56 protein-coding genes and 1 other RNA gene (2 of these 57 running past the window's edge) are annotated in these 55617 nt (G+C 67.1%); 30 read left to right on the top strand and 27 right to left on the bottom strand.

The genetic code is table 11. The annotated features are described in order from the left end of the window. Nucleotides 1-404 carry the 5' portion of a hydroxyacylglutathione hydrolase gene (gloB, locus tag F804_RS0109660; RefSeq protein WP_022707549.1) on the bottom strand. The gene continues 343 nt to the left of window position 1, outside the view, so 404 of the gene's 747 nt are visible here — the first part of the coding sequence; its start codon is at nt 402-404; its stop codon lies beyond the left edge, outside the window. Between the two features lie 57 nt (nt 405-461). Here gloB and F804_RS0109655 point away from each other — a divergent pair, with 57 nt between their 5' ends. The 7 genes from F804_RS0109655 (at nt 462) to F804_RS0109625 (ending at nt 6900) form a co-directional block, all read left to right on the top strand. Next, nucleotides 462-1232: a methyltransferase domain-containing protein gene (locus tag F804_RS0109655; RefSeq protein ID WP_022707548.1), complete on the top strand. Its 771-nt coding sequence runs from the start codon at nt 462-464 to the stop codon at nt 1230-1232. Nucleotides 1233-1556: 324 nt separating this feature from the next. Continuing rightward, nucleotides 1557-2117 carry a F0F1 ATP synthase subunit delta gene (locus tag F804_RS0109650; RefSeq protein WP_028725831.1) on the top strand — a complete coding sequence of 187 codons (561 nt, stop codon included), beginning with the start codon at nt 1557-1559 and terminating at the stop codon, nt 2115-2117. Next, a complete protein-coding gene (gene atpA, locus F804_RS0109645; protein WP_022707546.1) occupies nt 2117-3652 on the top strand; it encodes a F0F1 ATP synthase subunit alpha in 1536 nt (511 codons plus the stop codon). The genes F804_RS0109650 and atpA overlap by 1 nt, the downstream gene beginning before the upstream one ends. Nucleotides 3653-3664: 12 nt before the next feature. Next, nucleotides 3665-4537, top strand: a complete 873-nt coding sequence (locus F804_RS0109640) for a F0F1 ATP synthase subunit gamma (protein WP_022707545.1) — start codon at nt 3665-3667, stop codon at nt 4535-4537. Between the two features lie 23 nt (nt 4538-4560). Continuing rightward, nucleotides 4561-5985 carry a F0F1 ATP synthase subunit beta gene (gene atpD, locus F804_RS0109635; RefSeq protein WP_022707544.1) on the top strand — a complete coding sequence of 475 codons (1425 nt, stop codon included), beginning with the start codon at nt 4561-4563 and terminating at the stop codon, nt 5983-5985. A 9-nt stretch (nt 5986-5994) separates the two neighbouring features. Continuing rightward, complete coding sequence (locus tag F804_RS0109630; RefSeq protein WP_022707543.1) at nt 5995-6444, top strand: F0F1 ATP synthase subunit epsilon; 450 nt, start codon at nt 5995-5997, stop codon at nt 6442-6444. A 102-nt stretch (nt 6445-6546) separates the two neighbouring features. Beyond that, nucleotides 6547-6900: an H-type lectin domain-containing protein gene (locus F804_RS0109625; protein WP_022707542.1), complete on the top strand. Its 354-nt coding sequence runs from the start codon at nt 6547-6549 to the stop codon at nt 6898-6900. A 3-nt stretch (nt 6901-6903) separates the two neighbouring features. Here F804_RS0109625 and F804_RS0109620 read toward each other — a convergent pair whose 3' ends face one another. Both F804_RS0109620 and F804_RS0109615 read right to left on the bottom strand, forming a co-directional pair. Next, the gene (locus F804_RS0109620; protein ID WP_022707541.1) at nt 6904-7668 is read right to left on the bottom strand and encodes an alpha/beta fold hydrolase; all 765 of its coding nucleotides are present in this window, start codon (nt 7666-7668) and stop codon (nt 6904-6906) included. Beyond that, nucleotides 7665-8264 carry a 2-hydroxychromene-2-carboxylate isomerase gene (locus F804_RS0109615; protein ID WP_022707540.1) on the bottom strand — a complete coding sequence of 200 codons (600 nt, stop codon included), beginning with the start codon at nt 8262-8264 and terminating at the stop codon, nt 7665-7667. The genes F804_RS0109620 and F804_RS0109615 overlap by 4 nt, the downstream gene beginning before the upstream one ends. Nucleotides 8265-8345: 81 nt before the next feature. Here F804_RS0109615 and F804_RS0109610 point away from each other — a divergent pair, with 81 nt between their 5' ends. Continuing rightward, nucleotides 8346-9362 (top strand): ribose-phosphate pyrophosphokinase, encoded by a 1017-nt coding sequence (locus tag F804_RS0109610; RefSeq protein ID WP_028725829.1) that lies wholly within the window; start codon nt 8346-8348, stop codon nt 9360-9362. A gap of 37 nt (nt 9363-9399) precedes the next feature. On the opposite strand, the gene purD is transcribed toward F804_RS0109610, so the two are convergent. Next, the gene (gene purD, locus F804_RS0109605) at nt 9400-10656 is read right to left on the bottom strand and encodes a phosphoribosylamine--glycine ligase (protein WP_022707538.1); all 1257 of its coding nucleotides are present in this window, start codon (nt 10654-10656) and stop codon (nt 9400-9402) included. Between the two features lie 62 nt (nt 10657-10718). Here purD and xseA point away from each other — a divergent pair, with 62 nt between their 5' ends. Next, entirely contained in the window at nt 10719-12284 is a 1566-nt protein-coding gene (xseA, locus tag F804_RS0109600; protein ID WP_022707537.1) for an exodeoxyribonuclease VII large subunit, read from the top strand. Here xseA and eda read toward each other — a convergent pair. After that, nucleotides 12281-12925 carry a bifunctional 4-hydroxy-2-oxoglutarate aldolase/2-dehydro-3-deoxy-phosphogluconate aldolase gene (eda, locus tag F804_RS0109595; RefSeq protein ID WP_022707536.1) on the bottom strand — a complete coding sequence of 215 codons (645 nt, stop codon included), beginning with the start codon at nt 12923-12925 and terminating at the stop codon, nt 12281-12283. The genes xseA and eda overlap by 4 nt on opposite strands. A 246-nt stretch (nt 12926-13171) precedes the next feature. Between eda and rpsB the strand changes: the two genes are divergently transcribed. After that, nucleotides 13172-13939: a 30S ribosomal protein S2 gene (gene rpsB, locus F804_RS0109590; protein WP_022707535.1), complete on the top strand. Its 768-nt coding sequence runs from the start codon at nt 13172-13174 to the stop codon at nt 13937-13939. Nucleotides 13940-14023: 84 nt separating this feature from the next. After that, complete coding sequence (gene tsf / locus F804_RS0109585; protein WP_022707534.1) at nt 14024-14902, top strand: translation elongation factor Ts; 879 nt, start codon at nt 14024-14026, stop codon at nt 14900-14902. Nucleotides 14903-15094: 192 nt separating this feature from the next. On the opposite strand, the gene F804_RS16945 is transcribed toward tsf, so the two are convergent. Next, the gene (locus F804_RS16945) at nt 15095-15865 is read right to left on the bottom strand and encodes a helix-turn-helix transcriptional regulator (RefSeq protein ID WP_156845227.1); all 771 of its coding nucleotides are present in this window, start codon (nt 15863-15865) and stop codon (nt 15095-15097) included. A 182-nt stretch (nt 15866-16047) separates the two neighbouring features. On the opposite strand from F804_RS16945, the gene F804_RS0109575 reads away from it, so the two are divergent. After that, complete coding sequence (locus F804_RS0109575; RefSeq protein WP_022707532.1) at nt 16048-16632, top strand: (d)CMP kinase; 585 nt, start codon at nt 16048-16050, stop codon at nt 16630-16632. Here the strand turns inward: F804_RS0109575 and ade are convergent. The 5 genes from ade to F804_RS0109550 form a co-directional block, all read right to left on the bottom strand. Continuing rightward, complete coding sequence (ade, locus tag F804_RS0109570; RefSeq protein ID WP_022707531.1) at nt 16629-18323, bottom strand: adenine deaminase; 1695 nt, start codon at nt 18321-18323, stop codon at nt 16629-16631. The genes F804_RS0109575 and ade overlap by 4 nt on opposite strands. A 73-nt stretch (nt 18324-18396) precedes the next feature. Then, nucleotides 18397-19026 (bottom strand): imidazole glycerol phosphate synthase subunit HisH, encoded by a 630-nt coding sequence (hisH, locus tag F804_RS0109565; protein ID WP_022707530.1) that lies wholly within the window; start codon nt 19024-19026, stop codon nt 18397-18399. Beyond that, complete coding sequence (gene hisB / locus F804_RS0109560) at nt 19026-19613, bottom strand: imidazoleglycerol-phosphate dehydratase HisB (protein ID WP_022707529.1); 588 nt, start codon at nt 19611-19613, stop codon at nt 19026-19028. The genes hisH and hisB overlap by 1 nt, the downstream gene beginning before the upstream one ends. A gap of 47 nt (nt 19614-19660) precedes the next feature. After that, nucleotides 19661-20992, bottom strand: coding sequence for a TrkH family potassium uptake protein (locus F804_RS0109555; protein WP_022707528.1), 1332 nt, complete (start codon nt 20990-20992; stop codon nt 19661-19663). A 2-nt stretch (nt 20993-20994) separates the two neighbouring features. Continuing rightward, nucleotides 20995-21651: a potassium channel family protein gene (locus F804_RS0109550; protein WP_022707527.1), complete on the bottom strand. Its 657-nt coding sequence runs from the start codon at nt 21649-21651 to the stop codon at nt 20995-20997. A gap of 224 nt (nt 21652-21875) precedes the next feature. On the opposite strand from F804_RS0109550, the gene F804_RS16145 reads away from it, so the two are divergent. From F804_RS16145 to zapA, 3 genes are all read left to right on the top strand, one after another. Next, complete coding sequence (locus tag F804_RS16145) at nt 21876-23657, top strand: BCCT family transporter (RefSeq protein WP_022707526.1); 1782 nt, start codon at nt 21876-21878, stop codon at nt 23655-23657. Nucleotides 23658-23763: 106 nt separating this feature from the next. Next, entirely contained in the window at nt 23764-24300 is a 537-nt protein-coding gene (locus F804_RS16140) for a peptide chain release factor 1 (RefSeq protein WP_022707525.1), read from the top strand. Nucleotides 24301-24303: 3 nt separating this feature from the next. Beyond that, nucleotides 24304-24675 carry a cell division protein ZapA gene (gene zapA / locus F804_RS0109535; RefSeq protein WP_022707524.1) on the top strand — a complete coding sequence of 124 codons (372 nt, stop codon included), beginning with the start codon at nt 24304-24306 and terminating at the stop codon, nt 24673-24675. Here the strand turns inward: zapA and F804_RS0109530 are convergent, their stop codons facing one another. Then, the gene (locus tag F804_RS0109530) at nt 24676-25458 is read right to left on the bottom strand and encodes an alpha/beta fold hydrolase (RefSeq protein WP_022707523.1); all 783 of its coding nucleotides are present in this window, start codon (nt 25456-25458) and stop codon (nt 24676-24678) included. A 54-nt stretch (nt 25459-25512) separates the two neighbouring features. On the opposite strand from F804_RS0109530, the gene F804_RS0109525 reads away from it, so the two are divergent. Both F804_RS0109525 and F804_RS0109520 read left to right on the top strand, forming a co-directional pair. Next, complete coding sequence (locus F804_RS0109525) at nt 25513-25911, top strand: hypothetical protein (protein WP_022707522.1); 399 nt, start codon at nt 25513-25515, stop codon at nt 25909-25911. A gap of 104 nt (nt 25912-26015) precedes the next feature. Continuing rightward, nucleotides 26016-27203, top strand: a complete 1188-nt coding sequence (locus F804_RS0109520; RefSeq protein WP_022707521.1) for an MFS transporter — start codon at nt 26016-26018, stop codon at nt 27201-27203. Here F804_RS0109520 and F804_RS16135 read toward each other — a convergent pair. Then, a complete protein-coding gene (locus F804_RS16135; protein WP_022707520.1) occupies nt 27121-27885 on the bottom strand; it encodes a DUF599 domain-containing protein in 765 nt (254 codons plus the stop codon). The genes F804_RS0109520 and F804_RS16135 overlap by 83 nt on opposite strands. Before the next feature lie 171 nt (nt 27886-28056). On the opposite strand from F804_RS16135, the gene F804_RS0109510 reads away from it, so the two are divergent. Further along, complete coding sequence (locus F804_RS0109510; RefSeq protein WP_022707519.1) at nt 28057-28512, top strand: Hsp20 family protein; 456 nt, start codon at nt 28057-28059, stop codon at nt 28510-28512. Nucleotides 28513-28555: 43 nt separating this feature from the next. Here F804_RS0109510 and recR read toward each other — a convergent pair whose 3' ends face one another. From recR to ffs, 7 genes are all read right to left on the bottom strand, one after another. Beyond that, nucleotides 28556-29155: a recombination mediator RecR gene (gene recR, locus F804_RS0109505; protein WP_022707518.1), complete on the bottom strand. Its 600-nt coding sequence runs from the start codon at nt 29153-29155 to the stop codon at nt 28556-28558. 7 nt (nt 29156-29162) lie between these two features. Beyond that, nucleotides 29163-29507: a YbaB/EbfC family nucleoid-associated protein gene (locus F804_RS0109500; RefSeq protein WP_022707517.1), complete on the bottom strand. Its 345-nt coding sequence runs from the start codon at nt 29505-29507 to the stop codon at nt 29163-29165. A 3-nt stretch (nt 29508-29510) separates the two neighbouring features. Next, nucleotides 29511-31298 carry a DNA polymerase III subunit gamma/tau gene (locus tag F804_RS0109495; RefSeq protein WP_022707516.1) on the bottom strand — a complete coding sequence of 596 codons (1788 nt, stop codon included), beginning with the start codon at nt 31296-31298 and terminating at the stop codon, nt 29511-29513. Between the two features lie 89 nt (nt 31299-31387). After that, complete coding sequence (gene ahr, locus F804_RS0109490) at nt 31388-32389, bottom strand: NADPH-dependent aldehyde reductase Ahr (RefSeq protein WP_022707515.1); 1002 nt, start codon at nt 32387-32389, stop codon at nt 31388-31390. Nucleotides 32390-32616: 227 nt separating this feature from the next. Next, a complete protein-coding gene (locus tag F804_RS0109485) occupies nt 32617-33378 on the bottom strand; it encodes an SDR family NAD(P)-dependent oxidoreductase (RefSeq protein ID WP_022707514.1) in 762 nt (253 codons plus the stop codon). A 72-nt stretch (nt 33379-33450) separates the two neighbouring features. Continuing rightward, nucleotides 33451-35478 carry an acyltransferase family protein gene (locus tag F804_RS0109480; protein ID WP_051142345.1) on the bottom strand — a complete coding sequence of 676 codons (2028 nt, stop codon included), beginning with the start codon at nt 35476-35478 and terminating at the stop codon, nt 33451-33453. A gap of 176 nt (nt 35479-35654) precedes the next feature. Beyond that, an RNA gene (gene ffs, locus F804_RS17185) (signal recognition particle sRNA small type) lies at nt 35655-35751 on the bottom strand. A 306-nt stretch (nt 35752-36057) separates the two neighbouring features. Here ffs and F804_RS0109475 point away from each other — a divergent pair. Further along, nucleotides 36058-36507 (top strand): SRPBCC family protein, encoded by a 450-nt coding sequence (locus F804_RS0109475; RefSeq protein WP_022707512.1) that lies wholly within the window; start codon nt 36058-36060, stop codon nt 36505-36507. 12 nt (nt 36508-36519) lie between these two features. On the opposite strand, the gene F804_RS0109470 is transcribed toward F804_RS0109475, so the two are convergent. Continuing rightward, nucleotides 36520-37371: a prephenate dehydratase gene (locus F804_RS0109470; protein ID WP_022707511.1), complete on the bottom strand. Its 852-nt coding sequence runs from the start codon at nt 37369-37371 to the stop codon at nt 36520-36522. 122 nt (nt 37372-37493) lie between these two features. On the opposite strand from F804_RS0109470, the gene F804_RS0109465 reads away from it, so the two are divergent. The 11 genes from F804_RS0109465 to F804_RS0109415 all read left to right on the top strand — a co-directional run bounded on the left by F804_RS0109465 (nt 37494) and on the right by F804_RS0109415 (nt 50252). Then, nucleotides 37494-38048 carry a c-type cytochrome gene (locus F804_RS0109465; protein ID WP_022707510.1) on the top strand — a complete coding sequence of 185 codons (555 nt, stop codon included), beginning with the start codon at nt 37494-37496 and terminating at the stop codon, nt 38046-38048. Between the two features lie 177 nt (nt 38049-38225). Next, on the top strand, nt 38226-40043 hold the full coding sequence (locus tag F804_RS0109460) for an extracellular solute-binding protein (protein WP_051142344.1): 1818 nt from the start codon (nt 38226-38228) through the stop codon (nt 40041-40043). Between the two features lie 108 nt (nt 40044-40151). After that, a complete protein-coding gene (locus tag F804_RS0109455; protein WP_022707508.1) occupies nt 40152-41231 on the top strand; it encodes a microcin C ABC transporter permease YejB in 1080 nt (359 codons plus the stop codon). After that, entirely contained in the window at nt 41231-42334 is a 1104-nt protein-coding gene (locus F804_RS0109450; RefSeq protein ID WP_022707507.1) for an ABC transporter permease, read from the top strand. Before F804_RS0109455 ends, F804_RS0109450 begins: the two co-directional genes overlap by 1 nt. Beyond that, nucleotides 42331-43953 (top strand): ABC transporter ATP-binding protein, encoded by a 1623-nt coding sequence (locus F804_RS0109445; RefSeq protein WP_022707506.1) that lies wholly within the window; start codon nt 42331-42333, stop codon nt 43951-43953. Before F804_RS0109450 ends, F804_RS0109445 begins: the two co-directional genes overlap by 4 nt. Next, nucleotides 43950-45173 (top strand): glycosyltransferase, encoded by a 1224-nt coding sequence (locus F804_RS0109440; RefSeq protein WP_022707505.1) that lies wholly within the window; start codon nt 43950-43952, stop codon nt 45171-45173. Before F804_RS0109445 ends, F804_RS0109440 begins: the two co-directional genes overlap by 4 nt. Nucleotides 45174-45203: 30 nt before the next feature. Further along, the gene (gene cysS, locus F804_RS0109435) at nt 45204-46613 is read left to right on the top strand and encodes a cysteine--tRNA ligase (protein WP_022707504.1); all 1410 of its coding nucleotides are present in this window, start codon (nt 45204-45206) and stop codon (nt 46611-46613) included. Beyond that, entirely contained in the window at nt 46610-47380 is a 771-nt protein-coding gene (locus F804_RS0109430; RefSeq protein ID WP_022707503.1) for a squalene/phytoene synthase family protein, read from the top strand. The genes cysS and F804_RS0109430 overlap by 4 nt, the downstream gene beginning before the upstream one ends. An 84-nt stretch (nt 47381-47464) precedes the next feature. Continuing rightward, nucleotides 47465-48337, top strand: coding sequence for an ABC transporter permease (locus tag F804_RS0109425; protein ID WP_022707502.1), 873 nt, complete (start codon nt 47465-47467; stop codon nt 48335-48337). After that, the gene (locus F804_RS0109420; protein ID WP_022707501.1) at nt 48334-49152 is read left to right on the top strand and encodes an ABC transporter permease; all 819 of its coding nucleotides are present in this window, start codon (nt 48334-48336) and stop codon (nt 49150-49152) included. The genes F804_RS0109425 and F804_RS0109420 overlap by 4 nt, the downstream gene beginning before the upstream one ends. Next, nucleotides 49149-50252 carry an ABC transporter ATP-binding protein gene (locus tag F804_RS0109415; RefSeq protein WP_169447689.1) on the top strand — a complete coding sequence of 368 codons (1104 nt, stop codon included), beginning with the start codon at nt 49149-49151 and terminating at the stop codon, nt 50250-50252. The genes F804_RS0109420 and F804_RS0109415 overlap by 4 nt, the downstream gene beginning before the upstream one ends. On the opposite strand, the gene F804_RS0109410 is transcribed toward F804_RS0109415, so the two are convergent. From F804_RS0109410 to F804_RS0109385, 6 genes are all read right to left on the bottom strand, one after another. Beyond that, nucleotides 50249-51586, bottom strand: a complete 1338-nt coding sequence (locus F804_RS0109410) for a cytochrome P450 (RefSeq protein ID WP_022707499.1) — start codon at nt 51584-51586, stop codon at nt 50249-50251. The genes F804_RS0109415 and F804_RS0109410 overlap by 4 nt on opposite strands. Beyond that, entirely contained in the window at nt 51583-52758 is a 1176-nt protein-coding gene (locus F804_RS16130) for a hypothetical protein (protein ID WP_022707498.1), read from the bottom strand. The genes F804_RS0109410 and F804_RS16130 overlap by 4 nt, the downstream gene beginning before the upstream one ends. Nucleotides 52759-52799: 41 nt before the next feature. Further along, on the bottom strand, nt 52800-53483 hold the full coding sequence (locus F804_RS0109400; RefSeq protein WP_022707497.1) for a M48 family metallopeptidase: 684 nt from the start codon (nt 53481-53483) through the stop codon (nt 52800-52802). A gap of 40 nt (nt 53484-53523) precedes the next feature. Continuing rightward, nucleotides 53524-54705: a vWA domain-containing protein gene (locus tag F804_RS0109395; protein WP_022707496.1), complete on the bottom strand. Its 1182-nt coding sequence runs from the start codon at nt 54703-54705 to the stop codon at nt 53524-53526. Next, nucleotides 54705-54869 carry a hypothetical protein gene (locus tag F804_RS17515; protein ID WP_169447688.1) on the bottom strand — a complete coding sequence of 55 codons (165 nt, stop codon included), beginning with the start codon at nt 54867-54869 and terminating at the stop codon, nt 54705-54707. The genes F804_RS0109395 and F804_RS17515 overlap by 1 nt, the downstream gene beginning before the upstream one ends. Nucleotides 54870-54942: 73 nt before the next feature. Further along, nucleotides 54943-55617, bottom strand: partial view of a GH1 family beta-glucosidase gene (locus F804_RS0109385; RefSeq protein ID WP_022707494.1) — the 3' portion only. The gene runs 639 nt beyond the window's last position; only the last 675 of its 1314 coding nucleotides appear in the window; the start codon falls outside the window, past its right edge; it ends in the stop codon at nt 54943-54945.

Below are 55617 nucleotides of genomic sequence, written 5' to 3'. Positions count from 1 at the left end.
GCCATCAGGCTGTCGGCAGTGAATGCCATGCCGCTTTCGGGCAGGTGGAAGGCGACATGGCCGATCGTGTGGCCGGGTACGTCGATCACCTGCACAGTCTCGCCCAGCAGATCGAAGTCGCGGTCGGCCTCGACCGCGATGTCCAGCGGGGGCAGGCGATGACTGTCCGCGCCCGCGCCCACGACCTTGGCCCCGGTCGCCTGCACCAGCGCGGGCACGCCCTGGATGTGGTCGTCATGGTGATGCGTCAGCAGGATCAGGTCCAGCCCCCAGCCGCGTGCGTCGAGCTCGGTCAGGATGGGGGCGGCCTCGGGTGCGTCGATCAGGGCCGTTCCGGCTGGACCATGGAGCAGATAGGCATAGTTGTCCTTGAGACAACGGATCGTCACCAGATCCAGCGGCATTGGCAAATCCCTTCTTCTATGCTGACCTGAGCCTGTCAAAACCGAAAGGCGCGCGCAATGCACCACGATATCGACCAGCTGCGGCGGTTCTACTACCAACGCGCGCTTGGCCGTGTCGTTCAACGCATTCTGCGCGACAGATTGACCGGCAGGTGGTCGCCCCGCAGCGTCACGGGGATGAATGTCGCGGGCTTCGGCTTTGCCGCGCCGATGCTGCGGCCCTATCTGCCGACCGCGCGGCGCGTGACGGCGTTGATGCCGGGGCCGCAGGGGGTGATGGGATGGCCCGCCGGTCAGCCCAACCATTCCGTCCTGTGCGACGAGACCGCCTGGCCCGTCGAGACCGGCAGCATCGACCGCCTCGTCATGCTGCATGGGCTGGAGACGAGCGAGCATCCCCGCGAATTGCTGGCCGAGGCTTGGCGCTGCCTGGGGCCGGGGGGGCGGATGATGGTGATGGTGCCGAACCGCGCGGGCCTGTGGGCCGCGACGGACCGCACGCCCTTCGGCGTGGGGCGGTCATACACCTCGGGTCAGGTCGAGACGCAGCTGCGCCGCGCGGGCTTTTTGCCGGAATGGCAGGGGGCCGCGGTCTATATCCCGCCATCCGACCGGCGCTTCTGGCTGCGTGGCGCCCAGTTCTGGGAGGCGACGGGCGCGCGCATCAGCCGGGTGCTGATCGCGGGCGTCGTCCTGGTCGAGCTGGCCAAGCAGACCCGCGCACCGGCGGGACCGGGCGTCAAGATCCACGTTCCCAGCCCGCTCGAGATCCTGGACGGGGTGGCGCGTCCGCGCCCCGTCGGATCGCCCCTTGCGCGCGGGCGCTAGAATCATCCGCTGTAAATACCCGTTTTGCACGATGTGCAAGAGGGCCGTTACCCTGCGTCACGCTGACACCCCCATCGGGGCCTGAACGCGCGTTTTCCTGCCTGTCGGGCCTGTTTGCGCACTGTTGTCGTTAAGTGTCGCGATCGTCACACAACCGTGAAAGCGATGCCGCTTCAAGGTTGCCCGACCCGTGGCAAGCTGCTAGAGACAGCCGTGATTTCCGGACGGCCCTCCAAAAGCCGTGCGACCGCGACCCGCACCCCGCGACAGACCGGACGATGGCCGGCCCGCCAGCGGGGTATGCGCAAACCGTAAAGGATGACCGTGGCCAACTCTGTTTCCATGTCCCACAGCATCGCCGGACGCTATGCGCAGGCCGTCTTCGATATCGCGAAGGACGAAGGGGGCATCGATGCCCTGGCCCAGCAGACCGCCGATCTGGATGCAGCGCTTCAGGACAGCGCCGAGCTGCGCGACCTGATTTCCAGCCCGATCTACAGCCGCGACGAACAGGGTCGCGCCATCGCGGCCCTTGCGGCGAAGATGGGGCTGTCGCCGGTGCTGTCGAACACGTTGCAGCTGATGGCGAAGAACCGCCGTCTGTTCGTGCTGCCGCAACTGGTCGCGCGTCTGGGCGACCTGATCGCCGCCGAGCGCGGCGAGGTCACTGCCGATGTCGTCAGCGCCGTCGCCCTGAGCGACGAGCAGCAGCAGCGCCTGGTCGCGACGCTGTCCGAGAAGACCGGCAAGACCGTCAAGCTGAACACGCGCGTCGATGAGACCCTCATCGGCGGCATGATTGTCAAGTTGGGCTCGCAGATGATCGACAGCTCGGTCCGCTCGAAGCTCAGCTCCCTGCAGAATGTCATGAAAGAGGTCGGATAATGGGAATCCAGGCTGCCGAGATTTCGGCGATCCTCAAGGAGCAGATCAAGAACTTCGGCCAGGATGCCGAAGTTGCCGAAGTCGGTCAGGTTCTGTCCGTCGGCGACGGTATCGCTCGTGTCTACGGTCTGGATAAGGTGCAGGCCGGCGAGATGGTGGAATTCCCGGGCGGCGTCCGGGGCATGGTGCTGAACCTCGAGACCGACAACGTCGGTGTCGTGATCTTCGGCGACGACCGCGCCATCAAGGAAGGCGACACCGTCAAGCGCACGCGCTCGATCGTGGACGTCCCCGTCGGCAAGGGCCTGCTGGGCCGCGTCGTCGACGGTCTGGGCAACCCGATCGACGGCAAGGGTCCGATCGAGTCGACCGAGCGCCGCGTCGCCGACGTCAAGGCACCGGGCATCATGCCGCGCAAATCGGTCCACGAGCCGATGGCGACCGGCCTGAAGGCCGTCGACGCGATGATCCCCGTCGGCCGCGGCCAGCGCGAGCTGATCATCGGCGACCGCCAGACCGGCAAGACCGCGATCGCGCTGGACACGATCCTGAACCAGGCCGCCTATAACGGTCGCGAAGAAGACGGCATGAAGACCCTTCACTGCATCTATGTCGCAGTGGGTCAGAAGCGTTCGACCGTCGCCCAGCTGGTCAAGAAGCTGGAAGAGACCGGTGCGATGGCATACACCACCGTCGTCGCCGCGACCGCCTCGGACCCCGCTCCGATGCAGTTCCTGGCGCCGTACTCGGCGACCGCGATCGGCGAATATTTCCGCGACAACGGCATGGACGCGCTGATCATCTATGACGACCTGTCCAAGCAGGCCGTCGCATACCGCCAGATGTCGCTGCTGCTGCGCCGTCCGCCCGGCCGCGAAGCCTATCCGGGCGACGTCTTCTACCTGCACTCGCGCCTGCTGGAGCGTTCGGCCAAGCTGAACGAGGAATACGGCGCAGGCTCGCTGACGGCGCTGCCGATCATCGAGACGCAGGGCGGCGACGTGTCGGCCTTCATCCCGACCAACGTGATCTCGATCACCGACGGCCAGATCTTCCTGGAGACCGAACTGTTCTTCCAGGGCATCCGCCCGGCCGTGAACACCGGTCTGTCGGTCAGCCGCGTGGGTTCGGCAGCACAGACCAAGGCGATGAAATCGGTCGCCGGTCCCGTGAAGCTGGAACTGGCGCAGTACCGCGAGATGGCTGCCTTCGCGCAGTTCGGTTCGGACCTCGACGCCGCGACGCAGCGCCTGCTGAACCGCGGTTCGCGCCTGACCGAGCTGATGAAGCAGCCGCAGTACCGTCCGCTGACCAACGCCGAGATCGTGATCGTCATCTATGCCGGCACGAAGGGCTACATCGACAGCCTTCCCGTCAACGACGTCGTCGAATGGGAAGACGGTCTGATCAACTTCCTGCGCAGCCAGAAGAGCGATCTGCTGGATGACATGACCAGGAACGACCGCAAAGTCGCGGGCGAACTGGAGGAATCGATCAAGGCGGCGCTGGACGAATACAACCGCACCCGCGCCTGAGAGGGGGGATAGATGCCCAGTCTCAAGGATCTCAAGAACCGGATCGGAAGCGTCAAGAACACGCGGAAGATCACCAAGGCGATGCAGATGGTCGCCGCCGCGAAACTGCGCCGTGCGCAGGAAGCGGCGGAGGCCGCGCGCCCCTATGCCGACCGCATGGCTGCGGTGATGTCCGGTCTGACCGCGAATGCCGCGGGCCAGGCCGGGGCACCGCGCCTGCTGGCCGGGACGGGCAGCGATCAGCGTCACCTGCTGGTGGTCATGACCGCGGAACGCGGCCTGGCCGGCGGCTTCAACAGCTCGATCGTCAAGCTGGCACGCCAGCATGCCGACCGTCTTCGCGCCGAGGGCAAGGATGTCGCCATCCTGACCGTCGGCAAGAAGGGCCGCGAGCAGCTGAAGCGCGACTATGGCAGCCTGTTCGTGCATCACATCGACCTCTCGGAGGTCAAGCGCATCGGTTACGACAATGCGCGTGCGATCGCGGACGAGCTGCTGAGCCGCTTCGACGCCGACCAGTTCGATGTCGCCACGATCTTCTTCAACCGCTTCGAGTCGGTGATCGCCCAGGTGCCCACGGCACGTCAGGTCATCCCCGCCGAGGTTCCCGAGGAAGCCGGTGCCGCGAACGCGCTCTATGAATACGAGCCGGGCGAAGAGGAACTGCTGGCCGAGCTGCTGCCGCGCTCGGTCGCGACGCAGCTCTTTGCCGCGCTTCTGGAAAATGCGGCGTCCGAACAGGGCGCGCGGATGACGGCCATGGACAACGCCACGCGCAGCGCCGGCGACATGATCGACCGTCTGACGACCGAGTATAACCGCTCGCGTCAGGCTGCGATCACCAAGGAACTCATCGAAATCATTTCGGGCGCCGAGGCGCTCTGACCGTAACGCTAGAGGGTGATCACATGGCAGAGGCCACTGGTAAAATCACGCAGGTGATCGGCGCCGTCGTTGACGTGCAGTTCGACAACCACCTGCCCGCGATTCTGAACGCGCTGGAAACCGACAACAACGGCAAGAAGCTTGTTCTGGAAGTCGCACAGCATCTGGGCGAGAACACCGTCCGCACCATCGCCATGGACGCGACCGAAGGTCTGGTCCGTGGCCAGTCGGTCGGCGACACCGGCGGCCCGATCACGGTGCCGGTCGGCGACGCGACGCTCGGCCGCATCCTGAACGTCGTGGGCGACCCGGTGGACGAGGGCGACGCCCTGACCGTCACCGAGACCCGCGCCATCCACCAGCCCGCGCCGGACTTCGCCCAGCAGGCGACCAGCTCGGAGATCCTGGTGACCGGCATCAAGGTCATCGACCTGCTGGCCCCTTACTCCAAGGGCGGCAAGATCGGCCTGTTCGGCGGCGCAGGCGTCGGCAAGACCGTTCTGATCATGGAACTGATCAACAACATCGCGAAGGTGCACTCGGGTTACTCGGTGTTCGCGGGCGTCGGTGAACGGACCCGCGAAGGCAACGACCTGTACCACGAGATGGTGGAATCGGGCGTCATCAAGCCGGACAACCTGGCGGAATCGCAGGTTGCGCTGGTCTATGGCCAGATGAACGAGCCTCCGGGGGCCCGCATGCGCGTCGCGCTGACCGGCCTGACCCTGGCCGAGCAGTTCCGCGACAGCACCGGCACGGACGTCCTGTTCTTCGTCGACAACATCTTCCGCTTCACGCAGGCGGGTTCCGAGGTGTCGGCACTTCTGGGCCGCATCCCCTCGGCAGTGGGCTATCAGCCGACGCTGGCGACCGACATGGGCGCGATGCAGGAACGCATCACCTCGACGAAGAACGGCTCGATCACCTCGATCCAGGCCGTCTACGTTCCGGCCGACGACCTTACCGACCCGGCACCGGCAACGACCTTCGCCCACCTCGATGCGACGACCGTTCTGTCGCGTGCGATCTCGGAACTGGGCATCTACCCGGCCGTGGACCCGCTCGACTCGAACAGCCGCATCCTGGACCCGGCGATCGTCGGCGAGGAGCATTACAAGGTGGCGCGCGACGTGCAGGGCATCCTGCAGAAGTACAAGTCGCTGCAGGACATCATCGCGATCCTGGGCATGGACGAACTGTCCGAAGAGGACAAGCTGACCGTGGCCCGCGCGCGCAAGATCCAGCGCTTCCTGTCGCAGCCCTTCGACGTGGCGAAGGTCTTCACCGGTTCGGACGGCGTTCAGGTCCCGCTGGAAAAGACCATCGCGTCCTTCAAGGCGGTCGTCGCGGGTGAATACGATCACCTGCCGGAATCGGCCTTCTACATGGTCGGCGACATCGAAGAGGCCAAGGCGAAAGCCGAGCGTCTCGCCGCCGAAGCCGCGTAAGGGGGCGATATGGCCGATACCATGCAGTTCGACCTCGTGTCGCCGGAACGGAAGCTTGTCTCCGTTCCCGTGCGCGAGGTGCGCCTGCCGGGCAATGACGGCGATCTGACCGCCATGCCCGGCCATGCGCCCGCGATCGTGACCCTGCGTCCCGGCATGGTGGTTCTGGTGGGTGCCGACGGCGCCCAGCAGGAATTCGCCGTGACCGGCGGCTTTGCCGAGATCAACGCGGATTCGGTCAGCCTGCTGGCAGAGCGCGGTCACCCGCGCGAGGAAGTCACGCAGGAAGTCTTCGACGAGATGATGCGCGACGCGCACCGGGTTCACCGCTCGGCGCAGGACCGTCGCGAGCATGTCGGCGAAGAGGTCGTGACCGCCGCCGTCAAGCTTCTGGGCGACATGCAGGCGCTCGGGTCGCATATCGGGCTGGACCCGAATTCGGCGACCGTGCCCGACTGATCGTCAGCCTTCGGTTGATTGCAAGGCCCCGGCGTTCGCGCCGGGGCTTTTTCTTATGGCACCCAATCGGTTAAGCGTGCATGATCGACGCCTCCGGGGGGAATGAAGATGCTGCGTGTCAATACTGGCGAATTGGGGATCCTGCAGGGGCAGGAAATGCTCGTGACGGATTTCGACACGAGCGGACCTTTCTGGACCGAGACCGGCGACCGCGAGGTCCGCGCCCATATCGACTTTCCCGAGCGCTTCCTGCGCCCGCCCGTCGTTCAGCTGTCGGTGACGATGTGGGACCTGGACAGCGACCGCAACCAGCGGGGCGACCTGCGTCCCGAGAACGTGACGGCCGCCGGCTTCGACATCGTGTTCCACACCTGGGGCGATACGCGGATCGCCCGGATGCGCGTGGGCTGGACGGCCATCGGCGCGCTTCCGGACGAACACGACTTCATCCTCTGACGCTCAGGCCCGATCGAGGTTCACGTCGATCAGACCTGCCAGTTGATCGGGATGGGTGATGGGCAGCATGTGCCCCGCACCCGGTACCGAGGCCCGACCGACATCCTGCAGCCGCGCGGCCAGCGCATCGGCGATGTCGTGGACGACCGTGGGGCTGTCGTTGCCCGTCACGATCATCACCGGCGCGTCGATGGATTCCAGGCCGCCGTCGCGCAGGATGCGCGCGGCATCGTTGCGCAGCGTGTCCCCGGTGTCCGCGACCAGCGCGATCTGGTCGCGTATCGGGGCGGGCAGGGCGTCCGGCTGCGGACCGCCCCAGACCGACAGGAAGCTGCGCGCCGCGCCTTCGATATCCCCGCGTTCCAGCATGGCCGCCATCTCGGCGTCCCGCGCGTCCTGTTCGGGGCTGGGCGCGGCGGCGAACAGCACGGGTTCCACCAGGGTCAGGCTGCGCACGGCCTCGGGGGCGGCGACGGCGATGCGCAGCGCCACGGTCGCGCCGATGCTGTGGCCCACGATGTCCAGCGGCCGCTGGATGAAGCTGGCCGCGATCCGCGTGACGGCGGTGTGGAAATCCGGATCGCCCTCGGCCGGGGTCCAGGGGTCGCTTCGGCCATGGCCCGGCATGTCGAAGCCGCGCAGGTCCAGCCGCCCGCCAAGCGCCTGCGCGACCGGCCCCCAATAGGATCCGCTTGCCATCATGCAGTGCAGCGCAAGGCCCGGGCGATCCTCGTCGCCGGGCCAGTGGCGCAGGTGGATGCCGCTCATAGCGCGGCCAGATGCCGGTCGAGGAAGTCGATCCGGTCCTGTCCCCAGAAGCGCTGGTCGGTCTCGCGCACGATGTAGAAGGGCGTGCCGAAGGCCCCCGCCGCCACGGCCTCTTCGAGGTTGCGGGCATAGGTTTCCGCCCCGACCAGAAGGCCGCTGTCCACCAGGTTCGGATCGAAGCCATGCGCGCCCAGCACGTCGCGCAGCACGGCGTCGTCGCTGATGTCGCGTTCCTCGGCCCAGCAGGCGCGCATGATGCCGTGGACCAGCCCGCCCAGATCGCCGCCGCCGGCCTTCTGCGCCGCGATGACCGCATAGGAGGACGGCGCCATGTTTACCGGCCAGAAGGCGGGTTTCTGGTTCATCTCCATGCCCAGATGTTCGGCCCAACGCGGGATTTCCTGGTTGCGGTACTCCTGCCGGTTCGGGTGGCGCTTGGCGGGGCCGACGCCGCCGGTGCGGTCGAACAGCTGGATCACGTCCAGCGGCTTGTAGGTGATCGTGGCGCCGTGACGTGCCGCGACCTCTTCCAGCCGTGTGCCGGCAAGGTAACACCAGGGGCTGATCGTCGCGAGATAGTAGTCGATATGGGCCATGGGGGTCCTTTCGGGGTTTGCCGCAGGCTATCGCGGTGGTAAGCGGTCCGCAATCTGCCCGAACTCGCCAGAGGCCCGATGATGCCCGTCATGACCGAACCCAAGCTGATCTCCGGAAACGCCAACCGCCCGCTTGCCAGCGCCATCGCGCGGCGGATGTCCATGCACCGCGGGATGAGCGTCAACCTGCTCGATGCCCGCGTCGAGCGGTTCAACGATGCCGAGATCTTCGTCGAGGTCTACGAGAATGTCCGCGGCGAGGACATGTACATCATCCAGCCGACCTCGAACCCGGCGAACGACAACCTGATGGAACTGCTGATCATGGTCGACGCGCTCAAGCGTTCGTCGGCCGCGCGGATCACCGCAGTGATCCCCTATTTCGGCTATGCCCGCCAGGACCGCCGCGCCAAGGCGCGCACGCCCATCAGCGCCAAGCTGGTCGCGAACCTGCTGACCGAGGCCGGTGTCGACCGCATCCTGACGATGGACCTGCACGCGGCCCAGATCCAGGGCTTCTTCGACATCCCGGTCGACAACCTCTATGCCGCACCGGTCTTCGCGCTGGACGTGCAGCACCACTTCAAGGGCCGCATGGACGACATGATGGTCATCTCGCCCGATGTGGGCGGTGTGGCGCGTGCGCGTGAACTGGCGACCCGGATCGGCGCACCGCTGGCCATCGTGGACAAGCGCCGCGAGAAGGCGGGCGAGATCGCGGAAATGACCGTCATTGGCGATGTCGAGGGCAAGAGCTGCATCATCGTGGACGACATCTGCGACACCGCCGGAACGCTGTGCAAGGCCGCGCAGGTGCTGATGGACAACGGCGCGACCGAGGTTCACGCCTATATCACCCACGGCGTCCTGTCCGGCCCCGCGGTCGAGCGTGTCAGCAAGTCGGTGATGAAGTCGCTGGTCATCACGGATTCGATCCAGCCGACCGAGGCTGTCCGCAACGCGCCCAATATCCGCATCGTGCCGACCGCGCCGATGTTCACGCAGGCGATCCTGAACATCTGGAACGGCACCTCGGTCAGCAGCCTGTTCGAGACGGACACCCTGCTGCCGATCTACGAAGGTCTCTACAACACCTGAGAATGAAACGGCGCCCCGTGGGGCGCCGTTTTCGGTTTTACAGGGCGCGCCAGCCGATATCGCGGCGGCAGAAGCCCTCGGGCCAGTCGATCGCATCGACCTGCGAATAGGCGCGCTGATGCGCCTGCGACAGGGTCTCGCCGCGCCCCGTACAGGTCAGGACACGCCCGCCCACGGCGACGGTCGCGCCGTCCTTCTGGGCGGTGCCCGCGTGGAAGGTCATGCGGAAGCTGTCCTCGTCCAGCGCCTCCAGCCCCTGGATGACCGAGCCCTTCTCGTACACCCCCGGATAGCCCTTGGCAGCCATCACGACGGTCATGGCGTGATCGTCGGCCCAGGTCACGCGGGTATCGGCCAGCGCGCCTTCCGCGCAGGCCAGCAGCAGGTCCAGGATCTGCGCGCCAAGGCGCATAATCAGCACCTGGCATTCCGGATCGCCGAAGCGGACATTGTATTCGACCAGCCGCGCCGTGCCGTCCTTGATCATCAGCCCGGCATAGAGCACGCCCTGGAACGGCATGCCGCGCCGCGCCATCTCGGCCACGGTGGGGCGGACGATCCGCTCCATCACCTGCTCCTGCAGCGCCTCGGTCAGGACGGGTGCGGGGCTGTAGGCGCCCATGCCGCCGGTGTTCGGGCCGGTATCGCCTTCGCCCACGCGCTTGTGGTCCTGGGCGGTTCCGACGGGCAGGCAGTCGGTGCCGTCGGACAGGATGAAGAAGCTGGCTTCCTCGCCCTCCATGAATTCCTCGATCACGACCGAGGTGTCGCCGAATTCGCCGTCGAAGATCGCGTCGATGGCGGCGTGGGCCTGCTCGACCGTCTCGGCCACGGTGACGCCCTTGCCGGCGGCCAGCCCGTCGGCCTTGATCACGATGGGCGCGCCCTGCGCGGTGACGTAGTCGCGGGCCTGCGAGCCGTTGTCGAAACGCGCCCAGGCGGCGGTCGGGGCGTTGCAGGCGTCGCAGACCTCCTTGGTGAAGGTCTTGGACGCCTCGAGCTGTGCTGCGGCCTGGCTGGGGCCAAAGGTCAGGAAGCCCGCGTCGCGCAGCGCGTCGGACACGCCGGCGGCCAGCGGGGCCTCGGGGCCGATCACGACGAAGTCGATCGCGTTCTCCTGCGCGAATTCCAGCACCTCGGCGCGGCTCTCGATATTCAGCGCGGCGCATTCCGCGACATTCGCGATGCCCGCATTGCCGGGCGCGACGATCAGCCTGTCGCATTTGGGGTTCTGCCGGATCGCCCATGCCAGCGCATGTTCGCGCCCGCCGCTTCCCAGGATCAGGATGTTCATCTGCCGCCCTTTCGCTTGACCTGCGGGCGTTCTAGTCTGCCCCCAAGCAGGGAACAAGGCGCATGGATCTTTTCGAGGACGACGACGACAAGCCGGGCAGCAACGCCCATGAATTCACCGTGTCGGAACTGTCCGGCGCGGTGAAGCGCAGCATCGAGGACCAGTTCGGCCGCGTCCGCGTCCGGGCCGAGATCGGGCGCGTGTCGCGTCCGGGGTCGGGGCACCTGTATTTCGACCTCAAGGACGATCGCGCGGTGCTGGCCGCCGTGACGTGGAAGGGGCAGGCCGCGCGGCTGGCCCACCGCCCCGAGGAGGGGATGGAGGTGATCGCCACCGGTCGCCTGACGACCTTCCCCGGCCAGTCGAAATACCAGATGATCGTGGACCAGATCGAGCCCGCAGGCGCCGGCGCGCTGATGGCCATGCTGGAGAAACGCCGCAAGGCGCTGGCCGCCGAGGGGCTGTTCGACCAGGATCGCAAGCGGCCCTTGCCCAGCCTGCCGCGCGTGATCGGGGTGGTGACCTCGCCCTCGGGGGCGGTGATCCGCGACATCCTGCACCGCCTGCGCGACCGCTTTCCGACGCATGTCGTGATCTGGCCCGTCGCCGTCCAGGGCGAGGCCTGCGCGGGCCAGGTGGCCGCCGCGATCCGAGGCTTCAACGCGCTGCCAGATGGTGGGCCGATCGCGCGGCCCGACCTGCTGATCGTCGCACGCGGGGGCGGCAGCCTCGAGGACCTGTGGGGCTTCAACGAAGAGATCGTCGTGCGCGCCGCCGCCGAGAGCCGCATCCCGCTGATCTCCGCCGTGGGGCACGAGACCGACACCACGCTGATCGATTTCGCATCGGACCGACGCGCCCCGACCCCCACCGCAGCCGCCGAGATCGCGGTCCCCGTGCGCGCCGAGCTGTCGGCCCGACTGGCCGATGCGGGTGCGCGCATGGCGCGGTCCGGCACGCAGATGATCCAGCGCCCGCGTCAACGGCTGCGCGACCTGTCCCGCGCCATGGGCCGGCCCGCCGCCCTGACGGACGGGGCGCGGCAGCGGCTGGACCTGCAGGGCGCGCGGCTGGAACCGGCGCTGCGCCAGCTTGTTCGGATGCGGCGGCAGCAGCTGGCCTCGCGGCCGATCCCTGCGGCCACGCTGCGCCAATACGCGGCGGCCAAGCGGCACGGCCTGGAACGCGCCGCCGGACGGCTGGACATCGCCCGTCAGCGCAGGCTGGAACGCCCGCGCGACCGCGTGGCGCAACTGGCCGAGCGGTTGGAGGCATCGCTGCGCCGGATCGCGGGAACCACGCGGCGCGCGGCGCAGGACCAGCGGCAGAAGCTGGGGCAACTCGCCGACCGGCTTGCGGTCGCGCAGCGGCGCGACATGGCCGGGCGCAAGGACGCGCTGGCCCGGCTGGACCGGATGCGCCAGACGCTCGGATACAAGGAAACGCTGAAGCGGGGCTTTGCGGTGGTTCACGGCCCGGAAGGGGTGCTGACCGAGGCCGCGCAGGCCGCGAAGACGCCGCAGTTCCGGATCGAGTTCCACGATGGCAGCGTCGAGGCGCGCCCCGCAACCGCCCCGTCGAAGCCCGGGCGGCGCAAGGCACCGCCCGAACAGAAGAGCCTGCTTTAGTCGCGGCGCAGGGCCGCGGCGGTGCGTGCGCGGCCCTCGATCGCGGACCAGTTACCGTGGTTCATGTCGTTTTCGGTCACGATCCAGCTGCCGCCCACGCAGACGACGTTCGGCAGCGACAGGTAATCCGTCGCGTTGTCGGGCGAGACGCCGCCCGTCGGGCAGAAGCTGACCTTCGGCAGCGGACCCGCCAGCGATTTCAAGGCAGGGGCGCCGCCCACGGCCTCGGCCGGGAAGAACTTGAGCATGTCGAAGCCCGCATCGGCGGCGCGCATGATCTCGGACGCGGTGACGGCACCGGGCAGCAGCGGCAGCTCGAGATCGGCGCAGGCGTCGATCAGCCGGTCCGTCAGACCGGGCGAGACCGCAAAGCTGGCCCCCGCATCCTTCGCGCGCTTGGCGTCGTCGGGCGTCAACACGGTGCCTGCACCGACATGACCGCCCGCGACCTGCGACATCGCGCGGATCGAATCCAGCGCGGCATCCGAACGCAGCGTGACTTCCAGCACGGGCAGCCCGCCCGCGACCAGCGAACGCGCCAGATCGGCTGCCTTGGCCGCGTCCTTGATGACGATCACCGGGACGACCGGGGCCAGCTGGCACAGCGCGCGCGTCTTCTGGGATTGCTGTTCGGGGGTCATGATACACCTCGGATCTGCTATGATGGCGCCGAAACTGGACCGGGGGGGCGCTTGATGCAAGCGAAAGCGCCGCCATGCACGGGCTTTGCGCGATTCGCGCTTGCATCCGCGCGGTTTCGACTGTAACGCGCACACACTTCACAGGCAGGGGAGGGCCATTGCGGGAGAAATCCGCAAGCGGTCCACCGGTTGGGGCATCCGCCCTGAGACCCCCTGCCAAGGCGCAAACCGGAAAGGAACCAAGATATGGCGCTTCCCGAATTCTCCATGCGTCAGCTGCTCGAAGCTGGCGTTCACTATGGTCACCAGACGCAGCGCTGGAACCCGCGGATGGCCGAGTTCATCTATGGCGACCGCAACGGCATCCACATCGTCGACCTGACGCAGACCGTCCCCATGCTGGACGCCGCGCTGAACGTCATCCGTGACACCGTCGCCAAGGGTGGCCGCGTCCTGTTCGTCGGCACCAAGCGCCAGGCGCAGAAGTCGATCGCCGAAGCCGCCGAGAAATCGGCGCAGTTCTACATGAACCACCGTTGGCTGGGCGGCACGCTGACCAACTGGAAGACCGTCAGCCAGTCGATCAACCGCCTGAAGGCCATCGACGAGACCCTGGCCGGCGGCGCCGACGGTCTGACCAAGAAAGAGCGTCTGCAGCTCGAGCGCGATCAGGAAAAACTGACCGCAAGCCTCGGCGGCATCCGCGACATGGGCGGCCTGCCGGACCTGCTGTTCGTCATCGACGTGAACAAGGAAGACCTGGCGATCGCCGAAGCCAAGAAGCTGGGCATCCCGGTCGTCGCCGTCGTCGACACCAACTGCTCGCCGGATGGCGTGGACTACATCATCCCGGGCAACGATGACGCGGCCCGCGCGATCTCGCTGTATTGCGACCTGGTCAGCCGCGCTGCCCTGGACGGCATGTCGGCACAGATGGGCGCCGCAGGCGTCGATCTGGGCTCGCTGGCAGAAGCTCCCGAAGAGCTGGCCGTCGAGGAAGAAGCCCAGGCCTGATCGGCCCGCGGACACGCGATTTCATCGAATTGTCGTCAGGCGGGGATATCCCCCGCCTGAACGCTTGAACACAAGGAGACGGACATGGCTATCACCGCTGCTATGGTGAAAGAGCTGCGCGAGACCACCGGCGCAGGCATGATGGACGCCAAGAAGGCGCTGACCGAGAATGACGGCGACATGGAAGCCGCCATCGACTGGCTGCGCACCAAGGGTCTGGCCAAGGCCGCCAAGAAGTCGGGCCGCGTCGCCGCCGAGGGCCTGGTCGCCGTCGCCGTGCGCGAAGGCCGTGGCGTTGCCGTCGAAGTGAACTCGGAAACCGACTTCGTCGGCAAGAACGAAGAGTTCCAGAACATGGTCCGCAAGATCGCGGAAGCCGCGCTGAACGTGGACGATGTCGAGGCGCTGAAGAACGAGAAGATCGACGGCAAGCCGGTTTCGGAAATCCTGACCGACGCGATCGCCAAGATCGGCGAGAACATGACGCTGCGCCGCATGGTCACCGTCGAGGCGCCGATCGTCGTGAACTATGTTCACAACGCTGCTGCCGAAGGCATGGGCAAGATTGGCGTGCTGGTCGGCCTGGAAGGCGGCAACGAGGAAATCGGCCGCCAGATCGCGATGCACGTCGCTGCGACCTCGCCCGCCTCGCTGGACGAGACCGACCTCGACGCCGCCCTGGTGCAGCGCGAGAAGGACGTCCTGACCGAGCAGGCGCGCGCATCGGGCAAGCCCGAAGCCGTCATCGAGAAGATGATCGAAGGCCGCATGAAGAAGTTCTTCGAAGAGGTCACGCTGACCGGCCAGAAGTTCGTCATCAACCCCGACCTGACCGTGGCGGAAGCCGCGAAGGAAGCGGGCGCGACGATCAAGGCCTATGCCCGCGTCGAAGTCGGCGAAGGCATCGAGAAGCTGGAAGAGGATTTCGCAGCCGAGGTCGCCAAGACCCTGGGCAGCGCCTGATCCCTTCGGGTTCCATCCGGAACACGGGAATGCCGGTCCTTCGGGGCCGGCATTCTGCGTTTCGGGTGTCGCGGAATTCGATGGATGCTCCGGTGGCGATGCCAGCCAAAGGCAACATGACCGGCATCGCCTGTTCCTGACACTTGCGTGTCACCACTCACGGAACAGGCGCATGCTGCCTGAAAAGGGCAGTCACCCCAATTGGCGGAAATCCTTACCGTTGCCCTGCAGCAGCGGTTGCTTGGCCACGCTGTCGCCATGGGCGAACAATTGCTGCGTCACATGGGCCTTCAGCACGGCCTGCGGCGTGGTCTCGACCCCCAGGTTCTCGCGCGCAAGGCGCAGGTGCTTTTCGACCGTGGCGACGGTGATGCCCAGGATGACGGCGATCTCGGACACGGTCTTGCCCAGGGACCGCCACAGCAGCACCTCGCGCTGGCGCGGCGTCAGGTCGCGACCGGCCGTGCTGCGCGACAGGGTGGCGATGCGCATGTGCAGGACGTTGGCCAGCAGCTCCATCGCGTGGCCGGACTGGTGCCACAGCTCGGTCAGGTGCCCCTCGGAGGCATGCCTGCCCGCCCAGAGAAGCACGACCCCGCAGCTGTTCAGCACCGTCCCGTAGAGGCTGATGGCCTGCACCAGCCCCAGCCCCTCGCCGATGAGGCGTTCGAACATGGCGGGGTTGCCCAGCTCCTGCGAGATGGCCGCCGCCGAGATCACGCCGGTCGTCCGGATGGTCCGGTCGATCAGGTCCTGCGCCGTCAGCTCCATGTTCAGCGATCGCGGCAGGTTGCCCAGAAGCAGCGGCGCCTCTCTCAGGCTCGGGAGCGGGATGTCGGTCGCGAAGCTTGCGCGATATTGGACAAGGCGATACCCGTAATGGTTGCTTGCCTTGATGAAACAAGCATTTGCGTCATTAATTGACGCAGCCGAAACAATGCCGTGGATGAATTCTGTAAGCATAATGACCTGGAAACGACAAACAAATAACAAGACCAGTAAGCATTCCATCGGCCTGAAACTCAAGTGAATTGAGGAATTGTGCAAACCTGACGCCGCCCTGTTGCAACAGCGCACGGCGCTTCGCGCTGGACCTGCAGGCGGGGGCTGTGGCAATCAGTGCGCGACGGAAAAAGGATGGACGGATGCCCTTCACGATCGCGATCGACGGACCTGCAGCCTCGGGTAAGGGGACGATCTCGCGCGCGATTTCGGCGCATTTCGGGTTCCGGCACCTGGATACGGGGCTGCTCTATCGTGCGATCGGGGCGATGGGGGGCGATCCGATCGCGGCTGCGCGCGCCTTGGTGCCGCAGGATCTGGACCGGCCCGATCTGCGCACGGCGCAGGCGGGGCAGGCCGCCAGCCGGGTCGCCGTCATCCCCGAGGTGCGCGCGGCGCTTGTCGATTTCCAGCGCCGCTTCGCGCTGGAGGAACCGGGCGCGGTGCTGGACGGGCGCGATATCGGCTCGGTCATCTGCCCGGACGCGCGGGTAAAGCTGTATGTCATCGCCTCGGACGAGGTGCGGGCCGCCCGCCGCGCGGCCGAGCTGGGCGCCGACCCCGCGCAGATGCTGATCGAGCTGCAGGAGCGTGACCGCCGCGACAGCGAACGCGCCGCGGCACCCCTGCGTCCCGCCCCGGATGCCGTGATGCTGGACACCAGCGCGCTGACCATCGACCAGGCCGTCGAGCGGGCCATCGCCGAGGTCGCGCGCGTCCGCGGTTAACCGATGATCTCGAACCGGTTCACGTCGACCATGCCGCGGTCGGTGATCTTCAGCGCCGGGATGACCGGCAGGGCCAGGAAGGCCAGCTGAAGGAAGGGTTCCTCCAGCGTGGTGCCAAGGGTGCGGGCCGCGGCGCGCAGATCGACCAGGCGGTCGCGCACATCCTCGAACGGATCGAGGCTCATGAGGCCCGCGATGGGCAGGGGCAGCTCGGCCAGCACGCGCCCGTCGCGGACGACGACGAAGCCGCCCTCGATTTCCGACAGGCGGTTCGCGGCCAGCGCCATGTCGTCGTAATCCATGCCCACCACGGCGATGTTGTGATGGTCGTGGCACACGGTCGATGCGATGGCCCCGTGCCGCAGACCGAAGCCCTGCACGAAGCCCGTGGCGATGTTGCCGTTCCTGCCGTGACGCTCGACCACGGCGATGCGGACCAGGTCGCGGCCGGCATCGGGGCGCTTGTCGCCATCGACCGGCGCGATGCGGTGGGTCAGGTGCTCGGTGATGATCTTGCCTTCGAGGATGCCGATCACCGGCGTCTCCTCGGCATTGCCGCTGCAGCGGAAATCGTTCGGGGCAATCACGGGCGCCTTGACCGACCCGCGGCCCGGCGCAGCGACATGACCGCGCGCGCCAAGCGCCGCGTCATCCACCACGCGCCCGCCCGCGATCACCAGCGACGCGCGGCAGTCGTCCAGATCGGGCATGGCCACGATGTCGGCGCGCAGCCCCGGCGCGATCAGGCCGCGATCCTTCAGGCCGAATGCCTCGGCCGCCGACAGGCTGGCCGCGCGATAGACCGCAAGCGGGGGCACGCCCCGCGCGATCAGGCGGCGGATCATGTAATCCAGATGCCCGTGCTCGTCGATGTCCAGCGGGTTCCGGTCGTCGGTGCACAGGCACATGTAGGGGCTGGTGCGTTCGCTCAGCAGGGGCGCCAGCGCCTCCAGGTCCTTGCTGACCGAGCCTTCGCGGATCAGCACGCGCATGCCCTTCTGCAGCTTCTCGCGCGCCTCCTTGGCGGTGGTGGCCTCGTGTTCGGTGCGGATGCCGGCGGCGACATAGGCGTTCAGGTCGCGGCCCCGCAGCTGCGGGCAATGCCCGTCGACATGGCCGCCCGCGAACAGGCGCAGCTTGGCCATCGCCGCCGGATCGCGATGGATCACGCCGGGATAGTTCATGAACTCGGCCAGCCCGATCCCCGAGGGGTGGTTCATCACCTGCGCCAGATCATCGGCCTCGATCCGCGCGCCGGCGGTCTCCATCTCGGTCGAGGGGACGCAGCTGGACAGCTGCACGCGCAGGTCCATCAGCAGGTGTTCGGACGCCTGCTGGAAATATCGGATGCCGTCGAGGCCGATGACATTCGCGATCTCGTGCGGGTCGCAGATGGCGGTGGTGACGCCGCGCGGGGTCACGCAGCGGTCGAATTCGAAGGGCGTGACCAGGCTGCTTTCGACATGCAGATGCGTGTCGATGAAGCCGGGGACCAGCACCATGCCCGACACGTCGATCACCTGCGCGCCGTTGTAATCGGCGGCGATCCCCGCGATCCGGTCGCCGCAGATCGCGACATCGCCTTCCAGCAGGTCGCCCGTCACCAGGTCCAGAACGCGCCCGCCCCGCAGGACCAGCTCGGCCTGCATGTCACCCCGGGCCTGCGCGATGCGGCGTTCCAGATCGTCCATGTCGTCATCCTTGCTGAATCGAAGGCGCCAACAAACCGGAATGCGGGGGCCGCGTCCAGCCCCCGCGGGCGCCTCAGGGGTTCCAGCGCAGGAAATTGGCGATCAGGCGCAGCCCGATATCCTGAGACTTCTCGGGGTGGAACTGCGTGCCCACGATGTTGTCGCGCCCCACCACCGCGGTCACCGGCCCGCCATATTCGGCATGGGCCAGCAGATGCGCCGGATCGGTCACGCGGAAATGCCAGCTGTGCACGAAATAGGCGTGATCGCCCGTGCGGATGCCGTCCAGCACCGGGTGCGGGTGATCGACCATCAGGTCGTTCCAGCCCATATGCGGCACCTTGAGGCCCGGCGCGTCAATGGCCACGACCTCTCCTCCAATCCAGTCGAGGCCGGGGGTCTGGCGATATTCGTGCCCGGTCGAGGCCAGCATCTGCATGCCGACGCAGATGCCCATGAAGGGCTTGCCCTGCACCAGCACCGCCTCGCGCAGGGCCTCGGCCATGCCATCGACCTCGCCCAAGGCGGCGCGGCACGCGGGGAATGCCCCGTCGCCCGGCAGCACGATCCGGTCGGCCTTCAGCGCGGTATCGGGGTCCGAGGTGACGATCACCTCGGCGCCGATGTCGCGACCCATCTTCTGGAACGCCTTTTCCGCCGAATGCAGGTTCCCGCTGTCGTAATCGACCAGTGCGACGCGCATCACAGCGCCCCCTTGGTCGAAGGCAGGACGCCCGCCATGCGGGGATCGGGCTCGACCGCCTCGCGCAGGGCGCGGGCGACGGACTTGAAGGCGGCCTCGGCGATGTGGTGGCTGTTGATTCCGTGGATTCGGTCCACATGCAGCGTGATGCCGCCATGCGTGGACAGCGCCTGGAAAAATTCGCGCACCAGTTCGGTGTCGAAGCTGCCGATCTTCTCGGTCGGGAAATCGACGTTCCAGACCAGGAAGGCCCGGCCCGACAGGTCCAGCGCCGAGGCGACCTGCGCGTCGTCCATCGCAAGGTGGAACCGGCCATAGCGGCGGATGCCGGTCTTGTCGCCGAGCGCCGCGACCAGCGCCTGGCCGATGGCGATGCCGGTATCCTCGACCGTGTGGTGGTCGTCGATATGCAGGTCGCCCGTCGCGCGGATGGTCATGTCGATCAGCGAATGGCGTGCCAGCTGGTCCAGCATGTGATCGAAGAAGCCCACGCCGGTCTTGTTGTCATAGACGCCGGTGCCGTCGAGGTTCAGCGTGACCTCGATCTTCGTCTCGGCAGTGGTGCGGGTGATCGTCGCCTGACGCATGGGGTGTCCTTCCTGATTTCTCGGGCCTTATAGGCCGCGCGGGGCCGTCAGCCAAGATGCACCTGACCTGCCGGGTAGCGCACACGCGGCACCATCCGCGTCGCAAGGAAGAACCCCAGTGTCAGCGGCCCGACCCGCCCGAGGAACATCACCACCATGATGACCGCGCGCCCGAAATCCGTCAGTTCGGCCGTGTATCCGCGCGACAGGCCCGTTGTGCCGAAGGCTGATGCGACCTCGAAGGCGATATCGACGAATTCGCCGTCATGGCTGATGATCAGCACGAACATCGCGGTGAAGATCACCATCGACGCGATCGAGATCAGCGCCATCGCCTTGAGCACGTCGCCAAGCGGGATGGACCGCCCGAAGGCCCAGATCTCGGTCCGGCGGCGCAGGAAGGCCATCGTGGCCAGCACCATCACCACCACGGTCGTGACCTTCAGTCCGCCCGCGGTCGAGGTCGGCCCGCCGCCGATGATCATCAGCGCCATGTACAGAAGCGACGTCGAATCGTGCAGCCCCCCGATATCGGTCGAGTTGAAGCCCGCCGTGCGGGGCGTGACCCCCTGGAACCACGCGATGGTCAGCCGCGCCGTCGCGCTGTCGTATTGCGCCAGCGTGGCGGGGTTGTTCCATTCCAGGATCGCGGTCAGCCCGACGCCCAGCACGATCAGCACGGCCGTGCCCACGACCATCAGGCGGGTGTGCAGGCTCCACCCCCGCCAGAAGCGGCGGTTCGCAATGTCGCCCACCACCACGTATCCGATGCCGCCCAGGATGAAGAGACCGGGGATCACCACGTTGACCACCGGGTCCAGCGCATAACCCGTCAGCCCCGCCGAGAAGGTCGAGAAGCCCGCGTTGTTGAACGCCGAGACCGAATGGAAGATCGCGTGCCACAGCCCCTCGGCCAGGCCGTGATGGGGCATGAAGGACAGGCATAGCAGCATCGCGCCCGCGATCTCGGCCATCAGGACGACGCGCAGGATGGTCCAGACCAGCGATGTCAGCTTGCTGTACGAGGTCTGGTTCAGGTCCTCGCGCAGATAGGCGCCGTGGGTGATGCCGATGGGCAGGCCAAGCGCGGACCAGACCATGACCGCAAAGGTCATCAGGCCCAGCCCGCCCAGCTGGATCAGCACCGTCACTACCAGCTGCCCCCAGAAGGTCAGCACGGTTTCGGTGTCGATCACCGCCAGCCCCGTCACCGTCACCGCCGAGGTCGAGGTGAACAGCGCGTCCATCAGCGTGATCGGCACCCGCGCCATCGGCGGCAGCATCAGCGCCAGCCCGCCCAGCACGATCAGTGCCAGGTATCCCGCCGCAAGCACCGCGGGCGGCGGCGTGCGCGACAGCCACCGCGACAGCCAGCGCATGGTCACAGCTGGTCGCCGAACCGGGTCAGGTCCGTCCGCTTGCCCAGAAGCAGCAGCCGGTCGTTGGCCTGAAGCGGCCTGTCGTCCAGCCGCAGGTTGCAGAACTCGGTCCCGCGCATCAGGCCCAGCACCTCGATCCCGTTGCCGATATGCAGGTCCTTCAGGTGACGCCCTGCCAGGCGCGGGGGGATCAGCAGGTTCACCACCGAGAAGCCGTTCCCCAGGCTGACGTAATCCTGCACCGCCGGGTTGTTCAGCATCTGCGCGGTGTGGCGGCCCATCTCCAGCCCCGGCAGGACGACGCGATCCGCGCCGATCTTGGACAGGATGCGGTGATGGGTCCGGCTTTCGGCCTTGGCCCAGACGGTGCCCACGCCGATGACGCGCAGGTTCATCGCGGCGATGACGTTGCTTTCCAGATCATTGCCGATGGACACCAGCCCCACGTCATAGCGGTCGACCCCCGCCTCGCGCAGCGCGCCCTCGTCGGTGGCGTCCAGGATGACGCTCTGGGGCAGGGTCTCGGCCAGGGCGGCGACGCGGCGCGGATCCTTGTCCACGCCCAGGACCTGGTTGCCGAAACGCGCCAGTTCCGAGGCCACGACGCTGCCGAACGACCCGAGGCCGATGACGACGAAACTTCTGGACTGCTTTCCCATTCGACCTCGCTCCGGGCAAAACGCGTGGATGCTGTATCCGGGCCCGGATGGAAGTCAAGCGGGACCGAAGGTTCCATGAAATCGGGAACTTTCCGGCGATTGGTGGCCTTCTTGACTTAAATGTGAGAATACGCCCGCGCTCCGAGGCGGGTTTCCGCCAAGGGTCTGTCGTCTTAATCGTCAACGGACCTGCAACCCGATCTAGATCTATCTGAAAGGGACAGATGTCACAGACGCCCACCAATCCACCCAAGGGGCCGGGCAAGCCCAAGGCCCCCCGCGACATCGCGCGCGAACAGGACGCGCTGTCCGGCCGCGTGCCCCCGCGCAGCACCAAGCCCGAGCCGAAGCCCGAACCCGCCGAGGTCACCGCGGACGAATCCGGGGTCGAGGCGTTGCCCGAACCCGAAGGTCCGACCGAGATCATCGAGACGGACTACGAGATCGGGCAGGACAACATCGAGGGTCGCGCGCCGATCCCCTTCGACATCCACAACCCCGTCTTCGGCATCTCGGCCGTGGCGGTCGTGCTGTTCACGGTGCTGACCATCGTGTTCAACGAACAGGCCGAGCCGATGTTCAGCAGCCTGCGCGGCACGCTGACCTCGAATCTCGACTGGTTCTTCATGCTGGCCGGCAACCTCTTCGTCATCATGTGCCTGGCGCTGATCGTGTCGCCGCTCGGCTCGGTCCGCCTTGGCGGTCCCGATGCCACGCCGGATTTCAGCCTGTCGGGCTGGTTCGCGATGCTGTTTGCTGCGGGCATGGGCATCGGCCTGATGTTCTATGGCGTGTCCGAGCCCCTGGGCCATTTCCAGGCGGCGCTTGGCGGTCCCGTCCTCGAGGATGGCGTGCGCACCGACTGGGCACCGCTTGACGGCGCGCCCGGCGACGAGGCCGGCGCAATGCGCCTGGGGATGGCCGCGACCATCTTCCACTGGGGCCTGCACCCGTGGGCCGTCTATGCCATCGTCGCGCTGGCGCTTGGCCTGTTCGCCTACAACAAGGGCCTGCCGCTGACGCTGCGCTCGGTCTTCTACCCGATCTTCGGCGAGAAGATCTGGGGCTGGCCCGGCCACATCATCGACGTGCTGGCCGTTCTGGCGACGATCTTCGGTCTTGCAACCTCGCTCGGTCTTGGCGCGGAACAGGCGACGGCGGGTCTGGCGGACCTGTTCGGCATCCCCGCCGGGATGACCACCAAGGTCGTACTGATCCTGGCGATCACGCTGGTCGCGACCATGTCGGTCGTGCTGGGCGTTGAGAAGGGCGTGAAGCGCCTGTCGGAACTGAACATGATCCTGGCGATCCTGCTTCTGGTCTTCGTCATCCTGGTCGGCCCGACGCTGGCGATCTTCAGCGGCTTCTTCGCGAACCTGGGCAATTACGCCGCCGAGCTGATCCCGCTGTCGAACCCGTTCGGCCGCACGGACGACAACTTCCGCCACGGCTGGACCGCCTTCTACTGGGCATGGTGGATCAGCTGGTCGCCCTTCGTCGGCATGTTCATCGCGCGCGTGTCGCGCGGGCGTTCAGTGCGCGAATTCCTGATCGCCGTGCTGATCGTTCCCTCGGTCATCTCGGTGCTGTGGATGACGGCACTGGGCGGCACCGCCATCGACATGACGCTTGGCGGCTTTGCCGGCATCACCGACGCGGCGCTGGAACTGAAGCTGTTCGAGATGCTGTCGCAGCTGCCGCTGTCCTCGATCACCAGCTTCATCGGCATCGTGCTGGTCATCGTGTTCTTCGTCACCTCGTCGGATTCCGGTTCGCTGGTGATCGACACGATCGCGGCGGGCGGCAAGGTCAACGCGCCGGTTCCGCAGCGCATCTTCTGGTGCCTGGTCGAGGGGCTGATCGCGATCGCCCTGCTGGTCGGCGGCGGTCTGATCGCGCTGCAGGCGATGGCCGTGTCCACGGGCCTGCCCTTCACGGTCGTCCTGCTGGGCGCCTGCTTCGCCATCGTCAAAGGGCTGATGGCCGAACGGCGGGAACTTGCCTGAGACGGCCGCATGAACCTTGGAACGGGCGGGATTTCCCGCCCGTTCTTGTGTTGTCCCGCCTTCGATGCCACAACATTCGGAGAAAGATACCAGGGGACCGACGCTGATGAGCGAGATTTCAGCCAGCGAACGCCGGCTCGGCGCAGCACTCGACAAGATCGACCAGCTTCTCGAGGCCCGCTCGATGCGGCCTGCGGCGACGGCTGGCGACCTGCGGCCGGAACTGGACGCGGCACTGGCGCGCAATGCCGAACTGCAGGCACGGCTGGACGCGGCCCCCACAGCCGCCCCCGATCACGACCACGAGGGTGAGCTGGCCGATCTGCGCGCGCGTCTCGATACCGCGTCCGAGAATGCCGCCCGCCTGTCCGCCGCGAACGAGGACCTGGCGGTCGCGAACCGCAACCTGATCGATGCCCACGCCACCGGCGGCATCGGCGATGACGAGATGCGCGAGGCGCTCGAGGCCGAGGTGTCGGCCCTGCGCGCCGCCCGCGCCGCCGAGATGGCCCAGATGAGCGAGATCATGGCCGAGCTGGAGCGCCTGCTGGCCGATGACGCCACCCCCGCCGCCGATCCGCAAGAGGTCGCGGGCGACGGGGCAGGGCTGCCCGAAGACACGACCGCAAGGCAGGAGGGCTGATCCATGGCCGAGGTTGATTTCACGATCGGGCACAAGGAATACCGCATCGGCGCCGCCGATGGCGAGGAACGCCTGCTGCAACGCGCCGCCCAGCTTCTGGACGCCGAGGCGCAGCAGATCCTGTCGCAGGCCGGTCGCGTCCCCGAACCGCGGCTGCTGCTGCTGGCGGGCCTGATGCTGGCCGACCGCTTTGCCGGGATGGAGGACCGCGCCGAGAAGGCTGAGCGCATGGTCACCCGCCTGCAGCAGAACCCGCCCAAGGTCGAGGTCCCGGTGATCCCGTCCGAGCTGAAGGAATCCATGGCCGAACTGGCCGCCCGCGCCGAATCGCTGGCCGAGCGCCTGTCCGAACAGGAGGCCGAGGAGGGGCGCTGATCAGGCGTCCCGTCCGTCCCCCAGAAAGACCGCCAACGTCTCGGCCACCGCGTCCGGGGCGTCGGCATGCAGCCAGTGGCTTGCGCCCTTGATCGTCACGGTTCGCGCCTGCGGGAAATGCGCCCGCAGCGCGGCCTCGCCGTCGTCGGTGACATAGGTCGACAGCTCTCCCTTGATCTCCAGCACCTTGCCGTCGAACGTGCCCCTGGGCGCATCCTCGGGCCAGCCGACGATCTGGGGCATGTGGTCGCGCAGCGCCTTCAGGTTCAGCCGCCACCGGACGGGATCGGCCTTCAGGTCCAGGTTCTGCAGCAGGAAGGCCCGCACGCCGCGTTCCGGGACCAGTTCCGTCATCGCGCGGTCGGCCTCGGCGCGGCGGGTCAGATGCGCGATCTCCATCCGCTCCATCGCGTCGACATAGCGGGTCTGGTCGTGGCCATAGGCGATGGGCGCGATGTCCATCACCGCCAGCCTGCGCACCATCTTCGGGTGGGTCAGCGCCAGCAGCATCGAAGCCTTGCCGCCCATCGAATGCCCGACCAGATCGACCTTGCCGCCCAGATCGTCGATCATCGCGGCCAGATCGCCCGCCAGCGCGGCATAGCTTGCATCCGGGTCGTGCGGACTGTCGCCGTGATTGCGCAGATCGACGGTGGTGACGGGCCGCGTCTCGGCCAGCCTGCGGGCCTGCGCGCCCAGGTTGCGGCCCTGGCCGTAAAGGCCGTGGACCAGAAGGACGGGCAGCCCGTCCTGCGGACCGATGGTGGTGTGATTCAGCTTCATGCCCCAGTGTTAGAGCGTCTGGCGCCCGCCCGCCATCCCGTCTAGTCTGCCGCCATGACACGCAAGCCCGACAGCTTCGAGGACATCCCCGCCATGGCGGACGAGATCGCGCAACTGATGGCATCGCGCTTTGGCGGTGCCCGGCGCGGCGAACGCTTCGATCTGTCCACCATGGTCCGGCGCCGGGGCGGCGCCTTGCCCGACCGCCTGCGCCGCAAGGCCAAACGCCTGGCCGAGGCCGACATCCTGGCCCGCAGCCCCCGCATCGCACGCCAGCTGCCCCTGGCCGATCTGGGCCGCGCCCATGCCGCGCTGCTGGCGCATCTGCAGCCCCTGGGCGAGATCGCGCGATTCCAGGGCCGGGCGATCAGCCTGACGGCGACGGTGGTGTTCGGGCTTCTGCTTCTTGGCGCGGCCATCATCTGGGTGATGGTCGGGCGAGGGACCCTCTGATCGGCATTGCATGCAATGCAATGCTGCTTTACCGCCAGACGACTTGAAAAACGCGGCGCGATGTACTGACTCGCAGGTATCAGCCCGCCACAAGAGCCAGTGACATGACACAGAGCACAGATTTCCGCGCCGCCATCCTGGCGCTGGCCCTTGGCGCCTTCGCCATCGGCACCTCCGAATTCGCCGCGATGGGGCTGCTGCCCTATTTCCAGGCCGATCTGGGCCTGACGGAACCGCAGGCGGGCCATGTCATCAGCGCCTATGCCATCGGCGTGGTGATCGGTGCGCCGATCACGGCGATGATGGGGGCCAGGCTGCCGCGCCGCCGTTTCCTTGCGGCGCTTATGGCCTTCTATGGCGTGATGAACCTGCTGGCCGCGATGGTGCCGGGCTTTGCGCTGCTGGCCGGCGCGCGCTTCCTTGCGGGGCTGCCGCATGGCGGGTTCCTGGGGGTCGCCATGCTCTATGCCGCGGATGCGCTGCCGGTGGGGCAGCGGGCGCGGGGGGCGGCGCAGGTCATCATGGGCCTGACCGTCGCCAACATCTTCGGCGTGCCGCTGGCGGGCTGGTTCGGGCAGGTGATCGGCTGGCGCTTCGGCTTCGGGATGCCGGGGGTGATCGCGCTGATCTCGGCCTGGGCGATCCTGAAGGTCGCGCCGCGCGTCGGCGGCAATCCCGATGCGCGCCCCTGGGACGAATTGCAGGCGCTGAAGAACCCGCGCGTGCTGTGGACGCTGGCCGTGGGCGCCATCGGCTTCGGCGGGCTGTTCGCGGTCTATGCCTTCCTGACGGCCTCGATGCTGGCGAATGCGAACCCGCCGGGCTATGCGATCCCGCTGGCGCTGGCGGTGTTCGGCGTGGGCGGCACGCTCGGGACCTGGATCTCGGGGCGCGTGACCGAGGCGATGGGCACGACCCGCGCATCCTTCATCGCGCTGGCCTCGATGGCGCTGACGCAGGCCTTCGCGTCGGCGGTGGTGGGCGACTGGGCGCTGATGGTGCTGTCCTCGTTCCTGCTGGCGCTTGGCGCGGGGCTGGTGATCCCGCTGCAGACCCGCCTGATGGAGGTCGCGGGCGACGCGCAGAACATGGCTGCCGCGATGAACCACGCGGCCTTCAACGCGGCGAACGCGCTTGGGCCGTTCCTTGCGGGGATGGCGCTGGCCGCGGGCTGGGGCTGGCGGTCGACCGGCCTGGTCGGGATCGCGCTTACCGCTGCCGGGGCGGTCGTGCTGGGTCTGGCCACCGTGCGAGATCGGGCAGGTCGGGCGGCGGCAGCGAACGCAGGATGACCGCCCTCGAGGTCGAGTTGAACTCTCGCCTCCAGGTGACGAACAGGACCATCGCGGTGCCCAGCATCAATGCCCAGGGCCCCGCGAGCCAGCCGAGCGATCCAAGCGCGAAATAGACGCTGCGCAGCCCCGCGTTGAAGCTGCGCGCGGCGGTGATGTTCAGGTCGGCCGCCTGCATCGCGCGGGGCATGGCGGTCGGGTCCTCGGGTTCGTTCGGGACGGCGGCCATCATGACGGCGCAATATCCGAACAGGCGGTGCGCCCAGACGAATTTCAGGAAGGCGTTCACCACGAAGAACATGGTGATCAGCAGCCGCAGCTCCCATCCGGTCTCGGCTGTGGGGCTCAGCTCCAGCTCGGCGGCGATGCCGCGCAGACGCTCGGCATTGCCGATCAGCGCCAGAAGGCCGCCCGTCGCGATCATGCAGGCCGATGCGAAGAAGGCCGTCCCCTCGCGCAGGCTGGACAGGATGTTGCCGTCGAAGATGCGCGGCTGGCGCGTGATGAAATGGCGCATCCATTCACGGCGGTAACGCTTCATCAGGACCGACACCGACGGGATGCCCTGTGGCGGGCGTTCGGTGAAATGCCCGATCCCCAGCCATGTCGTGAAAAGCAGGATCAGCGCCGCGATTTCCAGCGGGCTGAGACGGATGTGGCTGATCAGATCAAGGGCGTCCATCACGCGACACTAGGTCGGGTTTCGATCCTGCGAAAGACCCCGAAACGGGTCTTGAAGCGCCGCGCGGCGATCCTAGATCAATTGAACCGGCGGCCATGACGGCGTCGGCACGACCGCTTGCCCGAAGACGGGAAGCATCACGATCATCGCTTGAACAAGGATGTGACCACAATGCGTAGCAATTTCGATCTCACGCCGCTCTACCGTGCCTCGATCGGTTTCGACCGGCTGGCCGACGTGATGGACCGCGCGCTCAGCGCCGACGTGTCCGCCCCCACCTATCCCCCCTACAACATCGAGAAGACGGGCGAGAACGCCTATCGCATCTCGATCGCCGTGGCAGGATTCGCAGCCGACGACCTGAACGTCGAGATGCGCGACGGCGCCGTCATCGTCTCGGCCCGCAAGGCCGAAGAGGACGAGGCCCGCACCTTCCTGCATCGCGGCATCGCGACCCGCGCCTTCGAGCGCAAGTTCACGCTGGCGGACCATGTGCGCGTGCAGGGCGCAAGCCATGTCGACGGCATGCTGCATGTCGATCTGGTCCGCGAGATCCCCGAGGCGCTGAAGCCGCGCCGCATCGAGATCTCGAAGGAGACCCCGAGGGTCGAGAAGCTGGACGCCTGATCCGCGAATGAAAGGGGCCGCCCGGTGGGGCGGCCCTTCTTCGTCACAGGCGCCTGCGTGCGCGCAATGCCGCGCTGATCGTCCCGTCGTCCAGGTAGTCCAGCTCGCCCCCGATGGGCACGCCCTGGGCAAGCCCGGTCACGGCGACCTCCGACCCCTCCAGCGCGTCGGCGATGTAATGGGCGGTCGTCTGCCCGTCCACGGTCGCGTTCAGCGCGAGGATCACCTCGGTCACGCCATCCTCGTGGATGCGCGATATCAGGCGCGGGATGCCCAGATCCTCGGGGCCGATCTCGTCCAGGGCCGACAGCGTGCCGCCAAGAACGTGATAGCGGCCGCGAAAGGCGCGCCCGCGTTCCAGCGCCCATAGGTCGGCCACGTCCTCGACCACGCAGATCTCGCCCGTGGCGCGGGCGGGATCGGCGCAGATGGGGCAGATGTCGCGGTCGGTGACATTGCCGCAGGACAGGCATTCGCGGGAATTGACGGCGACGCGGTCCAGAAGCTGCGCCAGCTGGACCATCTGCGTGTCCCGCCTGCGGATCAGCGACAGCACGATGCGGCGCGCCGACCGGGGGCCAAGCCCCGGCAGACGTGCCATCAGCGTGATCAGCGCCTGGATATCGTCGCCACCGCCTTTCATCCGCAGATCAGAACGGGGGCTTCATGCCCGCCGGCAGCCCGAGGCTTTCGGCCATGCGCGACATTTCCGACTGCATCTTGTCCTCGGCCAGGCGCTGCGCCTCCTTGACGGCGGCCAGGATCAGGTCCTCGACCACCTCCTTTTCCGAGGGCACGAAGATCGAGGGGTCGATGTCCAGCGACTTCAGCTCTCCCTTGGCCGAGCAGGTGGCCTTGACCAGCCCCGCACCGGATTCGCCGGTCACGGTGATGTTGGCCATCTCCTCCTGCATCTGGGTCATGCGTTCCTGCATTTCCTTGGCGGTCTTCATCATCTTGGCCATGTCGCCAAGTCCGCCCAAACCCTTGATCATGTCTCAGTCCTCGTCTTCGAAGGGGTCCCATTCGTCGACCTCGGCCACGGGGCCGGTGCCGCTGTCATGGGGATTGGTCGCGCCATCGGCCTCAACCGCGATCTCGGTCGGGGCAGGGGCCACGCGTTTCACGTCGGTCAGCTTCGCGCCGGGAAAGGCCGCCATCACCTGCTGGACGATGGGCAGCTCCAGCGCGCGTTCGCGGGCGGCGCGGGCCTCGGCCTCGCGTGCCTCGGCGATGGTGGGCGCGCCGCCGCCATTGGCGATCGTCACGGCCCAACGCTGCCCGCCGGTCCAGCCGCGCAGGCGCTCGGCCAGGCGTTGGGCGAAATCGGCGGGCGGGTTGTCGCGGGGCTCGAACTCGATCCGGCCGGGGCTGTAGCGGACCAGGGCCACGTGGCGTTCGACCATCACCAGCAGCGTCATGTCGCGCATGCGTGCGATCAGATCCACGACGCTTTCGAAATCCGGAAAGCTCTCGACCAGATGCGGTGCCACGGCAAGCGCCGTCGCCGCGTTCCCGTGCGCCTGCGCGACGGGTGCAGGGCGGGCGCGGCGCACGGCCTGCGGGGCTTGGGTCGCCTGCGCGCCCGCCACCGAAGGTCCGCGCGCGAATTCGCCCGCGTTCTGCGCCTGCTGCACGCGGCGGATCAGCGCCTCGGGGTCGGGCAGGTCGGCGACATGGGTCAGCCGGATAATCGCCATTTCCGCCGCCATCATCGCGTTCGGCGCGGTCGAGACCTCTTCGAGCGCCTTGAGCAGCATCTGCCACAGGCGCGACAGCACACGCATCGCCAGCTGGTCCGACAGCGCCTTGCCGCGGCTGCGTTCCTCGGGGGAAACGGTCGGATCCTCCAGCGCGTCGGGCGTGATCTTCGCGACCGAGATCCAGTGCGTGATCTCGGCTAGGTCACGCAGCACGGCCACGGGGTCCGCGCCGTCGGCATATTGCGATTGCAGTTCCGTCAGCGCCGCCGCCGCATCGCCGCGCAGGATCATGTCGAACAGGTCGATGACCCGCCCGCGATCGGCAAGGCCCAGCATCGCGCGGACCTGTTCGGCGGTCGTCTCGCCCGCACCGTGGCTGATCGACTGATCCAGAAGGCTGGTCGCATCGCGGGCCGATCCTTCGGCCGCCCGCGTGATCAGCGCCAGCGCGTCATCGGCGATCTGTGCACCCTCGGCATCCGCGATGCGCTTCAGCAGCGCGATCATCACCTCGGGCTCGATCCGGCGCAGATCGAAGCGCTGGCAGCGCGACAGCACCGTGACCGGCACCTTGCGGATCTCGGTCGTGGCGAAGATGAACTTCACATGGGGGGGCGGTTCCTCCAGCGTCTTCAGCAGCGCGTTGAATGCGCTGGTGGACAGCATGTGAACCTCGTCGATGATATAGATCTTGTAGCGCGCGCTGGCCGCCCGGTAATGCACGCTCTCGATGATCTCGCGGATGTCGCCGACGCCGGTGCGGGATGCGGCGTCCATCTCCATCACGTCGACATGGCGGCCTTCGCTGATGGCCGTGCAATGTTCGCAGACCCCGCAGGGTTCGGTCGTCGGACCGCCCGTGCCGTCGGGGCCGATGCAGTTCATGCCTTTGGCGATGATGCGCGCGGTCGTCGTCTTGCCGGTCCCGCGGATGCCGGTCATGATGAAGGCCTGCGCGATGCGATCGGCGGCGAATGCGTTCTTCAGGGTGCGGACCATCGCGTCCTGACCCACGAGGTCCGCGAAGGTCTCGGGCCGGTACTTGCGGGCCAGAACCTGGTATGCTGCTTTGCTGTCCGTCATGGCTCCCTCGGGCGTCGCGCCACCTTAGCCAAGGGCGGCGGGGGCCACAACCGATCTGCGGCCCCCGCGATTGTCAGACTTGGCCGCGATCAGGCGTTGTCCAGCACGATCCGGTACCGTGCCTTGCCGGCGCCAAGATGGGCAAAGGCGTCGTTGATGCGCGACATCGGGAAATGCTCGGTCACGGGGCTGATCCCGTGGCGCGCGGCGAATTCCATCATCGTGTTCAGCGTCGCGGGCGCACCGACGGGCGAGCCCGAGATGCTGCGTTGACCGGCGACCAGCGGGAAGGCCCCGACATCCAGAGGCTCGGGCGTGATGCCGACCATGTGCAGGCGGCCCTGCGGCTTCAGCGTCTCCATGATGGCGTTCCAGTCCATCTTGACCGCGACCGTGGACAGCACCAGGTCGAAGCGCCCCTTGGCACCCGCGATCGCGTCGGCGTCACGCGAATTGACGCAGTGATGGGCGCCCATCTCGCGGGCCTCGTCCATCTTCGATTCGCTGGTGAAGGCCGTGACCTCGCAGCCCCATGCGCGGGCGAATTGCAGCGCAAGATGCCCAAGCCCCCCGATGCCGATGACCGCGACATGGTCGGTCGGGCGGATGCCGAACTGCACGAAGGGATTGAAGACGGTGATGCCGCCGCACAGAAGCGGGCCCGCGTCGCGCAGCTCCATCTGGTCGGGAATGCGGATGACGGCGGTTTCCTGCGCGCGGACGCGATCGGCAAAGCCGCCGTGATGGCCGATGATCGTCGGCTGCTGGTCTGGGCACAGGTTCTGGTTGCCGCCAAGGCACTGCATGCAGTGGTTGCAGTAACCCGACTGCCATCCCAGGCCCACGCGGTCGCCGACCTTCAGCCCCGTCACATGCGATCCTACCGCCGCGATCGTGCCCGCGACCTCGTGGCCGCCGACGAAGGGAAAGGACGCGATGCCCCACTCGTTCTCCCACATGGACAGGTCGCTGTGGCAGACCCCGCAATGTGCGACCGAGATCTCGACGTCATGTGCCCCGAGCGGGCCGGGGTCGTATTCGAAAGGTGCGAATTCACCATGCGCTTCCTGCGCGGCATATGCCTTGATCATGTCTTGGTCCTGTCTCGGAAGGTCTGCTGCAGGCAGGCGGCCCGGAGGGTCGTTCAGCGGAACGGGGTACTGGATCACTGTGAAATGGGCTGCCGCGCCATGGGGGTGTTCGTGTTGCCTGCCTGCAGGACATGCAAAACCCGGCGACGGGAACATGGTTCCGCAAAATCCGCAGACTGATGGAATTTCTTTCCAGATCCCGGTTCCGTCGCGCCTGAAACGAAGATTCAGTCCAGCATGATCCGGGTCGGGCGGCGTCCTGTCAGCCGTTCCCTGATCCGCTGCCGCAGGCCCCTGGGCGGGGCGACCGAGCTGTCCCGTTCGAACAGGATGCCCGCAAGGCTAGGGTCGTTCATCTGGGCCAACCTGTAGCCCCACCGCGCCGCAAGCCGGGGGTCGATTCCGTGCGCTGGCCCCATCTCGGTGTTCATGATGCCGGGGATCCATTCGCTGACGACGATATGGGGAAACTCTGCATGCAGATCCGCGACCAGTGATTTGGTAAAGATCCGGCACGCCCCTTTCGACACGGAATAGGCGGCAGAAAGGGGCGCAGGCGCATCTCCGGCATAGCTGGTGACGTTGACGATCCGCCCCTGGCCAGCAGGCACCATATCCCGCAATGCCTGAACCGTGCAGGCCACCATGCCGTTCAGGTTGACCTGCATCGTCCGTTCGAGGCTGGCCGCCGTTTCGTCCAGGATGCTGCGGCGGGGGTGGACGGCGGCGTTGTTGATCAGTGTGGACACCGGGCCGCATGCCTCTCGGATGCGGTCGAATGCGGCATCGACCGCGGCGGTATCGGCGATATCGGCCGGAACGGGCAGGAACCTGTCGGGATGAAGCGCGGCCAGCTCTGCCAGTTCGGCCTCGCGCCGGGCGATCCCGGCGACGACGCTGCCATGCTGCAGGAACTGTTGGCAGAGTGCGCGGCCAAGGCCTGCGCTTGCGCCTGTGATAACGGTAACCTTTGGCCGTTCTGCGTTCATTGGCGACGGTCTTTCTTCTGGGGCGTCTTGCCCGGAGATCTGGGTGTCATGCGAGTTCGATCCATGTCCGCCTCAGCCGCCTTCGGCCCGGAATACAGGCAGGAACAGCTCTCGCAGTCGGATCGCGTTGGTGTTGGTGATGTGATTGTTGTCGAAATACCCGGCAAATCCGCCTGCCATGGCCGAGCATGTCTGATCGTCACAGACCAACGGCCAGGGATCCAGCAGCGCCGCGCCTGATGCCGTCAGCATCGCATCCGCATTGCTGTTGCGGCTGGCGATCGCTGCGCGCGGCACGCTGGCGATCTCGGCCACTTCGGCTTCGGCAAGGCCCGAATGCGCCAGCTTGCGCGACACGATGCGGGAATCGTATGTCGGAATTTCGGGGACCTGCCGAAGGATGAAGACCTGTCGCCCGGATTGCCGCAGGCGGGCGACGGTGTCCGTCATGGCGCGCTGCATCAGCTGCGATTGGGACAGCGCAGCCTGACCGGTGCCTGTGACGCTGATGGTGTTGTGCGCGTCAAGCCCGATACCGGCACCTTCGGTATAGTAGGTCCAGCGCCCGACAAGTAGCACGGTATCGAACCTGTCCGACCCTTCCAGCGCGTCTCGGATCCGGCGGTTGGCATCGCTGCAGGCCGCATCCTGCGCTTGCGTCGTGCTGTTCTCGGTCTTCTCCAGCCCGAAAAGCGGCGGGCACCCGGCGCGCCAGATCACGAGGGCCGGAACATCGCCGTCGAAAGCCGCCTGTTCGAGGCCTTCCTTGAAGGCGCGGACATGGCTGTCGCCCCAGATCAGGATGCGGGGCTCGCCCTCGGGGCCGATGGGGCACAGCTCGACCCCTGCCAGATCGCCGGTCTGGGGCACGCTGCAGCGCTGCCAGTCCTGGTTGAAATCCTGCGTGGCCTGGATATGCGTCAGGATCTGCGGCGGGAAACGCCGCGCCAGCCCGTCGCCCAAGTAAATCACCGCGCCTGCCGCAAGCGCCGTGCCCGTTGCCAGCCCGGTTCCCAGAAACAGCCCGCGAACCGACAGCTGCGCGCGGCGCGTCGGGGTTTCGATGAACCGCCAGCTGAGCGTTGCCAAGGCCAATGACAGCATGATCAGCACAAGCCGTTGCCAAAGGGGACCGAGGCTTCCGAAGTAATACGTCCAAAGCGTCGCCAGCGGCCAATGCCACAGATAGAGCGAATAGGAGATGAGGCCGATGAAGACCAACGCCCGGCTGCGCAGCAACGTGTTCACGCCGTTCGGATTCCGACCGTTCGCGATGACCAGCACCGCGCCCACGACCGGCAGCAGCGCCCGCCAGCCCGGAAAGCGCTGATCCGCGTCAAGCGTCAGTATGCCCACCGCCATCAATGCAAGTCCGGCCCATGAAAGCAGGGGATGCAGATCCCAGCTGAGCCCGCGTTTGTGGCCCATGATCGCAAGGAGGACGCCGGCCAGCAGCTCCCATGCGCGGAACGGGAACAGGTAGAAGGCCGCCGTCTGAGAGATCGGCGTCAGCAGGATGCAGGCCACCAGCGACCCAAGCCCCAGCAGGCACAGCACCATGGGCAGCCACCGCCGCACCGAAGCCAGAACGATCATCACCAGCGGCAGGAAGATGTAGAACTGCTCCTCGACCGACAGGGACCAGGTGTGCAGCAGGATCTTTTCCTTGGCGACACTGTCGAAATAGCCCGCCTGCGTGAAGAAGTAGACGTTCGAGAGATAGACGGAGGAGCTGATGATCTCCTTGCCCAGGGCGCGGAAGTCGAAGGGCAGCATGATTGCCCAGCCGACGATCAGACATGCCGTGATCACCGCGAAGTAGACGGGTGCAAGACGACGGATGCGTCGCTGATAGAAACGGATCAGGTCGATGCGGCCGGTCCTGCATAACTCGTCCCAGAGGATCCCGCCGATCAAGAAGCCCGATATCACGAAGAAGATGTCCACGCCGACGAAACCGCCGGAAAGGCCCGGGATATCGAAGTGGAAAAGCAGGACGGGCAGAATCGCCACCGCCCTGAGGCCGTCGATCTCCCTACGGTAACTTTGCAACCTGAAGCCCTCTTGATGCGATCGGCAAGATACTGCCTGTACCGGCATTCTTCATAGGACCCAAAGCGGCCTTGCTTAACAAGCCGCTTGAGCGCGGCCTCCGCGGATAAAGCGTCGCACGCTACATGTGTGGTATGCCCGGCCGGTTCTGCCCTCGGCAAGGTCGCGGCAAGACTGATCGTGCGCGAAACGCGTCAAGTGGACCGGCTGCCAATGGATTGAAGGGTGAGAGGCTGGACAACGACCCAAACGGGACTCGTTACGGCTGCTTCCTTCCGGACCTGACCGAGTTGGCGAGGCGCTTGCCCGCGCCAACCTCTCGGGGCGTCAGATATGACGGCTGCGATGCGGATGCAACCCCCCGCGAAAGGGTCGAGCCGCGCGTCCGGTCAGGAACCTATCCCATTGGCGACAACCATGGGTTGATGGCTGTACCGATGAACTGCATCAATGAAGGGCAGTCCGGGTAAGATTTGCAGACAGGGGACGGACGCGGGACGACATGCACGCAGAGGAGGAGACGCGATGTTGACGACTTGGTTGAACACGCATCCCAATCTGGACTATCAGCCGGACGAAGGCCTCGGCGGCACCGGTGGCGCATCAACTTCAGGCAGGTTGTTCCGGATGAAATTCTCCACGCGTATCGATCAGGAAATCCCTGCAGAGCAGCTGTTTGCCGCCATCGGCGACTTCGACGCGCTGGAAAGGATGCTGATCTCTCGCGGGGCGAGCGTGGTGCGCATCGACCCGGCCAAGGATCCGGGCACCGTCATGGGCTGGCGCATCGGCTTCGACTGGCGCGGCAAGGCGCGCAAGCTGAAGCTGTCGGTGGACCGGTTCGACCGCCCCGAGGCGATCGGCATGCAGGGCCGCTCGGAGGCGCTGGACATGACGATCAACGCCACCGTCGTCGCGCTGAACCGCAGCAAGTCCCGGTTGATCTTCGAGCTGGAGATCCGCCCGCGCAACATGAAGGCGCGGCTGATGCTGCAGACCGCCAAGCTGGGCAAGTCCGAGCTGGACAAGCGCTTCGAGCGGCGCATCCGCGAATACGTGGAACTGATGCGCGCCTGAGGGCGCGGGCGATCACTCGCCCGCCAGCTGCGCCTCTCGCAAGGGGTCGGCGGGATAGACGCCCAGGATGTCCAGCGTCGAGGTGAAATAGCGCAGCTCGTCCAGCGCCAGCGCGACATTCGCATCCTCGGGGTGCCCCTCGATATCGGCATAGAACTGCGTCGCGGTGAAGACGCCGTCCACCATGTAGCTTTCCAGCTTGGTCATGTTCACGCCGTTCGTCGCGAAACCGCCCATCGCCTTGTAGAGCGCGGCCGGAATGTTGCGGACGCGGAAGACGAAGCTGGTCAGCATCCGGTCGGCGCGGCGCGTCATGTCGGGGTCGCGCGACATGATCAGGAAGCGCGTCGTGTTGTTGGACCGGTCCTCGATCTGGTCGGCCAGGCGTTCCAGCCCGTAGATGTCGCCCGCAAGGGGTGCTGCCAGCGCAGCCAGCGGCGGATGCGCGCGCGAGGCGACCTCCTTGGCCGATCCGGCGGTGTCGGCGCCGGTGATCGCGCGGATGCCGTGTTCGCGCAGGAAGCCGCGGCACTGGCCCAGCAGGACCGGGTGGCTCATGGCTTCGCGGATCTCGGACAGGGGGGTGCCGGGCACGGCCAGCAGGCTGATATGGACGCGCACGAAGGCCTCGTCGACGATATGCAGGCCCGATTCCGGCAGCAGGTGATGGATGTCGGCGACGCGGCCATAGGTCGAATTCTCGACCGGCAGCATGGCCAGGTCGGCCTCGTGGTTGCGCACGGCGTCGATGACATCCTCGAAGGTGCGGCAGGGCAGGGCCTCCATGTCGGGCCGGGCGGCCTTGCAGGCCTCGTGGCTGTATGCGCCCAGTTCCCCCTGGAACGCGATGCGGTTCGTGGTCATGGCTTCTGCCCCGCTGATGTCGAATATCCCCAGGCGCTGGTAACTATACCTTGATCAGCCAAAGCGAAAGCGGATAGATGTCCAACGACTTGCAGAGCTTACCAAGGCGGGGACCGCACGCGATGTTCAACACCATGACCCTGACCAAGGCAGCCGGCGCATTCATCGGCGCCCTGCTTTTCCTGATGCTGGCGAACTGGGCCGCGACAGCGATCTTCCATGTCGGACCGGCCGGCCACGCAGGCGGTCACGGCGAAGACCATGGCGAGGGCGAGATCACGCAGGCCTATTCGATCCCCGTTCCCGAAAGCGCCGCAGGGGGCGCCGAGGAAGAGGAAGAGATCGACTTCGCCGCGCTGATGGAATCGGCCGATGCCGCCGCGGGCGAGCGTGAATGGGCCAAGTGCCGTTCGTGCCACGCGCTGGACAGCACCGACGGCGTCGGTCCGCACCTGAACGGCGTCGTGGGTCGCGCGGTCGCCTCGGTCGACGGCTTCGGCTACAGCGGCGCGATGCAGGACCACGCCGCCGAGGTTCCGGCATGGGAGCCCGAGCCGCTCCAGGCATTCCTGGAAAACCCGCGCGGTGTCGTGTCGGGCACGGCCATGAGCTTTGCCGGCCTGAAGGATCCGCAGGCGCGCGCGAACCTGATCGCCTTCCTCGAACAGAATTCCTGATTCCGTCTGGATCGCGACGATCGAACGCCGCCCCGCCTTGGGGCGGCGTTTCGCATTCGGGGCGCGCGTCCTCACGAAATCGCGGCTTGAAGCGGTCGCCGCCGCTGGCCTAGCCTTGCGCGACCACGCACCCGGAGGATCGCCCATGCGCCGCACGCCCTTTTCGGCCTTATCCTGATGGCAACGGCCATGCCCGGCCACGCGCAGGACACCGAAGGGACGATACGTTCGCACGGGATCGGGACCTTCGGGGAACCGTCGCTGCCTGCCGATTTCGACCATCTGCCCTATGTGAACCCCGATGCGCCCAAGGGCGGAGAGATCGCCGAATCGATCCCGAACTCGACGGGCTTCGACAACTACAACCCGTTCACCTTCCGGGGGCGGGCGGCGGTGCTGTCCACGGTGATGCTGGAATCCATCCTGACCGGCACCGCCGACGAGGTGGGCGCGGCCTATTGCCTGCTGTGCGAAAGCATCGAATATCCCGAAAGCCGCGACTGGGTGATCTTCCACCTGCGCCCCGAGGCGAGGTTCAGCGACGGCACGCCCCTGACCGCGAACGACGTGCTGTTCAGCTATGAGACGCTGCGCACCAAGGGGCTGTCGTCGTTCCGCGTGGTGATCGCCCAGCAGGTCGCCGGCGCCACGGTGATCGACGATCACACGATCCGCTTCGACTTCACCCCCGATTATCCGCGCCGCGACGTGATCCAGTCGGTCGGCGGGCTGCCGATCTTCAGCGCCAAGGATTTCGAGGAGAACGACCGCGACCTGGAACAGCCCATGCGGACGCCGATGATCGGGTCCGGGCCCTATGTCTTCGGCAATGCCGACATCAACCGCAACGTCACCTGGGAACGCGACCCCGACTACTGGGGCGCCGATCTGCCGATCAATCGCGGGCGGCACAATTTCGACCGCATCCGGTTCGAGTATTTCGCCGATTACGATGCCGCATTCGAGGCGTTCAAGGCGGGCGAATACACCTTCCGCCGCGAGGTCAGCAGCATCATCTGGGCGACCCGCTACGATTTTCCGTCCCTGCAGAAGGGCTGGGTCGTCAAGGAGGAACTGCCCGACGGCAACATCGCCTCGGGGCAGGCCTGGGTGCTGAACCTGCGCCGCCCCGACTGGCAGGACATCCGCGTCCGAGAGGCGATCGGGCTAATGTTCAACTTCGAATGGTCGAACGCCTCGCTGTTCTACGGCCTCTATGACCGGGTCGAGAGCTTCTGGGACAACAGCGAGCTGGAGGCCGAAGGCCCCCCGACCGAGGCCGAGCTGGCCCTGCTGGAGCCGCTGGCCGCCGACCTGCCCGAAGGCGTGCTGACCGAGGATGCGGTCAGTCCCCCCGTCAGCGGTGAAAGGCAGGCCGATCGCGGCAACCTGCGCAAGGCGGCGGCCCTTCTGGACGAGGCGGGCTGGACCGTGGGGTCGGACGGGATGCGCCGAAACGCCGATGGCCGTGTCCTGTCGCTCGAGATCCTGAACGACAGCCAGACCTTCGACCGCGTGATCAACCCCTTTGTCCAGAACCTGCGCCGCCTGGGGATCGACGCGCGCAACACCCGCGTGGACAATGCCGAATACGAGAACCGCAAGCGCGGCCACGATTTCGACATGATCTCGGACCACCTGGGGCAGGACGCCATCCCGGGCGCGAACCTGCAGCAGTATTTCGGCTCGGCCAGTGTGGACGACGTGTTCAACTCGATGGGGCTTGCGAATCCGGCGGTGGACAGCCTGATCGCGACGATCGAGGCCGCCGACACGCAAGAGGACCTGACCACCGCCGCCCATGCGCTGGACCGGACGCTGCGCGCGCTGCGCTTCTGGGTGCCGCAATGGTATAACGGCCAGCACCTGATCGCGCATTACGACATCTTCGGTCGCCCCGACACGCTGCCGCCCTTCGACTTGGGGGAGCTGGATTTCTGGTGGTACGACCAGGCCAAGGCGGATGCGCTGCGCGATGCGGGCGGGCTGAGGTGACACGGCTTGCGGCTTGATTTCCGTGATGGAATTGCCGACAAGCAAGGCAACTGAACACGGGCCGCCAAGGCCCGGAACGACCCCGAGGGCGGGCAGAAGGACAGGCTGATGGGCGCCTATATCCTGCGGCGTTTGCTGCTGATCATCCCCACCTTGATCGGCATCATGCTGGTCAATTTCACGCTGACGCAATTCGTGCCGGGCGGCCCGATCGAACAGATCGCGGCGCAGATCCAGGGCGAAGGCGACGCGCTGCGCAACATTTCCGGCGGCGGGGCCGAGGCCGGGATGGGCGCATCCCAGGAACGATACGAGGGCGCACGCGGCCTGCCGCCCGAATTCATCGCCCAGCTTGAACAGGAATTCGGCTTCGACAAGCCGCCGGTCGAACGCTTCTTCACCATGCTGTGGAACTATGTCCGCTTCGATTTCGGGACCAGCTGGTTCCGCTCGATCAGCGTGGTGGACCTGGTGGTGGAAAAGATGCCCGTGTCCATCACGCTGGGGCTGTGGTCCACGATCATCGCCTATCTGATCTCGATCCCGCTTGGCATCCGCAAGGCGGTCAGGGACGGGTCGCGCTTCGACACCTGGACCTCGGGCGTGATCATCATGGCCTATGCGATCCCGGCCTTCCTGTTCGCGGTCATCCTGATGGTGCTGTTCGCGGGCGGCAGCTATTGGCAGGTGTTCCCGCTTCGGGGGCTGACCTCGGACAATTTCGCGGACCTGTCTGCCTGGGGCAAGATCAAGGACTATGCCTGGCACGCGACGCTGCCGGTGATCGCGGCGACGATCAGCAGCTTTGCCACGCTGACCCTGCTGACCAAGAACAGCTTCTTGGACGAGATCAACAAGCAATACGTCATGACCGCCCGCGCCAAGGGCCTGACCGAACGGCGGGTGCTGTATGGTCACGTCTTCCGCAACGCGATGCTGATCGTGATCGCGGGCTTTCCGGCGATGTTCCTGGGCGTGTTCTTCGGATCGAGCATCCTGATCGAGACGATCTTCTCGCTCGACGGTCTCGGGCGCCTCGGCTTCGAGGCGGCGGTGCAGCGCGACTATCCGGTGATCTTCGGCACGCTCTATGTCTTCGGGCTGCTGAGCCTTGTCGTCGGGATCCTGTCCGACCTGATGTATGTCTTCGTCGATCCGCGCATCGACTTTGAAAAAAGGGCCGGCTGATGGCCATGTCCGAACTGAACCGCCGCCGCTGGCGCAACTTCCGCAGCAATGGCCGCGCCTTCTGGTCGCTGGTGATCTTCTCGGTCCTGTTCGTCGTCTCGATGTTCGCCGAGATCGTGGCCAACGACAAACCGATCCTTGTCAGCTATCGCGGCGACCTGTTCGTGCCGGCCTATCGCTTCTATCCGGAAACGGCCTTCGGGGGCGATTTCGGGACCGAGGCCATCTATCGCGACGAGGCGGTGCAGTGCCTCATCGTGTCGGGCGGGCGCGAGGAATGCTGGGACGACCCCGAGGGGTATATCGAGGCCGTCCATGACGGCAGCGCGGGCGTCCCCAAGGCCGAGCAGGGCTGGATGATCTGGCCGCCCGTCCCCTATCATTTCCGCACGATCAACAACGTGGGCACCGCCCCCAGTGCGCCCGACGGCGATCACTGGCTGGGCACCGACGACACGGCGCGCGACGTGCTGGCGCGGGTGATCTACGGGTTCCGCACCTCGATCCTGTTCACGCTGATCGTGACGGTGGTCGCATCGTCCATCGGCATCGCGGCAGGGGCGGTGCAGGGCTATTTCGGCGGACGGACGGACCTTATCTTCCAGCGGGTGCTGGAGATCTGGGCCTCGACCCCCAGCCTGTACGTCATCATCATCCTGTTCGCGATCCTCGGGCGCAGCTTCTGGCTGCTGGTCTTCGTCACCATCCTGTTCGGCTGGCCCGCGCTGGTGGGGGTCGTCCGGGCCGAGTTCCTGAGGGCACGGAACTTCGAATATGTCCGTGCCGCGCGCGCCCTTGGCGTCAGCGACCGCAAGATCATGTTCCGCCATATCCTGCCCAACGCCATGGTCGCCACGCTGACGATGCTGCCCTTCGTCGTCACCGGCACGATCAGCGGCCTGGCCGCGCTGGACTACCTCGGCTACGGCCTGCCTGCGGGGGCGGCATCGCTTGGGGAAATGGCACTGCAGGCGAAACAGAACCTGCAGGCGCCTTGGCTGGCCTTCACCGCCTTCTTCACCTTCGCCATCATGCTGTCGCTGCTGGTCTTCGTCTTCGAAGGCATCCGCGACGCCTTCGACCCGCGAAAGACCTTCAGATGAGCCGTCCCGATCAGAACCCGGTCGCAGACCCCGTGCTGCAGGTCAGCGACCTGACCATCGGCTTCCGGTCCGAGGGCCGCGTCGTGCCTGCCGTCAAGGGCGTCAGCTTCCACATCGCGCGGGGCGAGACGGTCGCGCTGGTGGGCGAATCCGGGTCGGGAAAATCGGTGACGGCGCTGTCCACGGTGCAGCTTCTGGCGGGGCAGGCGCAGGTCGGCGGCTCGGTCCGCTATGGCGGGCGCGAACTGGTCGGCGCCCCCGAGAAGACGCTGCGCGACATTCGCGGCAACGACATCAGCTTCATCTTCCAGGAGCCGATGACCTCGCTCAACCCGCTGCACACGCTGGAAAAGCAGCTGAGCGAGAGCATTGCCCTGCACCAGGGCCTGCAGGGCGACGCGGCGCGCGCGCGCATCGTGGAGCTGCTGACGCGCGTGGGCATCCGCGAACCGGAATCGCGGCTGGGCGATTACCCGCACCAGCTGTCGGGCGGGCAGCGCCAGCGCGTCATGATCGCGATGGCGCTGGCGAACCGCCCCGAGCTGCTGATCGCGGACGAGCCGACGACCGCGCTGGACGTCACCATCCAGGCGCAGATCCTGGAGCTGCTGGCCGAACTGAAGGCGGCCGAAGGGCTGTCCATGCTGTTCATCAGCCACGATCTGAACATCGTGCGCCGCATCGCCGACCGCGTCTGCGTCATGAAGGACGGAGAGATCGTCGAGGAAGGCCCGGTCGAGGCGATCTTTGCCGATCCGCAGCACCCCTACACCCGCAAGCTGCTGGGCGCGGCACCGACCGGCCTTGCAGAACCCGTCGCCCCCGACGCCCCCGAACTGGTCCGGACCGAGGATCTGAAGGTCTGGTTCCCGATCCAGCGCGGGCTGCTGCGCCGCACGGTCGGGCATGTGAAGGCCGTGAACGGCGCCTCGGTCAGCGTCAGGGCGGGCGAGACGCTTGGCATCGTGGGCGAATCCGGCAGCGGCAAGACCACGCTGGCCCTGGCCATCATGCGGCTGATCGATAGCGACGGGCCGGTCCTGTTCATGGGGCAGGACATCCGCGGCTGGAAGGGCGCGCAGCTGCGCCGCCTGCGCCGCGACATGCAGATCGTGTTCCAGGACCCCTATGGCAGCCTGTCGCCCCGCATGACGGTGGAACAGATCATCGCCGAGGGGCTGGGCGTGCACGGCGTCGACAAGGGCACCGACCGCCGCCGCCTCGTGGCTGACATCATGGCCGAGGTGGGGCTGCCGCCCGAGGCGATGCACCGCTATCCCCACGAATTCAGCGGCGGGCAGCGCCAGCGCATCGCCATCGCCCGCGCGATGATCCTGCGTCCCAAGGTGGTGGTCCTGGACGAGCCGACCAGCGCGCTGGACATGACCGTCCAGGTCCAGATCGTCGAGCTGCTGCGCAACCTGCAGCGCAAGCACGGGCTGGCCTTCCTGTTCATCAGTCACGACCTGCGCGTCGTCCGCGCCATGTCGCACCACATCATGGTGATGCGCGCCGGCGAGGTGATCGAACAGGGCCCGACCGAAGCCATCTACGACCACCCGTCCCACGAATACACGAGGACGCTGCTGCAGGCGGCGTTTGCGGGCGGCCACGGATGAAGATCCTCTTCGTGCACCAGAACTTTCCGGGGCAGTTTCCGCATCTTGCCCCGGCCCTCGCGGCACGCGGGCACGAGGTCGTGGCCCTGACCGACGAACGCAACCAGCGGCCCAGCCCCGTGCGCGTCCTGCGCTACAAGTCGCCCGAAAAGGTGCAGACTGACAGCGCGCTCGGGCGGACCTACAGCGAGCATGCCGAACGCGGGCTGCTGGCGGCACGGGGCGCGCGCGCCATGCGCGACCGGCACGGCTTCCATCCCGACGTGATCATCGGCCATCCCGGCTGGGGCGAGACGCTGTTCCTGCGCGAGATCTGGCCCGAGGCGAAGCTGCTGGTCTATGCCGAGCTGATGTACCGCACGCGCGGCCACGACGTGGGCTTCGACCCCGAGATCAGCCCCGCCCGCGACGAGACGCGGTTCCTGACCGTCGCGCGGTCGGCACATCTGCTGCAGGGCGTCCTGCAGGCGGACGCGGCCATCGCGCCCACGCGTTACCAGGCCGACAGCTTTCCGCCGGAACTGCGCGGCAAGATCGGCGTCATGCATGACGGGATCGACACGGACCGCGTGGCCCCGAACCCGGATGCCGCCCTGACGCTGCCCGACGGGCGCGTGCTGCGCGCGGGCGACGAGGTGCTGGGCTTCGTGTCGCGGTCGCTCGAACCCTATCGCGGGTTCCACGTGTTCATGCGCGCCCTGCCGCGGGTGCTGCGCGAAAGGCCCGATGCGCAGGTCGTGCTGATCGGGTCCGAGGGTGTCAGCTATGGCGGCAAACCCCATGACGCGGGCAGCTGGAAGGAGAAGCTGCTGGCCGAGGTCGGCGGCGATCTGGACCTCGGGCGCGTGCATTTCCTGGGGCGGGTGCCCTATGACGATTATCTGTCGCTGCTGCAGGTGGCGCGGGTGCATTGCTATCTGACCTATCCCTTCGTGCTGTCCTGGTCGCTGACCGAGGCGATGTCGGCGGGCGCCTATGTGGTGGGGTCGGATACAGAACCGGTCCGCGAACTGATCCGCGACGGAGAGAACGGCCGCCTCGTGCCGTTCTTCGACCGCGATGCGCTGGCCACGGCGCTGGTGCGCGGGCTGGCGGGCGATCCCGACGCGCCCCGCCTGCGAGAGGCCGCGCGGACCACGATCCGCAAGGGCTATGACCTGCGCAGCCTGTGCCTTCCGCGCCAGATCGACTGGGTGGAAAGCTTCGGGCCGATGCGGTAAACCCCCACGACTTCACGAAAGAGGGCCAAGATGGTTCGGATCCGCCTGACGAATACCCGCAGCCGCCGGAAAGAGGAGATGACGCCCATCGACGCGTCGAACGTGCGGCTGTATCTGTGTGGGCCGACCGTCTATGACCGCGCGCATCTGGGCAATGCCCGTCCCGTGCTGGTCTTCGACGTCCTGGTAAGGCTGTTGCGCCATGTTTATGGCGCGGATGCAGTGACTTACGTGCGGAACTTCACCGATGTCGACGACAAGATCAACGCCGAGGCGCAGCGCCGCAAGGCCGCCGGAAGCCCGCTGTCGCTGGAACAGCTGATCGCCGAGCGGACCGAGGAGACGATCGGCTGGTATCACGACGACATGGACGCGATCGGGGCGGGGCGTCCCGACCACGAGCCGCGTGCGACCGCCTATGTCGGCCAGATGATCGAGATGATTTCCGACCTGATCGCCAAGGGGCACGCCTATGCCGCCGAGGGGCATGTGCTGTTCGACGTGCGGTCCTTCCCGGATTACGGCAAGCTGTCGGGGCGTTCGGTGGACGACATGATCGCGGGCGCGCGGGTCGAGGTCGCGCCCTTCAAGCGCGATCCGATGGATTTCGTGCTGTGGAAGCCCTCGACCGAGGATCTGCCGGGCTGGGACAGTCCCTGGGGCCGTGGTCGTCCGGGCTGGCATATCGAATGCTCGGCCATGTCGGCGGCGCTGCTGGGGCCCAGCTTCGACATCCATGGCGGCGGGATCGACCTGCAGTTCCCACACCACGAGAACGAGATCGCCCAGAGCTGCTGCGCCCATCCGCAGGCATCCTTCGCCAATATCTGGCTGCATAACGAGATGCTGCAGGTCGAGGGCAAGAAGATGTCGAAATCGCTCGGGAATTTCTTCACCGTGCGGGACCTGCTGGACAAGGGCGTGCCGGGCGAGGTGATCCGCTTCGTCATGCTGTCCACCCATTACCGCAAGCCGATGGACTGGACCGAGGCGAAGGCGCGGGAAGCCGACGCGACCTTGCGGCGGTGGCGTGGTCTCGTCGCGGGCGTCGAACCCGCGACGAGCCCTGCGCCTGCCGTTCTGGAGGCGCTTGCCGACGACCTGAACACCGCAGGCGCGATTGCGGCGTTGCACGATCTGGCGGGGCAGGGCGATGCGGCCGCGCTTCTGGCCTCGGCGCGGATGCTGGGGCTGCTGCTGCCGGACATGGGCGCCTGGACCGAGGCCGGCGACGATGCGGCGGCGCTGATCGACAGCCTGCTGACCGCCCGCGCCGAGGCCCGCAAGTCGCGCGATTTCGCCCGTGCAGACGCGATCCGCGACGGCTTTGCCGCCGTGGGCGTCGAGGTCAAGGACACGCCGCAGGGGCCGGAATGGGCGCTGTCTGCGGGCTTCGACGCCGATGCGCTGGCGAAGCTGGCGGCGGATCTGGGCGCGTGACGCTGGAGGCCTGCACCGGGGCGCTGCGCGAGCACGACCCCGACCGGTTCGGGGCCGTCCTTGCCGCGCAGCCGCAGGACCGTGCGGGTCTTCTGACGCTCTATGCGCTGAACCTCGAGGTGGCGCGCGCGCCCTTCCAGTCGAACGAGCCGGGCCTGGCCGAGATCCGCCTGCAATGGTGGATCGACCGGCTGGAGGAGATGGGCCGCGGCACGCCCCCGCCGCTGCACGACGTTCTGACGCCGCTCTGGGATGCGTGGGGGCAGGGGGCGGGTGCGCTTTCCGGCCTGCCCGAAGCCCGGCGGCGCGATTGCGAGCGGCAGCCGCTGCGCGATGCGGATGCCGTCATCGCCTATGTCGATGCGACGGCAGGGCCGCTGATGGCCGCCGCCGCACGCCTTTGCGGCACGCCCGAAGGCGCGATGGACATCGTGGCGCTTCAGGCGCGGGGGGCGGGGCTTGCCGCTTGGTTGCGCGCATTGCCCAAGCTGCAGGCAATGGGGCTGGGCCTGCCGCAGCCCGATCCCGATGCGGCGCGCGCGCTGGCCGGGACCGCGCGCGATGCGCTGCGGCTGGCCGCGCGCAGGCATCGCCGGATCAAGGGCCGCGCGGCGCCCGCGCTCTATCCCGGGCCGCGTGTGCCGCGCCTGCTGTCCGAGATCGCGTCTGGCCGCGTCGATCCCTTCGTCGAGACGCCCGGCATCTCGCCCTTCCAGCGGCGGGCCTCGCTTGCGCGGCTGGGGCTGACCGGGCGCTGGTGGCGCTGAGGCGCGCGAAAGAATCGCTTCACCTTGCACGATCCCTGTGGAAGGAATGAGGGGCGGAACACAGGCACCCCGGAAAGGATCGCGATGGCCAGAGCCAGATTCGACGCAGAGGCTCGGGCGGGCCTGACGCTGATTTCTCCGCCGTTCTTCTATGCGCTGGTGATCCTGGCCGCGCCGGTTCTGACGATCCTGACCTACAGCTTCCTGACCGACGGATACCTAGAGGTCCTGCGGGAGTTCACGCTGGACAATTACCGCGAGGTGCTGTCCGACCCGATCGTGCGGGTGGTGATGACGCGGTCGCTGGTCGTGGCAGGCATCGTGACCTTCGCGACCGTCGCGCTGGCCTTTCCCATCGCGTACTATGTCAGCTTCATGGTCCGGCCCGAGCGCAAGGCGATGTGGCTGTTCCTGATCACGATCCCCTTCTGGACCAGCTATCTGATCCGGGTTTTCCTGTGGAAGGTGATCCTGGGCTATAACGGGGTGATCAACAGCAGCCTGACGGGGCTGGGCATCATCGACGAGCCGCTGACCTTCATCCTCTACAACGTCAATTCGATCGTGCTGACGCTGGCCCATGCCTATGCACCCTTCGCGATCCTGCCGATCTTCGTCGCGCTGGAGAAGATCGACCGGTCCCTGCTGGAGGCCGGCCGCGACCTGGGCGAGAGCCGCGCGATGACCTTCTGGCGGGTGACGCTGCCCCTGACGATGCCGGGCGTGGTCGCGGCATCGCTGATCGTCTTCATCCCGACCATCGGCGATTATGTCACCCCCGAGGTGATCGGCGGCGGCAAGATCCCGATGATCGCGAACATGATCCAGGTGCAGATGCTGGCGCTGGACAACCGACCCCTGGGGTCAGCGCTGGCGGTGACCGCGATGCTGGCGGTGGCGGTGATCAGCGTGATCTTCCTGTTCCTCAACCGCCGTTTCCTGAGGACGCGCCAATGAGCATCCATTCCAATGGCCGGGGGCTGCAGATCTATGCCGTGGCCTATCTGCTGTTCCTCTATGCGCCCATCGTCCTGCTGCCGCTGTTCGCGTTCAATTCGGGCACGATCATCGCCTTTCCGCTGCAGGGCTTCTCGTTGCAGTGGTTCGACGAGATGTGGGGCAATGCCACGCTGCGCCGCGCGCTGACGAATTCGCTGACCATCGCGGTCGCGTCATCGGTGCTGGCGACCTGCCTCGGGATCTTCGCGGCCCGCGCCTCGACCCGGTTCGAGTTTCCGATGAAGGGCGGCATCATGGGGCTGATCATGCTGCCCATGGTCCTGCCCGAGATCATCGTGGCGATGTCGCTTCTGGTCGTGCTGCTGGGCATGGGGGTGCAGCTGTCGCTGCTGACCGTGATCCTGGGCCACACGCTGATCGCCATGCCCTACGGCATCGCGATCCTGTCCACGGCCTTCTCCTCGCTGGATCGGTCGCTGGAGGAGGCGGCCTATGACCTGGGCGAGACGAAGTGGAGCGCGTTCCGCCTGGTGACGCTGCCGCTGGTCATGCCGGGGATCATCAGCAGCCTGCTGATATCCTTCACGATCAGCCTCGATGAATTCATCATCGCCTTCTTCCTTGCGGGCAACGAACCCACGCTGCCCACCTATATCTTCAGCCAGCTGCGGTTCCCGCGCGCGATCCCCGTGATCATGGCGCTTGGCACCGTGCTGGTCGTCCTGTCGATCGTCCTGCTGGCGATCGGCGAATATTTCCGCCGCCGGGGCAATGCCCGCATCGGCGGTTCCGCGACCGGAGGCCTGATGTGAACGACGCAGCCAAGACCATGATCGAATGCGATGGCGTCCAGAAATACTATGGCGACTATCACGCGCTGCGGGGCATCGACCTGAAGATCCGGGCGGGCGAGTTCTTCTCGCTTCTGGGGCCGTCGGGCTGCGGCAAGACCACGCTTCTGCGCACCATCGCGGGCTTCGAGGATATCGGCGAAGGGGCCGTTCTGATCGATGGCAAGCGGATGGAGGACGTGCCCGCGAACAAGCGGCCGACCAACATGGTCTTCCAGTCCTATGCGATCTTCCCGCATCTGACCGTGGCCGAGAACGTGGCCTTCGGTCTGCGCCGCGATCCGCGTTCCAAGGCCGAGAAGGCCGCCGCCGTGGACGAGGCGCTGGCGATGGTCGGCCTCAAGGGATACGGCGCGCGGGCGGCCCATGCGCTGTCGGGCGGTCAGCGCCAGCGGGTCGCGCTGGCCCGTGCGCTGATCCTGAAGCCCAAGGTGCTGCTGCTGGACGAGCCGCTTTCGGCCTTGGACCGCAAGATGCGCGAACAGATGCAGGTGGAACTGATCAAGCTGCAGCGCCAGGTCGGCATCACCTTCGTGCTGGTCACCCACGACCAGGAGGAAGCGCTGGTCATGTCCGACCGCATCGCCGTCATGTTCGAGGGCGAGATCGCGCAGCTGGACGGCCCCGAGGCGCTCTATGCCCGGCCCGCCACGCGCCGGGTCGCGGATTTCATCGGGGTGATGAACTTCCTGCCCGCCAAGGTGCTGTCCGACATCGCCGGCAAGGTCGTGGTCGAGATCCCGGGCCTGGGGCAGGTCGAGCTGCCCGAAGGCCAGTGCAGCATGTCCAACCCCGACGATGACGGCCCGATGATCGGCTTCCGCCCCGAGACGATGACCATCGTCGCCGCGGGCCAGAGCCATACCCAGCCCCGAGAGACCGAGGCCGTGATCGACGAGGTCGTCTATTACGGCGACATGACCTATTACGACCTGCGGCTGGACGCGCGGCAGCGCCCGGTGCGGATTTCGATGCGCAACGTCTTCGGTCGCGAGGTCCCCGAGGTCGGCACCCGCGTCCGCGTGGCATGGTCGCCGGGATCGCTGGTCCTGTTCCGCTAGGATCGGGGGGCCAGGTCCAGCCAGATGCCGTCGCGCGCGCGGATCGTCAGCCGCGCGACGGGTTCGGGGCGGCGTTCGGTCGTGCGCAGCCTGTGCGCCCCCGTGATCGCCGCCAGCATCACGACGCCTTCGACCATCGCCAGCGACGCGCCGGGACAGGCGCGCGGTCCGGCCGAGAACGGCAGGTAGGCCCGCCTTGCGCTGGTCTTGCCCTCGGGCGTGTCCCACCGCGCGGGGTCGAATTCGTCGGGCCGGTCCCACAGGCGCTGATGGCGGTGCAGATGCCAGGGCGACACGACCAGCTGCGCGCCCCTTGGCACGGCGCGGTCGCGGAAGATCTGGGGTGTCACCGCCTCTCGGGCGAACATCGCGACCGCCGGATAAAGACGCAGCGCCTCGCGGAAGACCGCGCGCGTGGTCTTGAGGCGCGAGACGCTGGCGAAATCATCCGACAGAAGCGCGGCCTCGGCGGCGACGCGGTCCTGCCATTCGGGATGCTCGGCCAGAAGCCACAGCGCCCAGGCCAGCACGGATGCGCTGGTCTCGTGCCCCGCAAGGAACAGGACGGCGACCTGGTCGACCATCTCGGGGGCGGTGAAGCGTTGGCCGGTCTGGGGGTCGGGGGTCGTCATGATCTTGGTCGCCAGATCTTCGGGCGCGGTGCCCGCATCGATCGCGCGCTGGCGTTCGGCCACCAGTTCCGCGATCAGGCCGCGGATATGCCCCGCCGTGGCGCGGGTCCGGCGCGAATGCGGGCGCGGCATCCAGCGCGGCAGGGGCAGCAGCGCGGCCAGGTTCACCAGCGGCTGGGCTTCCTGGTGGCGGCGGAACGCGTCGAAGACCTGCGCGGCGATGCCCTGTTCGACGGGCATCGAGAACAGGCTGCGAAAGATCACGTCGGCGGCCGCATGGGCGGCGTGCGGTTCGATATCGACGCGGCCCGCGGGCAGCCGATCCGACGCCGCCCGCGCGGCTTGCAGGATCGCGGGAAAGCTTTCGCGGACGCGGCCGCCTTCGAATGCGGGGTCGATGATGCGGCGCTGGCGGGCCCAATCCGCGCCGTTGCTGATGAAGACGCCGTTGCCCAGCAGGGGGGCAAGCCCTTCGCGCATGCGGTTCGACTTGGGGAAGTCGGCGGGGTGGTCCTGCAGGATGGTGCGCAGAAGCGCGGGATCGTTGCAGAAGAAGCTGTGGATCAGCGGGCTGCGGAACTCGGCCATCCACGCGCGATAGAGCCGTTCCGGCAATGCGCCCAGCAGGTCGCTGCGAAACCCGCGCATCAGGCGCAGCAGCGTTCCGCGACCCTCGGCCCCCCTGGGGCGGGGGGCGGTCACGGGCGGGCGCCCACGGGGCGGGTGATCAGCCCGGGCGAGGGTTTGCGCCCGGCGAAACGTTCCGCCAGGGGCAGCGGCCCCGCCGTGATCGCGAAGTAATCGTAATCCCCCGGCCTGTCGAAGGCGCAGAGATACTGGAAATGCAGCTTGAACCAGCGGTTCCGCAACCGCGCCAGCCGTTCGGGCGACAGCGTCTGCGTATAGGCCGCCGACACGACCAGCGGCCATTTCTGCCGATCGTCGCCCATCCCGCAGACCGCCACCGGATCGCACAGCGCGAAGCAGCAGGCATCGCCCGGCGCGGTCACGTCCAGCCAGAAGATGCCGCTGGCCCGCGACAGGTATCCCAGATCGTCGCGCAGCCGGTCCGCATCGGGCAGGAAGGCCGCCATCGGGACGACATGCCCAAGCGTCATCAGCGACAGCGCCGGCCGCGCGCGCGCGGGACGCTCGCGCAGCAGATCCGCCAGCAGCGAGACCGCAAGATAGGCCCCCGAGCTGTGGCCGATGACCAGCACCTCGTCCAGGTCGTCGTCCAGCAGGTCCGACAGGCGCCTGCGGAACGCGGCCAGCCGATCCTCCAGCGCGGGGGGGTATGCGCCCTTCTGGACGGCGGTGAAGGCATAGTCGTGCATCAGGTAATAGGCGAACAGCCTGCCATCCAGCCGCCGCCCCAGCACCAGCACCCCCCAGAACGCGGCCAGCGCCGGGGGCAGGGCGAACCAGCCGAGGGGCAGCGCCCAGGCCACCAGCCACGCCGCCAGCACCGCCGCCAGCAGCTGCGCCAGCAGCACCGCGAAGGGATAGAACGCCGCCAGCACCGGCCCCCGCCGCAGCCGCATCAGGCGCGGGACCGCACCGCTGGCCATGTAGATCCAGAAGGTCCGCACCATCAGCCCGTAGGTGCCCAGGATGCCGCGCCCCATCGAGGCCTGGACGATGTCGGTCCATTGCAGCACCTCGAACGTGGCGGCGACCGGGCGTCCCTCGATTTCGGCATCGACGGTCCAGCCGAAATTCGGCCCCTGCCTTGCGCCCGACAGCTTGATCCGGTGCCCCGAGATGCGCGCCTGCTCGGCCCCTTCGCGGCGGTAAAGCTCGCGGTAGCGGCGGGGCGGGATCGGGTCGAAGCCCGGCAGGTACAGGACGTGGCGGCGGAAGGGTCGGGTCATGCGGGCCTCTGATTTCATTGCCACAATAGGGGGGTGCCCGCTCAGGTTGAAGTCCAGCGGGCCTCTTGCGCCTGGATGGCCTCGATCCGCTTGGCGGCGGGCGGGTGGGACATGGCCCAGGCGGGCGGCGCGGCGCGGGCACCGGTCAGGGTGTCCAGCTTGCGGAACAGCGATATCTGCGGGTCGGTCCCGATGCCCGCCTTGATCAGCAGCGCCGCGGCAAAGCGGTCTGCCTCGAACTCGTCCTGCCGCGACAGGCGGGCGGCGATGGCGGTGGCCACGATATTGGCGACCCAGGCGCCGACCCCCGGCAGGACGCGCCCCAGGATCCCCGCCAGCAGCATCCGCACCGCGTTCTGCCCCGCGAAGTCGATCATCCGCCTGCGCGAATGGCCAAGGCTGACATGGCCCAGTTCATGGGCGATGACGCTGGCCAGTTCCTCGGGGGTGACCTCGCCCTGGTCCAGCTTGTCCATGAAGCCGCGCGTCAGGAAGATGCGCCCGTCGGGGGCCGCAAGCCCGTTCACGGGTGCGACCTCGTGGATCAGCGCGCGGATCGGGGGCACGCCCATCGCGCGGCTCATCCGGTCCATCAGCGGGGTCAGCCGCCCGTCCGACAGCGGGGTCGAGTAGCGGTTCAGCTCCTTGTGCAGACGCCACGCGGAAAAGAACCACATGGCAAGCACATAGAGCAGCATCAGGATGAGGGGCGTCAGCTTCAGCATGGGGGCAGGATGGCCCAAGCCCCGCGCGGATGGAAGCGTCTCAGCCCAGGATGCGCATGGCCCGCGTCAATCCGTCCAGCGTCATGGGCAGCATCCGCCCCTCGAACAGCTGGCCGATCATGCCGATGGATTGGGTGTATCCCCAATGCGCCTCGGGGACGGGGTTCAGCCAGACATGGTCGGGGAAGGTCTCGGCCAAGCGGCGCAGCCAGACCTCGCCTGCCTCGGGGTTCCAGTGCTCGTTCGCGCCACCCGGCACCGCGATCTCGTAGGGAGACATGGACGCGTCGCCCACCACGATGCACTTGTAGTCGCGCCCGAAGCGGTGAAGCACGTCCCAGGTCGGCATCTGCTCGTTCCAGCGGCGGCGATTGTCCGTCCACACGCCCTCATAGAGGCAGTTGTGGAAGTAGAAATGCTGCATGTGCTTGAACTCGGCCCGCGCGGCGCTGAACAGCTCGTCCACGACGCGGATATGGTCGTCCATGCTGCCGCCCACGTCCAGGAACAGCAGCACCTTGACCGCGTTGCGGCGTTCGGGCCGCGTCTGCACGTCGATATAGCCGTGATCGGCGGTGGCCCGGATCGTGGCGGGCAGGTCCAGCTCGTCCGAGGCGCCGTGGCGGGCCCATTGGCGCAACCGCTTCAGCGCGACCTTGATGTTGCGGGTGCCCAGTTCGACATTGTCGTCGAAATCGCGGAATTCCCGCTTGTCCCAGACCTTGACCGCGCGGCGGTGGCGGCTTTCGTCCTGGCCGATCCGCACGCCCTCGGGGTTGTAGCCATAGGCCCCGAAGGGAGAGGTGCCCGCCGTGCCCACCCACTTGTTGCCGCCCTGGTGGCGGCCCTGCTGTTCGGCCAGCCTCTCGCGCAGCTTGCGCATCAGCTCCTCGAAGCTGCCCGATCCTTCGATCGCGGCCTTCTCCTCGTCGCTCAGCAGCTTCTCGGCCAGCTTCTCCAGCCAGTCGCGGGGCAGGGCGCGTTCATCGACCAGCGCCTCGACGGGGATGTCCTGAAGCCCCGCGAAGGTTTCCGCGAAGGCCCGGTCGAAGCGGTCCAGGTGGCGCTCGTCCTTGACCAGCGCCATCCGCGCGAAGTGATAGAAGCCGTCGACGGTCCAGCCCGCCACGCCCTTCGACATCCCCTCCATCAGGTCCAGCCATTCCCGCAGCGATACCGGCACGCCCTGGCGGCGGAGGCTGTCGAGGAAGGGCAGGAACATCAGACCGACCTGTCGATGACGACCGTGGCAAGAACCCCCGCCGCCGCCAGCGCGATGGCGTGGACGGCGGCATACTGGATGCGGTCGCGGGTGTCCCCGCCCAGCTTGCCCGCGCGGTGCCAGCCCAATGCGGCCCCGATGACGATGGCTGCGATGACGATCATGGCCTGTGCCCCCCTGCGGTCATGGATCCGTTGCAGATAGCGCGCGGGCGGCATCGTCGCAACATGGCGCGCATCAGCCTGCCAGCATCGCGCGCATGGCGTGCCAGCTGGATTTCGGCGTCCGCTTCTGGGTCGCGTAATCGACATGGACCAGCCCGAAGCGCGGCCCGTATCCCCAGCCCCATTCGTAATTGTCCAGAAGCGACCAGTAGAAGAACCCGCGCAGGTTCACGCCCTGATCCATCGCAGCCTTTGCCGCGCGAAGGTGATCGCCGATGAAGGCCACGCGCGTGGGGTCCTGCGTCACGTCCGGGCCCGCGGCCTCGGCCATGCCGTTCTCGGTCACGAAGATGGGCAGATCGCCCACATGGTCGCGCTTGAGGCGGGTCAGGAACTCGGTCAGGCCCTCGGGGCGAATCTCCCAGTCCATCTGGGTCTTGGGCAGGGGGCCGGCCACGTCGCGGGCGGCGGGCCACAGCCCCGCGCCGGGGGCATGCAGCTTGCGGGTGTAGTAATTCACCCCCAGCCAGTCGATCGGCTGGGCGATGGCTTGCATGTCCTCTTCCCAGCCCGCGGGCATGTGGGGGCGCAGCCCTTCCAGCGCGGCCTCGGGATAGCCCTGTCCCATGACGGCGCGGATGAACCACTGGTTGTAGATGGCGTCCTGCACCTCGGCGGTGCGGGCGGCGGCGGGGGTGTCGTCGGCGGGGTGCGCGGTCTCGAAGTTCAGGACGATCCCGAGGTTCTT

The sequence above is a fragment of the Paracoccus zeaxanthinifaciens ATCC 21588 genome (assembly GCF_000420145.1).
Taxonomy (GTDB): Bacteria; Pseudomonadota; Alphaproteobacteria; order Rhodobacterales; family Rhodobacteraceae; genus Paracoccus; species Paracoccus zeaxanthinifaciens.
The sequence above is the reverse complement of the archived record's forward strand: the minus strand, read 5'-3'. Positions and strand labels throughout refer to the sequence as shown.

Excerpts from the sequence above, each read along its gene's own strand:
- tsf (WP_022707534.1), top strand. The coding sequence starts at position 14,024 with ATGGCTATCACCGCTGCTATGGTGAAAGAGCTGCGCGAGACCACCGGC.
- cysS (WP_022707504.1), top strand. The coding sequence starts at position 45,204 with ATGGTTCGGATCCGCCTGACGAATACCCGCAGCCGCCGGAAAGAGGAG.
- F804_RS16135 (WP_022707520.1), bottom strand. The coding sequence starts at position 27,885 with ATGGACGCCCTTGATCTGATCAGCCACATCCGTCTCAGCCCGCTGGAA.
- F804_RS16130 (WP_022707498.1), bottom strand. The coding sequence starts at position 52,758 with ATGACCCGACCCTTCCGCCGCCACGTCCTGTACCTGCCGGGCTTCGAC.
- purD (WP_022707538.1), bottom strand. The coding sequence starts at position 10,656 with ATGAACATCCTGATCCTGGGAAGCGGCGGGCGCGAACATGCGCTGGCA.
- F804_RS0109520 (WP_022707521.1), top strand. The coding sequence starts at position 26,016 with ATGACACAGAGCACAGATTTCCGCGCCGCCATCCTGGCGCTGGCCCTT.
- F804_RS0109445 (WP_022707506.1), top strand. The coding sequence starts at position 42,331 with ATGAGCCGTCCCGATCAGAACCCGGTCGCAGACCCCGTGCTGCAGGTC.
- F804_RS0109530 (WP_022707523.1), bottom strand. The coding sequence starts at position 25,458 with ATGAAGCTGAATCACACCACCATCGGTCCGCAGGACGGGCTGCCCGTC.
- F804_RS0109480 (WP_051142345.1), bottom strand. The coding sequence starts at position 35,478 with ATGCCGGTACAGGCAGTATCTTGCCGATCGCATCAAGAGGGCTTCAGG.
- F804_RS0109465 (WP_022707510.1), top strand. The coding sequence starts at position 37,494 with ATGTTCAACACCATGACCCTGACCAAGGCAGCCGGCGCATTCATCGGC.
- F804_RS0109640 (WP_022707545.1), top strand. The coding sequence starts at position 3,665 with ATGCCCAGTCTCAAGGATCTCAAGAACCGGATCGGAAGCGTCAAGAAC.
- zapA (WP_022707524.1), top strand. The coding sequence starts at position 24,304 with ATGGCCGAGGTTGATTTCACGATCGGGCACAAGGAATACCGCATCGGC.
- F804_RS0109400 (WP_022707497.1), bottom strand. The coding sequence starts at position 53,483 with ATGCTGAAGCTGACGCCCCTCATCCTGATGCTGCTCTATGTGCTTGCC.
- F804_RS0109455 (WP_022707508.1), top strand. The coding sequence starts at position 40,152 with ATGGGCGCCTATATCCTGCGGCGTTTGCTGCTGATCATCCCCACCTTG.
- ade (WP_022707531.1), bottom strand. The coding sequence starts at position 18,323 with ATGGACGATCTGGAACGCCGCATCGCGCAGGCCCGGGGTGACATGCAG.
- F804_RS0109610 (WP_028725829.1), top strand. The coding sequence starts at position 8,346 with ATGCCCGTCATGACCGAACCCAAGCTGATCTCCGGAAACGCCAACCGC.
- F804_RS0109555 (WP_022707528.1), bottom strand. The coding sequence starts at position 20,992 with ATGCGCTGGCTGTCGCGGTGGCTGTCGCGCACGCCGCCGCCCGCGGTG.
- F804_RS0109395 (WP_022707496.1), bottom strand. The coding sequence starts at position 54,705 with ATGTTCCTGCCCTTCCTCGACAGCCTCCGCCGCCAGGGCGTGCCGGTA.
- ahr (WP_022707515.1), bottom strand. The coding sequence starts at position 32,389 with ATGATCAAGGCATATGCCGCGCAGGAAGCGCATGGTGAATTCGCACCT.
- hisH (WP_022707530.1), bottom strand. The coding sequence starts at position 19,026 with ATGCGCGTCGCACTGGTCGATTACGACAGCGGGAACCTGCATTCGGCG.
- F804_RS0109655 (WP_022707548.1), top strand. The coding sequence starts at position 462 with ATGCACCACGATATCGACCAGCTGCGGCGGTTCTACTACCAACGCGCG.
- rpsB (WP_022707535.1), top strand. The coding sequence starts at position 13,172 with ATGGCGCTTCCCGAATTCTCCATGCGTCAGCTGCTCGAAGCTGGCGTT.
- F804_RS0109425 (WP_022707502.1), top strand. The coding sequence starts at position 47,465 with ATGGCCAGAGCCAGATTCGACGCAGAGGCTCGGGCGGGCCTGACGCTG.
- eda (WP_022707536.1), bottom strand. The coding sequence starts at position 12,925 with ATGACCCCCGAACAGCAATCCCAGAAGACGCGCGCGCTGTGCCAGCTG.
- F804_RS0109475 (WP_022707512.1), top strand. The coding sequence starts at position 36,058 with ATGAAATTCTCCACGCGTATCGATCAGGAAATCCCTGCAGAGCAGCTG.
- F804_RS0109460 (WP_051142344.1), top strand. The coding sequence starts at position 38,226 with ATGGCAACGGCCATGCCCGGCCACGCGCAGGACACCGAAGGGACGATA.
- recR (WP_022707518.1), bottom strand. The coding sequence starts at position 29,155 with ATGAAAGGCGGTGGCGACGATATCCAGGCGCTGATCACGCTGATGGCA.
- F804_RS0109440 (WP_022707505.1), top strand. The coding sequence starts at position 43,950 with ATGAAGATCCTCTTCGTGCACCAGAACTTTCCGGGGCAGTTTCCGCAT.
- F804_RS16145 (WP_022707526.1), top strand. The coding sequence starts at position 21,876 with ATGTCACAGACGCCCACCAATCCACCCAAGGGGCCGGGCAAGCCCAAG.
- F804_RS17515 (WP_169447688.1), bottom strand. The coding sequence starts at position 54,869 with ATGATCGTCATCGCAGCCATCGTCATCGGGGCCGCATTGGGCTGGCAC.
- F804_RS0109500 (WP_022707517.1), bottom strand. The coding sequence starts at position 29,507 with ATGATCAAGGGTTTGGGCGGACTTGGCGACATGGCCAAGATGATGAAG.
- F804_RS0109470 (WP_022707511.1), bottom strand. The coding sequence starts at position 37,371 with ATGACCACGAACCGCATCGCGTTCCAGGGGGAACTGGGCGCATACAGC.
- hisB (WP_022707529.1), bottom strand. The coding sequence starts at position 19,613 with ATGCGTCAGGCGACGATCACCCGCACCACTGCCGAGACGAAGATCGAG.
- F804_RS0109630 (WP_022707543.1), top strand. The coding sequence starts at position 5,995 with ATGGCCGATACCATGCAGTTCGACCTCGTGTCGCCGGAACGGAAGCTT.
- F804_RS0109620 (WP_022707541.1), bottom strand. The coding sequence starts at position 7,668 with ATGAGCGGCATCCACCTGCGCCACTGGCCCGGCGACGAGGATCGCCCG.
- F804_RS0109615 (WP_022707540.1), bottom strand. The coding sequence starts at position 8,264 with ATGGCCCATATCGACTACTATCTCGCGACGATCAGCCCCTGGTGTTAC.
- F804_RS0109525 (WP_022707522.1), top strand. The coding sequence starts at position 25,513 with ATGACACGCAAGCCCGACAGCTTCGAGGACATCCCCGCCATGGCGGAC.
- F804_RS0109550 (WP_022707527.1), bottom strand. The coding sequence starts at position 21,651 with ATGGGAAAGCAGTCCAGAAGTTTCGTCGTCATCGGCCTCGGGTCGTTC.
- atpA (WP_022707546.1), top strand. The coding sequence starts at position 2,117 with ATGGGAATCCAGGCTGCCGAGATTTCGGCGATCCTCAAGGAGCAGATC.
- F804_RS0109625 (WP_022707542.1), top strand. The coding sequence starts at position 6,547 with ATGAAGATGCTGCGTGTCAATACTGGCGAATTGGGGATCCTGCAGGGG.
- F804_RS16140 (WP_022707525.1), top strand. The coding sequence starts at position 23,764 with ATGAGCGAGATTTCAGCCAGCGAACGCCGGCTCGGCGCAGCACTCGAC.
- atpD (WP_022707544.1), top strand. The coding sequence starts at position 4,561 with ATGGCAGAGGCCACTGGTAAAATCACGCAGGTGATCGGCGCCGTCGTT.
- xseA (WP_022707537.1), top strand. The coding sequence starts at position 10,719 with ATGGATCTTTTCGAGGACGACGACGACAAGCCGGGCAGCAACGCCCAT.
- F804_RS0109420 (WP_022707501.1), top strand. The coding sequence starts at position 48,334 with ATGAGCATCCATTCCAATGGCCGGGGGCTGCAGATCTATGCCGTGGCC.
- F804_RS0109510 (WP_022707519.1), top strand. The coding sequence starts at position 28,057 with ATGCGTAGCAATTTCGATCTCACGCCGCTCTACCGTGCCTCGATCGGT.
- F804_RS0109485 (WP_022707514.1), bottom strand. The coding sequence starts at position 33,378 with ATGAACGCAGAACGGCCAAAGGTTACCGTTATCACAGGCGCAAGCGCA.
- F804_RS0109495 (WP_022707516.1), bottom strand. The coding sequence starts at position 31,298 with ATGACGGACAGCAAAGCAGCATACCAGGTTCTGGCCCGCAAGTACCGG.
- F804_RS0109450 (WP_022707507.1), top strand. The coding sequence starts at position 41,231 with ATGGCCATGTCCGAACTGAACCGCCGCCGCTGGCGCAACTTCCGCAGC.
- F804_RS16945 (WP_156845227.1), bottom strand. The coding sequence starts at position 15,865 with ATGCTTACAGAATTCATCCACGGCATTGTTTCGGCTGCGTCAATTAAT.
- F804_RS0109575 (WP_022707532.1), top strand. The coding sequence starts at position 16,048 with ATGCCCTTCACGATCGCGATCGACGGACCTGCAGCCTCGGGTAAGGGG.